Raw genomic sequence first — 53,421 nt, forward strand, 5'->3', positions numbered from 1 at the left:
GCCAGCGGCCCGGACCTACCAAGGGTACCGGCCGCCCCGACATCGCCTCTCCCTCATTAGGGGCGACGCTCCGCGAAGACGTCCGTGAGGGCCCTGTCACCTTCGGTGGCACCCTTCGATCGGCTCTTCCCGCAGCGGGGCGATGGGCGCTGGTGAGCCCCGCCCGCCGCGCGGGGGCGTCCTGGCCGCCGTAGCGACCGGCCTGCGTCACGCGCCCGGTTGCTCCCCCCGGCCGTCCGGTCCCGGGCGTGCCGATCCCGGTTCGTCCCCGGGACCGTACCGCGTCCGCAGCTCGTGGCCGACACCGAACGCCGCCGCGGTCAGCGGCACCGCCAGCAGCATCCCGAGGATCCCGGCGACCGACGCCCCCGCGGTGAGCGCGAGCAGCACCGCGGCCGGATGCATCCTCACGGTCCGGCTCTGCACCACCGGTTGCAGCACGTGCCCGTCCAGCACCTGCACCGCGACGACGACACCGAGCGCCCACAGGGCGATGACCAGCCCGCGGTCCGCGAGGGCGACCAGGACCGCGACCGCGCCCGAGAGAAAGGCGCCGAGGTAGGGGATGTAGGCGCCGACGAAGACGAGCGCGCCCAGCCCGATCGCCCCCGGCACGCGCAGGACCGGCAGTCCGACGGTGGTCAGTGTCGCGTCGATGAGCGCGATGACGGTGGTGCCGCGCATGAACCCCTCGACGGCCGCGAAGGCGCGCCGCGCCACGGCCTCGATGGTGTCGGCGGTGCCGCGCGGGGCGAGCGAGCGCAGCTGGTGCGCCACGCGGTGGGAGTCGCGCAGGAAGAAGAAGACGAGCAGCAGGGCCAGTACGGCCATGGCGATGTACTCGGCGACGACGCTGACCCCGCTGATCACATTGGAGGCGGCGGTGCCCGCGAACTTGGAGAACAGGCCTTTGGAGCTGGTGGCCAGGTCGTCCAGTGAGGTGCCGGCCGCCCCGAAGTACGTCGTGACCGACTTCGCGGCCCGCTTGAGCGAGGACAGGATCTGGTCGCCGGTGTCGACGAGCGCGCTGACGACGATGTACACGGCCCCGCCGACCACGGTCACCACGGCGACGCAGGTGATACCGGCCGCGAGCGACCGGTGCACACCGGCCCGCACGAGCCACCGGTGCAGCGGCCCGAGCAGCGCGGTGCCGAGCAGCGCGAGCAGCACGGGCACGACGGCCGTACGGAACTGCCCGCACAGCCGGATCACGATCCAGACGACCCCGGCGACCAGCAGGACGGCGGCACACCACGCGGCGAGCCGGCGTACGGGGTCGGGAAGGAGCTGCATCCTCCCAGCCGATCACGCGAAGGGCGGGCTGTCCTGTGTGGACAGCCCGCCCGGGTGACGCGGTATCGGACCGGACAGCGGTGCGGAGCGGCTGGTCAGGCCCCCTGCGGACCGCTCTCGCTCATCCCGTGCACCGCCGGGATGGTGCCGAGACGCCCCTTCTGGAAGTCCTCGAAGGCCTGCTGCAGCTCCTCGCGGGTGTTCATCACGAACGGGCCGTAGTGCGCCATGGGCTCACGGATCGGCTGTCCGCCCAGCAGGATGACCTCGAGGTCGGGCGTGTGGGAGTCCTGCTTCTCGTCGGCGCGGACGGTGATCGAGGAGCCCGCGCCGAACACGGCGGTCTGGCCGAGGCGGATCGGGCGGCGCTCGGTACCGACGCTGCCGCGGCCCGCCAGGACGTACGCGAGGCCGTTGAAGTCCTCGCGCCAGGGCAGGGTGACCTCGGCGCCCGGTGCCACGGTGGCGTGGATCAGGGTGATCGGCGTGTGCGTGACGCCGGGGCCCTGGTGGCCGTCCAGCTCACCGGCGATGACGCGGATCAGCGCGCCGCCGTCGGGGGTCGTCAGCAGCTGGACCTGGCCGCCGCGGATGTCCTGGTAGCGCGGGGCCATCATCTTGTCCTTGGCGGGCAGGTTGACCCAGAGCTGGATGCCGTGGAACAGGCCGCCGGACACGACGAGCGACTCCGGGGGAGCCTCGATGTGCAGGAGGCCCGAGCCCGCGGTCATCCACTGGGTGTCGCCGTTGGTGATGGTGCCGCCACCACCGTGGGAGTCCTGGTGGTCGAAGACGCCGTCGATGATGTAGGTGACGGTTTCGAAGCCACGATGGGGGTGCCAGGGCGTGCCCTTGGGCTCGCCCGGCGCGTACTCCACCTCGCCCATCTGATCCATCATGATGAACGGGTCGAGGTGGCGGTAGTGGATCCCGGCGAACGCCCGGCGGACCGGGAAGCCCTCGCCCTCGAAGCCGCTGGGCGCGGTCGTGACACCGAGCACGGGACGGGACACCGCGTCGGCCGACGCGACCACGCGGGGCAGGGTCAGCGGGTTCTCTACGGTCACTGCAGGCATGTCGGTACCTCCTTGTACTCACACTTTAGTTGACCGTTGAACTTTCTGCCACCCCCGAACGCAGAAAGCCCGGAGGGCGTTCCCTCCGGGCTTCCGTCGCCGCGTGAGTGTGTCAGCAGCTTCGGCCGCTTCAGTTGCTGAAGTACAGGTACTTCCAGGCCCCGTACGTCGTGGAGTTCACACTGTCACCGGACGATCCGTTGACGTACACCGACCGCATCCGCGCCCTGATCCCGGACTCGCCGGGCGCCTCCAGACGCACGGCCGACTTGCCGTTCGCGCCGACCGCGAAGTACTGGGAGTCGGCCGAGTACCACCGGCCCTGGTAGTAGACCTGCAGGTCGAAGCGCTGCCGGCGACCCGGGTAGTACGTCATGCTCGTGGTGAGCAGCGGGTCGGTGTTCTTGTGGAACCAGTAGTACGACGTCGAGCCGATTCTGGCCGTCTTGTAGTGCCCGGAGACGGCCGTGGAGACCCTGACCCGGGCGTACGCCGTGACCTTCGCCGTCCTCGGCTTGTACCGGGAGTCGCCCGCGAAGACCGCGGTCACGGCCGTGTCGCGGGTCATGTCCAGGGTCACGGACAGGTTGCCGCTGCTGTTGACGGTGCCGGACTTCACCAGCTTTTTCGGCTTGTCCGATCCGAAGGGGTCCGCGTAGATCTCGACCTTGCGGTTCTTGTACGTCGTGCCGAGGTGCGCCGTGAACTTCACATCGGCGCCGTAGTCGTACAGCTTGCCGTCGTTGTTCACGGTCAGCGCCGTCGTGGCGCGGGAGACCTCGACCTTGTCAAAGGCGCCGGCCGGCGTGTGCTCGGCGTCGCCCGCGTAGCCGACCTTGTACGTGACCGTGCCGCCGGCCGGCGGGGTGTCCGTGAAGGAGTAGGTGCCGTCCGCCTGCACCGTGACGGCCGGGAGCGCCCTGCCGCCGGGGCTGTCCAGGTCGATGCGGGTGACCGCGAGCTTCGCGCCCGCCGGGAGCGGCACGCTCGCCGTGATCCTGCCCTTGACCGTGAGCCGCTTGGCGCGGGTCGCGGAGGCGGGCGCATCGACTCTGAGGGTCGGCACGCTGAGCGTCGGGCCGGCGAACGCCTTGAGGGTGTAGGTGCCACCCGTACCGGCCAGGGCGAACAGCCGCGAGGAGTCGGGTGCCCAGGCCACCTCGCCGATGCCGGACGTCCCCACATCGAAGCGGCGCACCGGAGCGCCGGCGCCCGCCTTGTAGACGGACACATGACGGTCGTAGGCCTGGGCGATCAGACCACTCGGCGAGACATCGCCGGACCAGCCCGTCTCCGTGAGGCTCCCTGCCTCCGCGAAGGTCCCGTCGGCGTACGACAGCTTCCGGGAGCCGTTCAACAGCACCTGGGAGCCGCCGGGCACGAGGTCGACGTCGCCGAAGTACTGCCCGCCCTCGCTCTTGGCGACCACCTTCGGGGTGGTCCCGGAGACGTCGAGCACGTTCAGCGCGCCCGGGCTGTCGCCGCTGTCGGCGACGGACAGCAGACCGGGCACGGACGGATCGGCGTCGAGGATCGCCGCGTTGTAGTACGGGGCGACCGTGTCCGGGAGCTGTCCGAGGGCCACCGCGGCGGCCGTGTCGGTGGCGGCGGGGTCGATGGAACCCAGGTTGCCGTGGAACAGTCCGTCGTCACCCGTGATCCGGTACGAGAACCAGAGCCGGCCGCCCGCGAAGGCGACCTCGCGCGGGTCGGTGCCGGCACCGAGGCCGTAGCGGGTCTTGACCTCCAGGGTGGCCGCGTCCAGGGCCACGATCTCGTGGCTGGTCGGCAGGGACGCGTACAGGGTGAGGCCGTCGTCGGAGAGCGCGAGGTCGCCGGGGCGGCCGAAACCGACGTTCAGGTCGACCAGGGTGCCGTTGTAGTCGGTGGCCAGGATCCGCCCGTTGTCCTGGTCGGCGACGAAGACACGGTGCAGGGCCGCGTCCGCGAGGAGGCCGACCGGCTGGGTGAGAACGGCCGGCTCGGCCGAGGCGGAGCCCGCCGCGGCGACGCTCAGCGCGACCGAGCCGAAGAGCACCGCGAGCGCCGTCGCGGCCGAAGTGCTGCGCATGCGCACAGTGATGAAACCCCCACAAGAAATCCCGGGGTCGCCGGGAGATGAGAGCGCCGCGCGACACCCGGACGCGACCGCCGCGTGAGGGCGGTGCCGTGCGGGGCGCGGCTGCCGGGGGCAACTCTATGGCATGGCTGTGACAAGAGACGCGGGGATTGACGCGGGGATTTCCGGGGGGCGTTACCGGGGCAACGGGCCGCTCGGCCCGGTCAGCGGTGAGCCGCCAGGCCGTCGGCCCGTGGCCCGTGGGCCCGTGGGCCCGTCGGCCCGTCGGCCGTCAGTGCGGCAACAGCGTCCAGTCGTCCGCGAAGCGAGAGTGTCTAGCCGTACATCCGCCGCATCGCGAACTCCACCATCTGCTCGACCGCCTTCGCGTCGAACACCATCCGGTGCTCCCCCTCCATGTCGAGGACGAACCCGTACCCCGTCGGCAGCAGATCGATCACCTCGGCACCGGTGATCACGAAGTACTTCGACTCCTTGCCCGCGTACCGCCGCAGTTCCTTGAGCGAGGTGAACATCGGGATCACCGGCTGCTGGGTGTTGTGCAGCGCCAGGAACCCGGGGTTGTCACCGCGCGGGCAGTACACCTTGGACGTGGCGAAGATCTGCTGGAAGTCCTCGGCGGACATCGACCCCGTGGTGAACGCGCGGACCGCGTCCGCGAGCGACGGCGGCGACGGCTCGGGATACAGCGGAGGCTGCTGGCCGTATCCGCCGGGCATCTGCCCGCCCGGCATCTGCTGCCCGGGCATCTGCTGCTGCGGCGAGGCGTACTGCTGCTGCGCGCCCGCGTTCTGGTAGCCGTACATGCCCCAAAGAGTAGTGGGCCACATATGGGCCATGAGGGGTTGATTCTTATTACCGACGGGTAGCATCATCGGTGCTACTCGTCAGTACGCGAACCGGATGCGAGGAGACAGTGCCTCGCCGATCTCTCTACGGAGCCGTCGCCATGGGGCACTACAAGTCGAATCTCCGCGACATCGAGTTCAACCTCTTCGAGGTGCTCGGCCGCGACAAGCTGTACGGCACCGGCCCGTTCGCGGAGATGGACACGGACACCGCCAAGAGCGTCCTCGAAGAGCTGACCCGCCTCGCGGAGAACGAGCTGGCGGAGTCCTTCGCGGACGCCGACCGCAACCCACCGGTCTTCGACCCCGAGACGAACACCGCGCCCGTCCCCGAGTCCTTCAAGAAGAGCTACAAGGCCTTCATGGACTCCGAGTACTGGCGCCTCGGCCTGCCGGAGGAGATCGGCGGCACCACCGCGCCGCCGTCGCTGATCTGGGCGTACGCGGAGCTGATCCTCGGCTCGAACCCTGCCGTGTGGATGTACTCCTCCGGCCCGGCCTTCGCCGGGATCCTCTTCGACGAGGGCAACGAGGTCCAGAAGAAGATCGCTCGGATAGCCGTCGAGAAGACCTGGGGCTCCACCATGGTGCTCACCGAGCCGGACGCCGGCTCGGACGTCGGCGCCGGCCGCACCAAGGCGATCCAGCAGGAGGACGGCTCCTGGCACATCGAGGGTGTGAAGCGCTTCATCACCTCCGGTGAGCACGACATGGAGGAGAACATCCTCCACTACGTCCTCGCCCGTCCCGAGGGCGCCGGCCCCGGCACCAAGGGCCTGTCCCTCTTCCTCGTCCCGAAGTACCTCTTCGACTTCGAGACCGGCGAGCTGGGCGAGCGCAACGGCGTCTACGCCACCAACGTCGAGCACAAGATGGGCCTGAAGGCCTCCAACACCTGCGAGATGACCTTCGGCGACCGCCACCCCGCCAAGGGCTGGCTGATCGGCGACAAGCACGAGGGCATCCGCCAGATGTTCCGCATCATCGAGTTCGCCCGCATGATGGTCGGCACGAAGGCGATCTCCACCCTGTCCACCGGCTACCTGAACGCCCTGGAGTACGCCAAGGAGCGCGTCCAGGGTCCGGACCTGGCCAACTTCATGGACAAGACCGCGCCCAAGGTCACCATCACCCACCACCCCGACGTGCGCCGCTCGCTGATGACGCAGAAGGCGTACGCGGAGGGCATGCGCGCCCTCGTCCTCTACACCGCCTCCGTCCAGGACGCGATCGCGATCAAGGAGGCGAACGGCGAGGACGCCTCCACCGAGCACGCTCTGAACGACCTGCTCCTGCCGATCGTCAAGGGCTACGGCTCCGAGAAGGGCTACGAGCAGCTCGCCCAGTCGCTCCAGACCTTCGGCGGCTCCGGCTTCCTGCAGGAGTACCCGATCGAGCAGTACATCCGCGACGCCAAGATCGACACCCTCTACGAGGGCACGACCGCGATCCAGGGCCAGGACTTCTTCTTCCGGAAGATCGTCCGCAACCAGGGCGCCGCGCTGAACTCGCTCGCCGAGGACATCAAGAAGTTCCTGGCCATCGGCACCGGCGGCGAGGAGCTGGCCCCGGCGCGGGAGCACCTCGCCAAGGCGGCCGTCGAGCTGGAGGCCATCGTCGGCCTGATGCTCACCGACCTCGCGGCCACCGAGCAGGACGTCAAGAACATCTACAAGGTGGGCCTGAACACCAGCCGCCTGCTGCTGGCCTCCGGTGACGTGGTCGTCGGCTACCTGCTGCTGAAGGGTGCCGCGATCGCCGCCGAGAAGCTCCAGACGGCCTCCGCGAAGGACAAGGCGTTCTACACCGGCAAGATCGCGGCGGCGAAGTTCTTCGCGGCCAACGTCCTGCCGGGCGTGACCCTGGCCCGCAAGGTGGCCGAGGGCGTCGACCTGGACCTCATGGAGCTGGACGAGGCCGCGTTCTAGGACGCGGCCGGGCTGGGGACGCCGCTGCCCGCGGGGCCTGGCCGGGCCCTGTTCCGCCTGGTCGGCCCGGTCGGCGCTCTCCAACCTCCACATCCTCCTTACGAGGGCCCGCTCCCATCACCGGGAGCGGGCCCTCGCCCGTCGTTAAGGTGAACCCATGAGCACAAGCCCTCGCTTCGACCGCGGCCACACCGACGACCTCATGTCCTTCCTGGCCGCCAGTCCGTCGCCGTACCACGCCGTGGCACAGGCCGCCGAGCGGCTGGAGAAGGCCGGCTTCCGGCAGGTCGCGGAGACGGACGCGTGGGATGGGACCAGCGGCGGCAAGTACGTGCTCCGCGGCGGCGCGATCGTCGCCTGGTACGTCCCGGAGGGCGCCGATCCGCACACTCCGTTCCGGATCGTGGGCGCGCACACCGACTCCCCGAACCTGCGGGTGAAGCCGCGGCCGGACAGCGGCGCCCACGGCTGGCGGCAGATCGCGGTCGAGATCTACGGCGGCCCGTTGCTCAACTCCTGGCTGGACCGCGACCTGGGCCTGTCGGGCCGGCTGTCCCTGCGCGACGGCTCCACGCGCCTCGTGAACGTCGACAGGCCGCTGCTGCGCGTGCCCCAGCTGGCCGTGCACCTGGACCGCTCGGTCTCCACCGAGGGGCTGAAGCTGGACAAGCAGCGTCATCTTCAGCCCGTCTGGGGCCTGGGCGAGGACGTCCGTGACGGCGATCTCATCGCGTTCCTGGAGCAGGAGCTGGGCGTGGCCCCGGGCGAGGTGACGGGCTGGGACCTGATGACCCACTCGGTGGAGCCACCCGCCTATCTCGGCCGGGACAAGGAGCTGGTGGCGGGCCCGCGGATGGACAACCTGCTCTCCGTGCACGCGGCCACCGCGGCGCTCGCGGCCGTCGCCGGCTCCGGCACCGCGCTGTCCGTCGTCCCGGTGCTCGCGGCCTTCGACCACGAGGAGAACGGCTCCCAGTCCGACACCGGCGCCGACGGCCCGCTGCTCGGGTCCGTGCTGGAGCGCTCGGTGTTCGCCCGGGGCGGTGCCTACGAGGACCGGGCGCGGGCCTTCGCCGGCTCGGTCTGTCTGTCCTCCGACACCGGGCACGCCGTCCACCCCAACTACCCGGAGCGCCACGACCCGACCCACCACCCGCGGGCGGGAGGCGGCCCGCTCCTCAAGGTGAACGTCAACAACCGCTATGCCACGGACGGTTCGGGCCGCGCGATCTTCGCTGCCGCCTGCGAGAAGGCGAACGTTCCCTTCCAGTCCTTCGTCTCGAACAACGCGATGCCCTGCGGCACGACCATCGGCCCCATCACGGCGGCCCGCCACGGCATCAAGACGGTCGACATCGGCACGGCGATCCTCTCGATGCACAGCGCCCGCGAACTGTGCGCCGCGGACGACCCGTACCTGCTGGCGAACGCGCTGGTGGCGTTCCTGGAGGGCTGACGCGCGCCGCCGCCCCGGCGGTCCGCTCCTGCAGGCGCGTCACTCGTGCGCCCGTGCGATCACGCGGCATGCCCACCGCACTCCCGGGTACCCGGGTTCCGGGCCGGAAGGACCGGCCCCAAGGGAGGGCAGGACTCATGGGCCTGGGTGGATGCATCATCCTGATCGCCGTGGGGGCCATCCTCGCGTTCGCGACCGACTGGCACATGCAGGGCGTCAACCTTCATCTGGTCGGCGTCATATTCATGGTCGTCGGACTGATCGGGGTCGCCACGTTCAGCAGCATTTACCGCCGGAGGCGGGTCGTGGTGCCGCCCACCCCCGTCGTCGAGGAGGAACGGCACCGTCCCGGCGACGGTTACGGCGGGTACGGGGTCTGACCCTGCGCCCGGCCGCCCCGCCGCCTACTCGGCGTCCATGCCCGCCAGCACCAGCGGAAGCCGGTTCGCACCGCCCTCCGTGACACGGACCGGGACTCCCCAGTCCTGCTGGTGGACGTGGCACGCCGGATACTCGTTCGCCGGGTCGTCGTCGCAGGACGCGGCCATCGCCGAGACGTGCAGCACCCCCTCGGATATGGACGGGTTCAGCTCCAGCTCGCGCGCCAGATCCGTGTCGGCTCCCTCGCCCTTGAGCAGCAGCTCGGGCGGGGTCGAGGAGACCAGCAGACGCGTCGAGGGGCCGTAGCGCGTGTCCAGCTTCTGCCCGGCCGGGGCCTGGAAGACGACCTCCAACCGGAGCCTGCCGGGCGCCACTTCGGTCGCCGCGCGCTGGGTGCGGTGGGCGACCGACGCGACCTGCACCGCCTCCTCCGGCAGCCGCAGCCGGGTCAGCCGGTGACGGGCGGACTCCACCACCACGATGTCCTCGCCGGCGAGCACCGCGTCCGACGGCTCCCGCAGGTCCGTCGCGAGCGTCGTCACCTCGCCCGTCGCCGGGTCGTAGCGCCGCAGCGCGTGGTTGTAGGTGTCGCTGACCGCCACCGAGCCGTCCGGCAGCGCGGTCACACCCAACGGGTGCTGCAACAGCGCCTGTTCGGCAGCGCCGTCCCGGTGGCCGAAGTCGAAGAGCCCCGTGCCCACCGCCGTGTGGACCGCGCCGTCCCGGTCCACCCAGCGCAGGGCGCTCGTCTCGGAGTCCGCGAGCCACAGGCGCTCCCCGTCGGCGGACACCGCGAGACCCGACGGCTGCGCGAACCATGCCTGGTCTCCCGGCCCGTCCACCAGACCCTCGTTGGTGGTGCCCGCCTCCACCGCGACCGTGGCCGCCTCGGGGTCGTAGGCCCACAGCTGGTGCACGCCCGCCATGGCGATCCACACCCGGCCGCCGAAGACCGCGACATCCCACGGCGAGGACAGGTCCACCTCCCGGGCCGGACCGGACGTGGGCGAGCCCTGCCACCACTGGTTGCCGGTGCCCGCGAGCGTGGTGACCGACCCGGTCGCCAGGTCCAGGCGGCGCAGCGCGTGGTTCACGGTGTCGGCGACGACCACCGCGCCGTCGTCCAGCAACGCCAGGCCCTGAGGCTCGCTGAAGGTCGCCGCCCCGGCCGGACCGTCCGAGAAGCCCCGCAGACCCGAACCGATGCGCCGTACCACCGTCTCGCCGTCCGCCGCCAGCTCCACCAGCTGGTGCCGGGTGGTGTCGCTGACCAGGAAGGTGCCGGACGGCAGCAGAAGCGCCTTGCCCGGGAAGCGGAGGGTGGTGGGCTCCGGCTCCGGCGGCACATAGGGGCCGTCGCCGCGGCGCAGGGTGCCCTTCGTCTCGTGCTCCTGTTCCAGCTCCTCGACGAGGCGCGCTATCGCATGGGCGTGGCCCTCGCCCGCGTGCTGGGCGACCACGTACCCCTCGGGGTCGATGACGACGAGCGTCGGCCAGGCGCGGACGGCGTACTGCTTCCAGGTGGCGAGCTCCGGGTCGTCGAGGACGGGGTGCTCCACCCCGTACCGCTCGACGGCGTCCACCACCGCCCGGTGTTCCGCCTCATGGACGAACTTCGGAGAGTGCACGCCGATGATCACCACGGTGTCGCGGTGCTTCTCCTCCAGCTCCCGCAGCTCGTCCAGGACGTGCAGACAGTTGATGCAGCAAAACGTCCAGAAATCGAGGATGACGATACGTCCTCGCAGGTCGGCGAGGGTGTATTGCTCTCCGCCGGTGTTCAGCCAGCCGCCCTTGCCGATCAGCTCGGGGGCGCGGACACGGACGCGGCGCGGTGTGGAGTCGTTCATGGCTCAAGGGTGCCACCTGATTTCGGTGGCCCGGGAAGCCTGTGGACAACCCGGTGACGGTGCGTACGCGTACGAAATGCGCACCCGCCGTCACGGAGGGATGCTCGACCCAGACAGGGGGGCCAGTTACAAGGGAGCAGTTGCATGCCGCGAGACATCGACGACCAGATACGCCGCCGGGACCGTGAGCGGGAGCACGGGGAGATCATCGGCGAGGACAGGCGCGACCGGGACCGACACGACCCCGACATGAGCGGGCAGGGCACGGCGGACGATGTGGAGGGCTCCGGCCTGCGCCGGAAGCGCGACGAGCGCCGTTCGTCGCGGGACGAGGACGACGAGGACCTGCGCGACAGACGGGAACGGGACGGCTACCGGTAGCCCGGTCGCCCGCGTCCCCACGCGGTCCTGATACGAGTCCCCCGCCGGCGGCGGGGGACTCGTCCGCGTCCGGCCCATCGACGCTCCGGCCGGAGCGGAGGGCTTGTGCTCGGTGCCGAGGAGGCACGGTCGGGGCCGAGCCCGTGGAGGGCGTGACCGTGCGCTCGCCGGCCGGTCCCCGCAGCGCGGCCCGGCTGCGGCGCGAGGCCGGGCTCAGCCCGTCGGCCTACCGGCGGCGTTTCGGAACGGCCGCGGGGGAAGCCCTGACGGTATGAGATTCCTCGTACGCGACCGGCTCCTCGGCATCGGTGACGACTACTGGATCGAGGACCAGCACGGAAACAAGGTGTTCCTGGTCGACGGCAAGGCGTTGCGGCTGCGGGACACGTTCGAGCTGAAGGACGCGCAGGGGCGCGTCCTGATCGACATCCACCGGAAGATGTTCGCCCTGCGCGACACCATGGTCATCGAGCGCGACGGCGAACCGCTGGCCAGAATCCGGCGCAAGCGCCTGTCCCTGCTGCGCAACCACTACCGCGTCTCGCTGGTGGACGGCACGGAGCTCGATGTCAGCGGCAAGATCCTCGACCGCGAGTTCGCCATCGAGTACGAGGAGGAGCTGCTGGCGCAGATCTCCCGCCGCTGGCTGACCCTCCGCGAGACATACGGCGTCGACATCGTGCGCGAGGACGCGGACCCGGCGCTGCTGATCGCGGTGGCCGTGTGCGTGATCCACCTGGCGGACAAGGAGCGGGAGGAGGACTGAGCAGCCCAGCCGCCCACCCCGTGCCGCCCGGACCCGCTGCGCTACTTGGTCACCGCGAACGCCAGCAGGATCGCCGCCGTCAGCTCCGGGTCGCCCTCCGCCTTGATGCGGTCCGCCACGACGTCCGCGGTGACGCGGCCGCAGGCGAGGCGGACGTACGTCTCCCAGTCCAGCGTGAGCGACACGGCCGGGCCCAGCGACGGCGTGCCGTCGATCGAGCCGCGCCCCTCCGCGTCCACCCGGACCGTGCGCAGGAACTCGACGGGGCCGTGGACGTCGAAGACGACCGCGGCACCGGGCGGCGCCCCCGCGCCCTCGGCCACCACCTTCGGCAGCGCGGCCAGCAGCTCGTCCCGGGTGATGTGGGCACCCGGCGAGTCCAGGTTCCCCGGACGGCCCAGCGTCGCCCGCAGGTCCTGCTCGTGCACCCACACGTCGAACGCGCGGTACCGCATGGCCTCCTCGAGGGTCTGCTCGCTCCCGAGCGGACCCCGCACCTTGGTGCCCGGATCCCGCGACTCGTTCCGCAGCTGGCGGTTGCGGCGGATGATCGTGTACTCCAGCTCGGAGGTCATCTCCGGCGCCGTGTGATGACGGCGGACGTCGACCTGCATCTCCATGTAGCGCTGGTGTTCGTTGGTGACGTGGAAGAGGTCGCGTGGGAGCGTGTGGATGGGGCGGGGGTCGCCGAGCATCTCGCAGTCCATGCCGATGACGTGGGAGACCACATCACGCACCGACCAGCCGGGGCAGGGCGTGCGCCGGTTCCACTCCCCTTCCACGAGCGGCAGTACCAGCTCGGATATCGCTTCGATGGAGTGGGTCCAGGCGTCGGCGTAGGGCTGGAGGGTGGGATGCAGACTCACGGAACGGGACCCCTCGGGCGGTCGGTGCACGGGCGGTTGACAGCGGTGTCGACGGGAGGCGACTGTCGGCGGGTGTCTCGGAACGTTAAGTTACGCTGCTGTGAGGCACCCCGGCAGTGCTTTCGTGTGACGATCGTAGGCCGGAAGACAAGGCTCGAATGCCAGGACGGTGGTAGTGTGCGCGCCTCCCTGATCCAGATCCGGGTAGATGAGGACGAATCGATCGAGGCACGCCGCCGACGAGCCGCCTCCCTGGTACGAGATCAAGCCGGAGTCGATCTCGTGGTGCTGCCCGAGCTGTGGACCACCGGCGCGTTCGCCTACGACAAGTTCGCAACCGAGGCCGAACCGCTCGACGGGCCCACGTACGAGGCGATGGCGAAGGCGGCGAGCGACGCGGGCGTGTGGCTGCACGCCGGATCGATCCCCGAACGCGCCGCATCCGACAGCGGCTCCGCCGCGGGTGAGGGCCCTCTCTACAACACGTCTCTCGTCTTCTCCCCCTCCGGTGAACTGGCCGCCTCCTACCGTAAGATCCACCGCTTCGGCTTCGACAAGGGCGAGGCCGTGCTGATGGGCGCGGGCTCGGAGCTGGTGACGGTGCGTCTGCCGGAGACGACCGTCGGCGTGGCCACCTGCTACGACCTTCGCTTCCCCGAGCTGTTCCGCTCGCTCGTGACCGCGGGGGCCGAGACGCTCGTGATCCCGGCGGGCTGGCCGGAGCGCCGCCGGCCTCACTGGACGCTGCTGGCCCAGGCCCGGGCGGTCGAGAACCAGGCGTACGTCCTCGCCTGCGGAACGGCCGGGACGCATGCGGGAGTTCCGCAGGCGGGTCACTCGATCGTGGTGGATCCCTGGGGCGAGGTCCTCGCGGAGGCCGGCACCGGCGAGGAGATCCTCACGGTGGAGTTCGACCCGGGGAAGGTCGCGGCCACACGGGAGCAGTTCCCGGCGCTGAAGGACCGGGTGCTGGGCCTGGAGCCCCCGCGCCACTGACGGCTCGCCGCACCTTCACGGCGCCGGTCCTGCACAGTCCAGCGCTGCACCGTCCAGCCCTGCGCAGTCCAGCCCCGAGCCCCGGTACTGCGTACTCCGGCCGTACCGGCCCTATGCCGGCACGTGCACCGTCTCCACGCGGCTGGCCACCAGCCGCTCCCGTTCCCTGCGCGCCGCCTGCTTGCGCAGCCGCAGAATCTGGCTCAGCCCCAGCGCCTGAAGGACGAACACGGCGGAGAACGCCAGCGTGTAGTCGTCGCCGGTCGCGTCCAGCAGCACGCCGATCGCTAGCAGCGTCGTCATGGAGGCGATGAAACCGCCCATGTTGGTGATACCGGAGGCGGTTCCCTGACGCTCCGGCGGGTTCGCCGGTCGCGCGAAGTCGAAGCCGATCATCGAGGCAGGGCCGCAGGCCCCGAGCACCGTGCACAGCACGACCAGCAGCCACATCGGCGCGTGCGTGCCCGGGTAGAGGAGCGTGGCCGCCCACACCACCGCCGTCGCCCCGACCGTCCCGAGCGCCAGGGGAAGCCGTGCCGCGTGGTGCCGGGCCACGATCTGCCCGTACACCAGGCCGACGACCATGTTCGACAGCACCACGAGCGTGAGCAGCTCCCCGGCCGTCGCCCGGGACAGCCCCTGCGCCTGCACCAGGAACGGCAGGCCCCACAACAGCAGGAACACCATCGCCGGGAACTGGGTCGTGAAGTGCACCCACAGGCCGAGGCGGGTGCCGGGCTCCCGCCAGGAGGCCGCGATCTGCCGGCGCACGTACGCGGACCCGTGGTGCGGGGACGGCTCCGGCTCGAATCCCTCGGGGTGGTCCTTCAGGAAGAGGAGGAGCAGTACGAGGACGACGACCCCGGCGAACGCGCTGCCGCCGAACGCGGCCGTCCAGCCGACCCCGTGCAGCAGCCGGGCCAGCACCAGCGTCGAGACCAGGTTGCCCGCCATGCCCACCAGACCGGCGAGCTGTGCGACCAGCGGGCTGCGGCGGGCCGGGAACCAGCGGGTGCCGAGGCGCAGCACGCTGATGAACGTCATCGCGTCACCGCAGCCGAGCAGCGCACGCGAGGCGAGCGCCATGCCGTACGACGGGGAGAACGCGAAGCCCACCTGGCCGGCCGTGAAGAGTACGACGCCCATGGCCAGCACCTTCTTGGTGCCGAGCCGGTCCACCAGCAGGCCGACGGGTATCTGCATGCCCGCGTACGCAAGAAGCTGGAGGATCGAGAAGGTGGACAGGGCGGACGCGTTCACATGGAAGCGGTCCGCGGCGTCGAGCCCGGCCACGCCCAGGGACGTGCGGAAGATGACGGCGACGAAGTACACCGAGACGCCGATGGTCCACACCGCTATGGCGCGCCGGCCGCCCGGCGGGTCTCCGGGCAGGGAGACCGGGTGGAAGTTCGGGGAACGGGACCTCATCGCACCTCACCCCGTGCCAGGTGGGAGAACCAGCTGACGTGCCGGTGGACGACGTCGACGGCCGCCTCGGCGTCGCCGGACCGCAGAGCCTCGAGGATCTCCTCGTGCTCGCTGAGGGTCTTGGCGATCCGGTCGGGGTGCGAGTGCATGACCGCGACCCCCATCCTCAGCTGGCGATCGCGGAGTTGGTCGTACAGGCGGGAGAGGATCTCGTTGCCGCCGCTGCGCACGATCTCGGCGTGGAAGGTGCGGTCGGTGAGCGCCGCCCCGGCCAGATCCCCGGCGGCGGCCTGTTCCTTCTGGCGTGCCAGCAGTTCCTCGAGGCGGCGGATCAGCCCGGGCGGGGCGGGCACGGCCTTGCGGGCCGCGTGCTCCTCGACGAGCTGACGCGTCTCCACCACGTCCGCGATCTCCTGCGCGGACACGGGCAGGACCAGCGCCCCCTTCTTCGGGTAGAGCCTGATGAGCCCCTCGACCTCCAGCCGGAGCAGCGCCTCGCGCACCGGTGTCCGCGAGACCCCCACCTCCTCGGCCAGCTCTCCCTCGGTGAGAAGGGTCCCGCCCTGGTAACGGCGCTCCAGAACGCCCCGTTTGACGTGCGTGTACACGCGGTCGGCGGCGGGTGGCTGCTTGGCGGCCGGATTCTCCTGGGCCGGGGCGGCGGACGGCGCTGAAGGCATGCGCACATCATAGATACAACACGTACGCAAGCCGACGGGCGTCCATGATGTGGACCGGGAAATCTCCTTCCCCATCCGTCCCAGCAACCGCACATCCTTTTGTGCTAGTTACGTGTCTCACGAGAGGGCGGCCTTGCCATCTGGCCGCCCTCCAGGGGCATTTGGATGCAGAAAGTGCATCAGAGACGCAATCGGAGCGTTCAACTTGATTACCGGCATTAAGGGCGCGCGCGTCCGCAGAGCAGCCGCGACAGTCGTCACCACCGCAGCCGTGCTCGCCACCGGCGCCCTCACCGCGGCACCCGCGCAGGCCGTCACAAAGCCCACGATCACCGCCAAGGGCGGGTTCGTGATGAACAACGGCACCGGCACGAGCCTGTTCACCAAGGCCGCCGACACGCAGCTGTCCACCGGCTCCACCACCAAGATCATGACCGCGAAGGTGGTGCTGTCCCAGCCGAACCTGAACCTGGACGCGAAGGTCACGATCCAGAAGGCCTACAGCGACTACGTCGTCCGGAACAACGCCTCCCAGGCCCACCTGATCGTCGGCGACAAGGTCACCGTCCGTCAGCTCCTGTACGGGCTGATGCTGCCCTCCGGCTGTGACGCGGCCTACGCGCTCGCGGACAAGTTCGGTACCGGCTCCACGCGCGACGCGCGCGTGAAGTCGTTCATCGGCAAGATGAACAGCACCGCCCGGGGCCTCGGCCTGACGCGCACGCACTTCGACTCGTTCGACGGCATCGGCAACGGCAACAACTACTCGACGCCGCGCGACCTGACGAAGCTCGCGAGCAACGCGATGAAGAACTCCACCTTCCGCTCGGTCGTGAAGACCAAGACGACGCAGCAGAAGGTCACCACCAAGAGCGGCGGCTACCGCTACTACAACTGGACCAACACCAACCCGCTGCTCGGCACCTACAGCGGCGCCATCGGCGTGAAGACGGGCTCCGGCCCGGAGGCCAAGTACTGCCTGGTCTTCGCCGCGACCCGCGGCACCAAGACGATCATCGGTACGGTCCTGGCGTCGACGTCGCCCAGCGACCGCCTGGCCGACGCGAAGAAGCTGCTGAACTACGGCTTCGCCGTCTGATCAAGCCGGCAACGGCGAAAGGGGCCGGCCGCTCCTCCGCGGCCGGCCCCTTCGTCGTCCCTGCGACCCGGGCGCTAGGCCCAGGTGATCAGCCGCTTCGGCTGCTCCAGGATGGCCGCCACGTCCGCGAGGACCTTCGAGCCCAGCTCGCCGTCCACCAGACGGTGGTCGAAGCTGAGGGCGAGGGTCGTCACCTGACGGGGCTTGATCTTGCCCTTGTGGACCCAGGGCTGGAGCTTGATCGCGCCGACCGCGAGGATCGCCGACTCGCCCGGGTTCAGGATCGGCGTGCCCGTGTCGACGCCGAACACCCCCACGTTCGTGATGGTGACCGTGCCGCCCTGCATCGCCGCCGGGGACGTCTTGCCCTCGCGGGCCGTCGCCACCAGCTCGCCGAGCGCCTCGGCCAGCTCCGGGAGCGTCTTGTCGTGCGCGTCCTTGATGTTCGGCACGATCAGACCGCGCGGCGTGGCCGCCGCGATGCCCAGGTTCACATAGTGCTTGCGCACGATCTCCTGGTTGGCCTCGTCCCAGGACGCGTTGATGTCGGGGTTCCGCCTGATCGCGACCAGGAGGGCCTTGGCGATCAGCAGGAGCGGGTTGACGCGCAGACCCTGGAGGTCCTTGTCCTGCTTCAGCTCCTCGACCAGCTTCATCGTCCGGGTCACGTCGACCGTGATGAACTCCGTGACGTGCGGCGCGGTGAACGCGGAGCCGACCATCGCCTGCGCGGTGACCTTGCGGACACCCTTGACGGGGATACGGGTCTCCCGCGCGGTGTCGAACGTCACCGCGGGCGCCGGAGCGGCCGGGCGCTCCACCGCCGGCGCGGGGACCGCCGGAGCGGCCGCCGCCGGCGCGGGGGCCGCGGCCGCGTGCACGTCCTCGCGGGTGATGATCCCGTCCGGGCCCGAGGGGGTCACCGTCGCGAGATCGACGCCGAGGTCCTTGGCGAGCTTGCGCACCGGGGGCTTCGCCAGCGGGCGGGTCTTCCCGCCGCCGTGCCCGTTCAGCTCGCCCTGGAGTGCCGTGGCCGCGTGGAGGGCGCCCTCCGCGGCCGCCGCGGTCGTCTTGCGGGGGCGGCGCCTGGTGGACGACTCGGCGACGCCGTACCCCACGAGGACGGGCTTGCGCCCCTCCTGCTTGGGCTCCTCGGCCGGGGGCTTCGGCGCCGGGGTCTGCTCGGCCGGCTCCGGTGCCTCCTTCGCGGGAGCGCCCCCGGCCACGGCGACCGCGATGATCGAGGTCCCGACGTCCACCGTGGTGCCCTCGGGGAAGTGCAGTTCCCGGACCACCCCGTCGTAGGGGATGGGCAGTTCCACGGCCGCCTTGGCGGTCTCCACCTCGCACACGACCTGCCCGTCGGTGACCGTGTCCCCGGGCTGGACGTACCACTTGAGGATCTCGGCCTCGGTCAGGCCCTCGCCCACGTCGGGCATCTTGAATTCGCGCACGGACGCGTCAGTCATCGTCGTCACGACCCTCTCCTCAGTACGCCAGGACGCGGTCGACGGCGTCCAGCACCCGGTCCAGGCCCGGCAGGTACTCCTCCTCCAGCCGCGCCGGCGGATACGGGGCGTGATAGCCACCGACCCGCAGCACGGGCGCCTCCAGGTGGTAGAAGCACCGCTCCGTGATCCGGGCGGCGATCTCCGCGCCCGAACCGAAGAACACCGGTGCCTCGTGCACCACCACCAGGCGGCGGGTCTTCTCCACCGACGCCTGCAGGGAGTCGAAGTCCAGCGGCGAGACCGAGCGCAGGTCCAGCACCTCCAGTGACCGGCCCTCCTCCTGGGCGGCCACGGCGGCCTCCTGGCACACCTTCACCATCGGGCCGTAGGCGGCCAGCGTGACATCCGTGCCCTCGCGCACCACCCGCGCCTTGTGCAGGGGGTACGGGATCGCCTCGGCGTCGACCTCGGACTTGTCCCAGTAGCGCCGCTTCGGCTCGAAGAAGATCACCGGGTCGTCGCTCTGGATCGCCTGCTGCATCATCCAGTACGCGTCCGACGCGTTCGACGGAGAGACGATCTTCAGGCCGGCCACATGCGCGAACAGCGCCTCGGGGGACTCGCTGTGGTGCTCGACCGCGCCGATCCCGCCACCGTAGGGGATGCGGATGACGACCGGCAGCTTCACCTTGCCCAGGGAACGGGCGTGCATCTTCGCCAGCTGCGTGACGATCTGGTCGTAGGCGGGGAAGACAAAACCGTCGAACTGGATTTCGACCACCGGCCGGTACCCGCGCAGCGCCAGACCGATCGCGGTGCCGACGATGCCCGACTCGGCCAGCGGGGTGTCGATGACCCGGTCCTCGCCGAAGTCCTTCTGCAGGCCGTCGGTGACACGGAAGACGCCACCGAGCTTGCCGACGTCCTCACCCATCACCAGGACCTTGGGGTCCGCTTCCAGGGCCTTGCGCAGCGACTCGTTGATCGCCTTGGCGAGCGCCATCTTCTCGGCCACGTCAGTTGCCCCCTTCAACGTCCGCGAACGACGCCTGGTAGGCGGCGAACCCGGCCCGCTCCTCGTCGACGAGTCCATGCCCGTCCGCGTACACGTTCTCGAAGATGGCGAAGTGGTCCGGGTCCGGCATGGCACGGACCGCTTCACGCACCCGCCTTCCCAACGCCTCGCTCTCCGCCTCGAGTTCCGCGAAGAATCCTTCGTCCGCGTGGTCCGTGGCCAGGAGATACGCGCGCAGGCGGGCGATCGGGTCCTTCGCCTCCCAGGCGACCCGCTCGTCGTCGTGGCGGTAGCGGGTCGGGTCGTCGGAGGTCGTGTGCGCACCCATGCGGTACGTGAACGCCTCGACCAGGGTCGGGCCCTCGCCGTTGCGCGCCCGCTCCAGCGCCCACTTCGTGACCGCGAGGCAGGCCAGGACGTCGTTGCCGTCCACGCGCACGCCCGGGAAGCCGAAGCCCTGCGCCCGCTGGTACAGCGGCACACGGGTCTGCTTCTCGGTCGGCTCGGAGATCGCCCACTGGTTGTTCTGGCAGAAGAACACCACCGGCGCGTTGTACACCGCCGCGAAGGTGAACGACTCCGCGACGTCGCCCTGGCTGGAGGCGCCGTCACCGAAGTACGCGATCACCGCCGAGTCGGCACCGTCCTTCGCCACGCCCATGGCGTAGCCCGTCGCGTGCAGCGTCTGCGAGCCGATGACGATCGTGTAGAGGTGGAAGTTGTTGCCGTTAGGGTCCCAGCCGCCGTTGTTCACGCCGCGGAACATGCCGAGCAGGTTGGTGGGGTCGACGCCGCGGCACCAGGCGACGCCGTGCTCGCGGTAGGTCGGGAAGACGTAGTCCTCGTCGTTCAGGGCCCGTCCCGAACCGATCTGGGCGGCCTCCTGGCCGAGCAGCGAGGCCCACAGGCCCAGCTCGCCCTGGCGCTGCAGAGAGGTGGCCTCCGCGTCGAAGCGGCGGGTCAGCACCATGTCCCGGTAGAGGCCGCGCAGCTGCTCGGGCGTGATGCCCTCGACATACCGGTCGTACTCCGGGTTCGCGACCCGCTCGCCCTCCGGCGTCAGCAGCTGGACGAGATCGGTGTCCGAGCCCTTCTTGGGCGTGGTGCTGGTGGTGCGCTTGCTGCCGGTGGTGCCGGCCTTGCTTCCGGCGCTGCGTCGCGGCTTGCGCGCGGCAGTGCTCTCCACGGTCACGTGTGCTCCTCCGTCGGTCCGGCCCCCGGGTTCGCCGGGTGCCTGGGGGTCCCCTCGGCCCGCTTGGGGCCGGTGGGAGCGGCTCCGCCTGCAGCGCACGGACGCACGGGGTGGGTGCGACTCGTTCGAAACAGACGTGACAGGTGCCCCGGCGAGCGCCCTGCAAAGGGCACGTTACCCAGTGCGCCACATTTCTGTGAAACCCCTCCTGACCTGGGATTTTGCTTGGATTTCCAAGTAAATCGAGTAAGTCGGGCACAGATGCTGGTCACAGCCTTGCAGGGGGCCGGAACAACGGCACGTTATCCCGCTCACCTGGAGCACGGGAAGACATCTTCTGGGGTGGTGCTGGTGTCGCGGTGTGGCGGCGGGCTGTGTCACCGGTGTCCGGGGGCGGCTGCCGGCTCCGCCGCTACCGTCCGTGTACGGCGTGTGGCGTTCTCGGAGGGCGCGCGGAGCAGTGGAGGCGCGCGTAGCAGTGGAGGGTGCGCGTAGCAGTGGAGGGTGCGCGGTGTGGCCCAGGGCGCGGGGCGGGTGTGGCGCCGTGCGGCCCAGGGCGCCGGGGCGCCGGGGCGGGTGTGGCGCGGAGGAAGCCGAGATCGTCGCGGCGGGCAGGCCCGGACGGGCACGCGCGCGTGGAGCCCGTTTCCGGGTCCCACGCGCGCGTGGCTGCGTTCTCGCGGGGCGGTCGCCCCTTGTGTGCCGTGCGGGATACGGGCCGGTCAGGGCAGCTGCGGGTCGCCCGCGCCAGCGGTGTCCCCGCCGCCGCCCCCGCCCCCGCCGGTCGCCGTCGGGTCCGAGGTCGTGCCGCCGCCGCCCGTGGGCGAGTCCGTCGGCCCGTCCGTGGGCGCCGTCTCGGAGGGCTCGTCGGTCGGCTGCTCCGGCGTCGTCGACGGCTGCGGCGGCGGCTGCTCGCTGTAGCTCTGCGACGGCGTGTACGAGGGCGTGTAGTCCGAGCCGCCGCCCGTGTCCTCGGTGCCGCCCGTGGACGTGTCGGTCGCCTCGTCCGTCGGGGTCTCCTCGGACTTCTTGTCGTCCTTGGAGTGCGTGGCGGCCGGCGACTGCGTGGTGCCCGTCCCGCCGCCGTTTCCGCCCGCGTTCTGCAGCGCCAGCGCGACGCCCGCCGCTATGGCGATGACGGCGAGGACCGCGAGGATCCACAGCTTGCCGCGCCCGCTGCCCCTGTTGCCGTGTCCCTCGAAACCGCCGTCGTCCCCGGAGCCGTAGCCCGCGGGCAGGATGGGCTGCGGAATCTGGGTGGTGCCGGGCTCACCGGGGTGCGGCATCACCGTCGTACCGGCGAAGCCTCCCGCGGGGGTGTGCCGGCCCTCGTGCATGTCCACCGGGCCGGTGTTCCAGGTCCCGGTGTGGCTGCCCTGGTCGTACAGCATCTGCAGCGCGTACTGCACCAGACCGCGCATCTCCTCCGCGGTCTGGAACCGGTCGTCCGGCTCCTTCGCGAGGGAACGCATCACGAGCCCGTCCAGCTCCGGCGGGGCCGCGCCCTCCGAGATCTGGGACGGGGGCACCGGGATGTCCTGGACGTGCTGGTACACCACGGACAGCGGGGTCTCGCCGACGAACGGCGGCCGCAGCGCGAGCAGTTCGTACAGCAGGCAGCCCGTGGCGTACAGGTCCGAACGGTGGTCGACCGCCTTGCCGAGCGCCTGCTCCGGGGAGAGGTACTGCGGCGTGCCCATGACCATGCCGGTCTGCGTCATCGTCGTGGACGCCCCGTGCAGGGCGCGCGCGATGCCGAAGTCCATCACCTTCACGGCGCCGTTGTTGGTGATGATGACGTTCGCCGGCTTGATGTCGCGGTGCACGATGCCGTGCTGGTGCGAGTAGGCCAGCGCCTCCAGCACACCCGAGACGATGATCAGGGCCTGCTCGGGCCCGGGCGCCTCCGCGTTGAGCAGCAGGTCGCGGATCGTACGGCCCTCGACCAGCTCCATCACGATGTACGGCACCGCCTGGCCGCCGACCTGGTCCTCGCCCGAGTCGTACACGGCGACGATCGCGTGGTGGTTGAGGCCGGCCACCGACTGGGCCTCGCGCGTGAAGCGGGCCTTGGAGACCGGGTCCTCGGCGAGGTCGGAGCGGAGCAGCTTGACCGCGACGGTCCGCCCGAGGCGCACGTCCTCGGCCGCGAACACCTCGGCCATGCCGCCCCGGCCGAGTCTGCGGGTCAGCCGGTACCGGCCGTCACCGACAAGCCCGCCGTTGCCCCAGTTCTCCGGCGCGTCTGACATCCCGCCGCCAGTCGCCTCGGGGTCGGACGGGCCCTGAGCGCGCTGCGTCTGTGCCATCAGTCCTCGCCGTCGTTTCTGCCCGCGGTCTGCGCGGTGGTTGTTACGGTCTCCGACGGGCCACGCTACAGGCTCCGAGCAAGGCACCGGTCCGAGATGGATTCGAGAAAGACCGGACATCAAACCCTGTGCCCGGTTCCATATGCAAATTCCGCGCGCCGACCGTACGGCACCTTCCGCACTTCCGCGACGCTACTCTCGCGTACCGTCACGGGACGAGTACCGGGCTCAAGGCGCCATGGCCCGTGGCGGACTTGGCCGAAAACGGGCGGTCGATCACGGAACGACAGCTGTCGATCATCTGTCGGTTGCGCGTTTGCCCGAGGCGCTGCCGGTTGCGCGGCGTGCTCGACTAGGTCGGGACGGCTTCGGTGCCTCTCGAGCGGGACACGATGTTCGATCCGACAAGTCGTGATCAAGACACTTCACACCGAGCCGGGTCGCGAACAACCCTCCCCGACCGGCTCCGGCGCGCGGGGCAGCTCGTGGCGAAACTCACGCCCCGCAACACCGTCCCCGGCTTCGGCACCGGCGGCGACGACCGCCCCGGGAACCACGCCGAGAGCCTCGACGAGGCGGATCGGCACGGTGGCCGGCACATGGCGATCGCGTCCGCACATGTGCCGAAAGAACGCTTCCAGGGCGGCGGGGGAGCGCTCCCGAAGCCGGCGGAAACATACGGAAGGGGCCCGGCACCCACGTGGTGCCGGGCCCCTCTCATGGTCAAGGTCACGGGCTCGCCCGGCCGAGGTCACGGGCTCGCCCGACGGCTGCGACCGGCTCGCGTGGCCGGGATGACAGGCGGGTCCGGGCTACAGGTACGGGCCGCCCGAGCGGCCGCCCGCGCGGCGGTCCTCCTCGCCGTCGGGGGAGCCCACGCCCGGCGGAAGAGCGCGGCGCATCTGCTCCAGCTGGGCCCGCGCCGCCATCTGCTGGGCGAACAGCGTGGTCTGGATCCCGTGGAAGAGACCCTCCAGCCAGCCCACCAACTGCGCCTGCGCGATGCGCAGTTCCGCGTCGCTCGGAATCGCCTCGTCCGTGAAGGGCAGGGAGAGCCGCTCGAGCTCCTCGACGAGTTCGGGAGCTAGACCGTCCTCCAGCTCCTTCACCGAGCTGGCGTGGATCTCCTTCAGGCGCTGCCTGCTCGCCTCGTCCAAAGGAGCGGCGCGCACCTCCTCCAGCAACTGCTTGATCATGCTGCCGATGCGCATGACCTTCGCCGGCTGCTCCACCTGTTCCGTCACCGGGATCTCGCGGGAGTCGTCATCTCCGGTGCCGCCGAGAGCCATTCCGTCCTGGCCTACGACCAGGATCTTCTGGGCGTTCTCGGACGACCTTTCGTTCCTCGGCATCTCCATGCGGCCATTCTCTCGCACCCGTACACAACACCAGCCATGTGCCCTCGGTGCGTGGTGATCCACCCTTCTTCTGCCTCCGGGCCGGTGTCAGGTGGACTCACCGGCGGGTTCCGGGGCCGCCGCCCCGCGGAGACGGTGCAGTCTGGCTCCGCAGTGGTCGAGCCAGATCGGCTGCGCCTCGGCGTGCAGGACCATCTGGTCCAGAAGCAGCAGCCGGGCGACCTCGTCCCGGTGGGCGGGCAGCTCGGCGAGGGCCGCACAGCGCTGCCGGGCGTCCTCCCGCAGGGACTCCCTGAGCCGGCGGGGCTGGATCTCGACGACGGCCCCCATGTCGACGCCGGGCATGTCGACGGCCATCACCAGCTTGATCGTCAGCTCGTCGCGCGGCACGCTCCCCGGTTCCACCGGACGGGCGTACCAGTCGCCCAGCTCGGCGCGGCCCGCTTCGGTGAGGGCGTAGCGCACCCGCGGCTCCGCCTCCGGGTCCTCCCGCGCCACCAGCTCGTCCACTTCCAGGCCCGCCAGGGCCGCGCGGACCCGCGTGGCGTCCGGCGCCCGCGGTGCCCCGGTCCGGGCCTCGAGTTCCGCGCGCAGCCGGGCACCACTGCGAGGGCTTCCCTCCAGCCGCGCCGGCAGGACGTGGCGTATCGACATGCCGTATGTGCAGCCCCTGGGACGGGGGAGTGCCAGCGGGGGCGATGACCGGGGCGGCGGGCCGCATACGGCGGGGCGATGCGGGCCGGGCCGGCTGTGCGGTCCGGCCGGGACGTCAAGATGCCGGACAGCGAGCTCCGTGTGACGCTGGTGCCGTTGATCTTGCGCTCCGAGCACGGGAGGGGGTCACGCGTGTGACTCCAAGGCTGCGTACACCGTCCAGGTTCCGCTCCCTCCGCGCCGCCGTCCTGCCACCGGTCCTGACGACGACTGCCGTCCTCGGCGCGTGCGGGATATCCGCCGCCCACTCCATACCGCCCGGCTCCGGGATACGACCCGTATCCGGCTGCCGGACCGCGCCGTACTCCGTTCGGCCCCTCTCGTCCCCCATATCCGACAACCGGCCTCCGCCCGCCGTCCTTCTTCCGTCCATGGCCGCCTGGCAGCGTGACCTCGGCCTGCTCCCCCTCGACTCCGCCCGTCCTGCCGTGTCGCCGCCGACCCTCTCCTCGCACGGTTCCGGACCGAAGGTCTCCGTGACCTCCCCCCTCGGGACCACGCCGGGCGCCAGAGCGACCGCGGCCTGCCCCACAACGGCCGCACCGGGCCGCCACCAGACATCGGCGGCACCCGTCCGGACAGCCGCACTGAGGCACCCGGTGTCCGCGGTGCCCGCCCACCCGGTCGGCCCCGGACGCAAAGCCCCCTCCGGTTCCGGTTCCGGTCCCCGTCTCGCTTCCGCTTCCGCTTCCGCTTCCGCTTCCGCTTCCGCTTCCGGTCACAGTCACGCGTCCGGTCGCAGTCACGGTCACCCGTCCGGTCACGGTCACGCGCCTGCCTCCGGAGCTCCCGCTGCTCCCCGCTCCCCCGCCGGTTCGTCCGCCTCGCCCTCGTCCCCTCCCTCCGGGCCCTCGACCGAACCCTCCCGGGCCGGCAACTGGGCCGGTGAGGGGCGGGAACGGCCCGGACGGCCGGACCCCGAGCCGGAGGAGGACGAGGACGAGGAGCCCGCGTACATCGACCCGGACTCCACGACCCCGGCGGACGAGAACACCTCCACGAGATCGACGGAGCCGGACGAGGACCCTGACGCGACCGCGGAGGCATCCCTTGGTCCGAACGATCCACCGGCGACCTCGTCCGCCCCCGCTCAAGCCTCCGCCCTACCCGCCCGGCAGGCCGCCGCCTCCCGACCGATGGTCGAGATCCTGCCGCTCGGCAGCGGCCTGGTACTCATAGGTATCGGCCTGGCCCTCGCACTCCTCGGCCTGCGCGTGCGCCGGGAGTGACGCCAAGGCCCCTCACCCGCGCCGGATCGCCGGCTCCCTCAGGACGCCACCAGCAGGACCTTCCCGATGTGGCCGCTCTCGTCCAGCACCCGGTGGGCCTCGGCCGCCTCGCTCATCGGCAGTTCCCGGTCGATGACGGGGCGCACATGGCCGGAGGAGATCAGCGGCCAGACGTGCTCTCGTACCGCAGCCACGATCGCCGCCTTCTCACCGAGCGGCCGCGCCCTGAGCGAGGTCGCGGTGATCGCCGCCTGCCTCCGCAGCAACGTGCTGATGTTCAGCTCGCCCTGGACCCCGCCCTGCATCCCGATGATCGCCAGCCTGCCGTTCACCGCGAGCGCCTGGACATTGCGGTCCAGATACTTCGCACCCATGTTGTCCAGAATGACGTCCGCGCCCGACCCGGCCGTGGCCTGCCGGATCTCCTCCACGAAGTCCTGCTCGCGGTAGTTGATCAGTACGTCCGCGCCCAGTCCGGCGCAGTAGTCCAGCTTCTCCTTGGTGCCCGCGGTGACCGCCACCTTCGCGCCCACCGCCTTGGCCAGCTGGATAGCCATCGTGCCGATGCCGCTGGAGCCGCCGTGCGCCAGCAGCGTCTCGCCCGGGCGCAGATGGGCGACCATGAACACGTTGGACCAGACCGTGCAGGTCACCTCCGGCAACGCGGCCGCCTGCCGCAGGTCGATCCCCTCGGGCACAGGCAGCAGCTGCCCGGCCGGGACCGCGACCTTCTCCGCATAGCCGCCGCCCGCGAGCAGCGCGCACACCTCGTCGCCGACGGCCCACCCGGAGACGCCGGGGCCGAGCGCGGCGATCCGCCCGGAGCACTCGAGCCCCGGGTACGGGGACGCACCGGGCGGCGGGTTGTAGAGACCCTGACGCTGGAGGAGGTCCGCGCGGTTGACGGCGCTGGCCGCCACCTCGATCAGTACTTCGCCCTCGCCGGGTACGGGGTCGGGGACCTCGGCCCACACCAGCGCCTCGGGACCACCGGGTTCAGGAATCGTGATCGCGTACATGAGGGGGACGCTACTCCCCACCGTGGGCTGCCCTGCCCTGAAGTTCCCGGTGGCGGGCGAGAGGTCCGTCGGGTGGCGCGGGTTTCGCACCCGCTGCGGGCTTCACGAACACGCCGGATCCCGACGTTTCACGTGAAACAGTCTCCGTTCCGGCTCACTTCGCCCATACCCACGGCAGGTCCAGCAGTTCCACTTCCTGACCGGGCCGGGCACCCCCCGGCGGTAGGACCGCCAAGGCGTCCGCGGCGGCGATACCGCGCAGCATGGCCGGTCCGTTGTAGTGCAGCGGCACGGCATGGTCGGCGCGTACGACGACGGGGGCGAGCCGGGTGTCATACGGGTGACCGTGGGCGGCGTCCCTGAGAGGCAGCGTGTACGGCTCCGGGGCCGCGCGCCCAGCCAGGCCGCGCAGCAGGGGCTCGGCGAGCGTGAGCAGGCCCGAGACGGCCGCGAGCGGGTTGCCGGGCAGTCCGACGAGGTGCTGGTTGTCCCGAATGCGCGCCAGGAGCATGGGGTGTCCCGGGCGCACCTTCACCCCGTCCACGAGGAGTTCGGCGCCGACGCGACGCAGGATGGGGTGGACGTGGTCGACGGGACCGGCGGCCGTACCGCCGGTGGTGACGATCACCTCGGCCGTCGAGGACGTGACCGCCCGGTGCAGGGCCTCGGCGTCGTCACCGAGCCTGCGGACGGCCACCACATCCGCGCCGAGCGCGCGCAGCCACGGCGGCAGCATCGGGCCGAGCGCGTCCCGGATCAGGCCGTCCCCGGGCAGGCCCTCGGTGAGCAACTCGTCCCCCAGCACCAGCACTTCGACCCGAGGGCGGGGCAGTGCGCACAGCGTGTCGTATCCGGCGGCCGCGGCGAGTCCGAGCACGGCCGGGGTGACCAGGATCCCCGGGGGGAGCAGCTGGTCGCCGGTGTGGCACTCCTGACCGCGCGGCCGGATGTCCTGTCCGTGCGCGACGGTGGGGGTCCTTCCGGCGCCCTCGGGGCCGAGAGCCGGGGGCAGGACGGCATGCAGCCGGCCCTTGGCGTCCATGCTCCCGTGTTCGCTGCGCACAACGGCGGTGGCGTCGGGGGGGATGCGCGCACCCGTGGCGATCCGCACGGCCTCGCCGTCCTCGAGGGGAGCCGGCTCCGTGCGTCCGGCGAGGATTCCCTCCTCCCGGACGTGCCAGGGACCGGGGCCCGCGACGGCCCAGCCGTCCATGGCGGAGGTGTTGAAGGAGGGCAGGTCGGTCAGCGCGGTGAGGGGCGCGGCGAGAACCAGGCCGAGAGCGGCCTCGAGGGGCACGTCGGCGGGTTCGCGTCGGGTGACGGAACGGGCCGCGCGCTCGGCGGCGGCGCGGGCCTCCGGCCACCGCGTGGCCTCGTGGCGCGGATGACGCCCGGACGAGGCCGGCGAGGCGTCCTCCGGCGGCCGGTCCCGGCCGGAGTCCCGGGCAGCGGGATGCCGAGGTGTGTCCGGGCCGGCTCCGGGCGTACGGGACTGGGACCCGACCTCCCGCGGGCCTGAGTCCCGCACGAGGGCGAGTGCCTCTTCGAGGTCCCGGTCGTGTGCGAGGGCGCGGTCGTGTTCGAGGTCGCGGTCGTGTTCGAAGTCCCGATCGCGTGCGAGGCCCCGATCGTGTGCGGCGTTCCGGTCCTGCTGCTCAGAGCCGTGCCGCTTGTGGGTCGGGCGGCCGGGGCGGGCCTCGCCCGGCCGATCGCGCGCACCGCTGTCGTCGACCACGGCCAGGGCCTCCTCCACATACCGTTCGTCGGTGTCCGGGCCTCCCCGGGCGCTCCTGCCCGTCATCCCGCGTCCGGCTTGGCCTCGGCGGCCTCCTCGTCCGCCCAGCGCAGGGCCAGGGCTGCGGCCTTGCGGGCGGCCTCGGCGACCGCTTGGGGGCCGCCCTGCGCCTGTGCGGCGGCGTAGCCGACGAGGAACGTCGTCAGCGGGGCGGCGGGACGGGCCACACCGTGCGCGGCGTCGCGGGCTAGGTCGAGGAGGACGCCGGTGTCGACATCGAGGTCGATGCCCAGCTCGTCCTTGACCGCGGAGATCCATTCATCCAACACGTGCCCATGCTCCCTGATGCGTGTACGGGCGGCGGCGATGTCGTCCCAGGTGTCGCAGTCGAAGGACGCGACGGGGTCGTCGATACGGGTGAGGCAGAGCCGGGCGACCAGCCGTCGCAGGGGAAGGCCGGCAAGACCACCGCTCTCGGTGGCCAGCCGTGCCAGTTCGCGGCGCAGTGCCGCGCTCCGGTACGCGGCGACGAGGGGCTGGTCGCGTCCGTCGGGGTCGGTGAGCACCGTCCCTTCGGCGCCGCTCGCCCGCAGTGCGGCCAGCAGCCGCCGTACCGTCCCCGCCTCCAGGAACGGCAGATCGGCGGAGAGCACGACGGCATACCCGGCCGTGCTGCGCCGAAGCCCCGCGTCGAGTGCGGCGACCGGTCCGGCGCCGGGCGGCTCCTCTCGGGCCCACACCACGGGGCGCGCGGTGGGTCTGGGGTCGGCGACGACCACCGTGGTGGCCGCGCCGGCGCAGGCCGTCAGGACGCGGTCGAGCAGCGCCCGGCCTCCTACGCGCACGCCCGGTTTGTCGGCCCCGCCGAGCCGCCGGGCGGCGCCGCCGGCCAGTACGACGGCGTCATACGGGTCGGCGCCCGGGTCACCCGGCGGTTCGTACTCGGTCATGCCCCCGAGTATGGGCGCCGGGTCGGTCCGTTCCACCCCCGCGCACATCGGCCGTGCGCGGGAGTTTGCTCACAGTGCCGGTGGCCGGCCGGTCATGGACTCCGCTCAGAGAGTGCGCAGCAGCACCGCCGGCTGTTCCACGCAGTCCGCCACGTACCTCAGGAAGCCACCCGCCGTGCCGCCGTCGCAGACCCGGTGATCGAAGGTGAGCGAGAGCTGCACGACCTGCCGCACCGCCAGCTCGCCCTCGTACACCCAGGGCCTGGGCACGATCCGGCCGACGCCGAGCATGGCCGCCTCGGGGTGGTTGATGATCGGTGTCGAGCCGTCGACGCCGAACACTCCGTAGTTGTTCAACGTGAAGGTCCCGGCGGTGAGTTCCCCGGGGGTGAGCGTGCCGGCCCGCGCTGCCTCGGTCAGCCGGGCGAACTCCGCGGTGAGCGATTCGGCGTCCCGCGCGTGCGCGTCCCGGACGACGGGGACGACGAGTCCCCGTTCGGTCTGCGCGGCGAACCCGAGGTGCACCTGGTCGAGCCGGACGATCTCCCGGGCCTCCGTGTCCACGGTGGAGTTCAGCTCGGGGAAACGGGCGAGCGCGGAGGTGCAGATGCGGGCCAGCAGGGCGAGCAGGGAGATCCTGGGGCCTCCCGTCGCGTTCATGGCCGCCCGCGCGCGCATCAGTTCCGTGGCGTCGGCGTCCACCCAGCAGGTCGCGTCGGGGATCTCACGCCGGCTCCGGGAAAGCTTGTCGGCGACGGCCCCGCGGACGCCCTTGAGCGGGATCCGGGTGCCTGCGGTGGTCGCCGCGGGCCTCGGCGCGAGCGAGTCCGGCGCGGATCCGGCGGGAACCACGGGGGCGGCCGTGACCGCCGTGGTCCTCGTCCCGCCGCCGCGTGCCGTGGCGGCCCGCAGGGCGTCCTCCACATCCGCCCGCAGGATCAGCCCGTCCGGCCCGGAACCCCTCAAGTGCCGAAGATCGACGCCGTTGTCACGGGCGAGCCTGCGGACGAGCGGGGAGATCACCGGGACGGGTCCGTCGAGATACCGGGGGACGTCCGCACGGTGGCCGCGCGTCGAAGCCGCCGACGCCGAAGCGGAGGGGACCGGAGCCGGTCCCTCGACGGAATCGACCGTCCGCGGGACCCCGTCCGTGGGGCGGGCGTCCGGCCGGGGCGGTCGGACCCGGCGGCGCCGGGCGGGAGCCGCCGACGTTCCGTACCCGACCAGCACGTTCCCCGAGGATTCGTCGCCCTCTTCCGCGGGTGCACCCACGGCGACCGTCAACAGCGGTGCGCCGACGGGAAGTTCCGTGCCCTCCTCGCCGTAGCGGGCCGTGACCACGCCCCCGTAGGGGCAGGGCACCTCGACCATCGCCTTGGCCGTCTCGACCTCGACGACGGGCTGGTCGACCGTGACGACGTCCCCGACCTGCACCAGCCAGCGGACGATCTCCGCCTCGGTCAGTCCCTCCCCGAGGTCCGGCAGCCTGAACTCGAGTACCTGGGCCATCAGCTGTCCGCCTCCCACTGCAGACGCCCCACGGCGTCCAGGATCCGGTCGACGCCCGGCAGATGGTGGCGCTCCAGCATGGGCGGCGGGTAGGGGATGTCGAATCCGGCCACCCGCAGCACCGGCGCGTCCAGATAGTGGAAGCAGCGCTCGGTCACCCGCGCGGCGATCTCCCCGCCGGGACCGCCGAAGCCGGTCGACTCGTGCACCACCACGGCCCGGCCCGTACGGCGCACGGAGGCGGTGACCGTCTCGTCGTCGAAGGGCACCAGGGAGCGCAGATCGACGACCTCGAGGTCCCAGCCCTCGGCACGGGCCGCCTCGGCCGCCTCCAGACAGACGGGCACCGAGGGCCCGTAGGTGATGAGCGTCGCACTGCGGCCCGTACGCCGCACCACCGCACGGCCTATCGGAGCCACGGTCTCGGGCTCGTCCGGGTTCCAGGAGTCCTTCGACCAGTACAGGCGCTTGGGCTCGAGGAAGACGACCGGGTCGTCGGATGCGATAGCGGCGCGCAGCAGCCCGTAGGCGTCCGCGACCGTGGCGGGCGTGACGACGTGGAGACCCGGGGTCGCCATGTAGTAGGCCTCGGAGGAGTCGCTGTGGTGCTCGACGCCGCCGATGCCTCCTCCGTAGGGGACCCGGATCGTCAGGGGCAGCGGCATGGCGCCGCGGGTGCGGTTGCGCATGCGCGAGACATGGCTGACCAGCTGCTCGAACGCGGGGTAGGCGAAGGCGTCGAACTGCATCTCCACGACCGGCCTGAGGCCGTACATCGCCATGCCGACGGCCGTGCCGAGGATGCCGGCCTCGGCGAGCGGCGTGTCCGTGCAGCGGTCGTCGCCGAACTCCTTGGCGAGTCCGTCTGTGACACGGAAGACGCCGCCGAGCGTACCGACGTCCTCGCCCATGACGTGCACGGACGGGTCGGCGGCCATGGCGTCGCGCATCGCGCGCGTGAGGGCCTGCGCCATGGTGGCCGGCTTGAGGGCAACGGTCGTCATCGCCCGGCTCCTTCCGGTCCGGCCGCCTCGGCGTCCAGCTCCGCCCGCAGCTGCGCCTGCTGCTCGAGGAGTTGGGTGGTGGGCTGGGCATACACGTGGGTGAAGAGGTCCATGGGGTCGAGTGCCGGGTCCTGGTTCATGCGCGCACGCAGGTCGGCCGCCATGGCCTCGGCGTCCTCACGCGCGGACCGTATCCCGTCCTCCTCGAGGAGACCGCGCTGCGTCAACTCCCGCTCCAGCAGCGCGATCGGGTCGTGGGCCTGCCAGGACTCGACCTCGGCGTCGCCGCGGTAGCGGGTCGCGTCGTCGGCGTTCGTGTGGGCGTCGATGCGGTACGTCACCGCCTCGACGAGGGTGGGGCCGCCTCCGGCGCGCGCGTGCCGTACGGCCTCGCCGAGGACCTCGTGCACGGCGGCGGCGTCGTTTCCGTCGACCAGACGGCCCGGCATGCCGTAGCCGACGGCCTTGTGCGCCAGGGAGGGCGCCGCGGTCTGCTTGGCGAGCGGGACGGAGATCGCGAAGCCGTTGTTCTGGACCAGGAAGACGACCGGCGCCTGCCACACCGCGGCGAAGTTCATGGCCTCGTGGAAATCGCCCTCGCTGGTGCCGCCGTCGCCGACCATGGCGAGGGCGACCACGTCGTCGCCCTTCAGGCGCGCGGCGTGCGCCAGGCCCACGGCGTGCGGCAGCTGGGTGGCCAGCGGGGTGGACAGGGGCGCCACCCGGTGTTCGTACGGGTCGTAGCCGGTGTGCCAGTCACCGCGCAGCAGGGTGAGGGCCTCGACGGGGTCGACGCCGCGGGCGACGGCCGCGAGCGTGTCGCGGTAGCTGGGGAAGAGCCAGTCGCGTTCCTCGAGGACGAATGCCGCGGCGACCTGGCAGGCCTCCTGCCCGGTGCTGGAGGGGTAGACGGCCAGGCGGCCCTGCTTGGTGAGCGCCGTCGCCTGCGCGTTGTACCGGCGGCCGCGCACCAGCTGGGCGTACAGCCGGCGCAGGAGCTCCGGGTCGGCCTTGGCGGCCGCCTCGGTGCCGAGGACGCGGTACGGCAGTGCGTCGGGCAGCAGCGGAGCGGGATCGGTACGGGGCTGCCAGGCGGGCGGCGGAGTCGGCCGGTAGGCACCCCGCTGCTCCATGACCGTCATGACGGCACCTCCTCGTGGGAGCGGCTTCAGGCGCGCCACGGGGGTGATGCGCCTCACCTACCGATTGTTCGGTCGTTGGCACATTTTGGCTACAGGCCCCTTCAGGCTGTGGACAAACGGTTCTCCACAACTTGAGATGGACGCAGTATGTCCATGGTAGAGAGGCGGGGGCACATGGCACCTGAACAAATGGCCGAGCCGCCGGAGCACGGCCCCGCACTTCCGCCGCCACGCCCCCTCGACGCCATCGACCAGGACATCCTCCACATACTCCAATCGGATGGCCGCGCCTCCATACGGTCGGTCGCAGAACGTGTCCACGTCTCACGCGCCAACGCCTACGCACGGATCAACCGGCTCGTCGAGGACGGTGTGATCCGCGGCTTCGGTGCCCGGGTCAACCACGAACGCGCCGGTCAGGGCACCTCGGCCTACATCACCCTGAAAATCGTCCAGAACTCCTGGCGTACGGTCCGCGAGCAGCTGCGCGTACTCCCCGGCGCCTCGCACATCGCCCTGGTGGGCGGCGACTTCGACGTGCTGCTCCTGGTCCACACGCCCGACAACAGGGCCCTGCGCGAACTGGTCCTCACCCGGCTGCAGGCGATCCCCGAAGTGCTCAGCACACGCACCCTGCTGGTGTTCGAGGAGGAGGACCTGGAGCCGGAGGGCTGACCCGGGCGCCCAGCCGACCCGGGCGGCCCGGACGGCCCGGGCGCGAGGCGGCGGCAGGACGGCTCGGCGGCGGCCCGGGCAGACCCCTCAGCGGTCGGTGCGCAGCCCCGAGAAGACCAACTGGACGACCGCGTCGGCGACTTCCCGCTCACCCATGCCGCGGCCGTCGGGCCGGTACCACTCCACGATCGAGTTGATCATCCCGAAGACCAGCCGCGTCGCGAGCCGCACCTCCACATCGCCGCGCACGTCCCCGTCGGCGGCGGCGGCCTTGAGCAGCTCGGCCACCTGATGGTCGAACTCGCGGCGCCGCTCCAGCGCCCACCGCTCGGTGCCGGTGTTGCCGCGTACCCGCAGCAGCAGCGTCACGTACGGCAGCTCGGCGGTGAGCACCTCGACCATGCGCCGTACGACGTACTCCAGCCGTTCCACGGCACGGCCCACGTGCGCGTGGTCCTCCTCCAGGATCCCGAAGAGTCCGTCCAGCGCACGGCTGACGGCCCGGCGCAGCAGCTCCTCCTTGCCCGCGACGTGGTGGTAGATGGACGACTTCGAGATGCCGGCGGCCTTGGAGAGGTGCTCCATGGACGTGCCGTCGTAGCCGCGCTCGTTGAAGACCTGTACGGCGACGGAGAGCAGGCTCTCCGGGGTGTACGTGTCGCGCTTGACCGTGCTCATGAGATGCCCTCCCGCTTCTGCGAGGCGTACGCGTGGCGGTAGAGGGCGAGGGACGGTGCGTACCGTCCGGAGGGGTCGCGCATGTGCAGGTCGTCCAGGAGGTCGTAGGCCCAGCTGCGGCCGAGCCTGCGGCTCCACTCGAAGGGCCCCAGGGGGTAGTTGACGCCGAGGCGCATCGCGGTGTCGATGTCCTCCTCGGTTGCCACGCCCTTGGCGACGGCGTCGTGCGCCAGGTCGACGATCCGGGCCACCGTCCGCGCGACGATCATGCCGGGTACGTCCCCGATGACGCTGACCTCCTTGCCGAGCGCCTGGAAGAGCCCGGTGGCCTCGGCGAGGGTCGCCGGCGAGGTGTCCTGGGAGGCGGACAGGGCGATACGGGTCGCCCTGCGGTAGTCGAGCGCCAGGTCGAAGTAGACGACGTCGCGGAACTCCACGGAGGTCTGCCCGTCCGCCAGGGCCAGCTGCCCGCCGCTGGGCAGCACCAGGCGGGTGCCGTGGTCCTCGTCGTCCTCACGGACACCGATGCCCGCCTCGCGGATCAGCGCGAGCAGTTCCGCGGCGGGGCCGAGGTCGCCCTCGGCGACGACGTAGGCGGGGGGCTGTGCCTTCTCCGCGGTGTGCGGCTCCGGCCGCTCGGCGCCGTCCCCGTAGTCGTACCAGCCCTGTCCGGCCTTGCGGCCGAGCCGGCCGGACTCCACCAGCCGCCGCTGGGCGAGCGAGGGCGTGAACCGCACGTCCTGGAAGAAGGACTCCCACACGGAGCGGGTGACGGATTCGTTGACGTCCTGCCCGATGAGGTCGGTCAGTTCGAACGCGCCCATCCGGAAGCCGCCCGACTCGCGCAGGACCGCGTCGATGGTGGCGGGGTCGGCGGCCTGTGCCTCGTACACCGCGAAGGCCTCGGCGTAGAAGGGCCGGGCGATGCGGTTGACGATGAAGCCGGGGGTGTCCGCGCAGGCGACCGTCGTCTTGCCCCAGGCGCGGGCCGTCTCGTACGCGCGCGTGGCCGACGTGACGTCGGTGGCGAACCCGGAGACGACCTCCACCAGCGGCATCAGCGGCGCGGGGTTGAAGAAGTGCAGGCCGACGAAACGGCCCGGACTACGCAGGGCGCCGCCGACGGCGGTCACCGACAGGGACGAGGTGTTGGTGGCGAGCAGGCAGTCGTCGCCGACGACCGACTCCAGCTCCCGGAACAGCTGCTGCTTGACGTCGAGCCGCTCCAGGACCGCCTCCACGACGAGCCCGCAGTCCGCCAGCTCGGCCAGGCTCCCGGCGGGATGGAGGCGGGCGCGGGCCGTGTCCCGCTCGGCAGCGGTGAGCCGGTCCTTGTCGACGAGCCGGTCGAGGCGGGCGCCGATCGCCGCGGCCGCCTCGCGGGCGCGGCCCGGAACGGCGTCGTAGAGCCGCACCGGGTGGCCCGCGACCAGCGCGACCTGGGCGATGCCCTGGCCCATGGTGCCGGTGCCCACGACGGCCACAGGGCTGCTGAGGTCGAGTGCTGTCATGTGCGCGATCCTCCCGCACCGGGTTTTCCACAGATACGGCAGGCCCCCTTGTACCGACCGATCGTTCGGTTACTCTAACTCTGTCCGCCTGTTTCTGCCCAGGTCATGAACTCGACGAAGAGTTCTCGAGACGAGGAGTTGGTCCCGCATGGCCGCCGAACTCACCGCGCACCAGCTGATCGCCCAGCACCGGCCCACCCTCGACCAGGCGCTGGAGGCCATCCGCACACGCGCGTACTGGTCCCCGCATCCCGAGCACCCCAAGGCGTACGGGGAGCACGGCAGCCTGGACGCCGCGGCGGGCAAGGCCGCCTTCGACGCCCTCCTCGGCACCCGTCTGGATCTCGGCCAGCCGGGCACGGACGACTGGACGGGCGGCGAGCTCTCGCCGTACGGGATCGAGCTGGGGATCACCTACCCCCACGCCGACATCGACGTCCTGCTGCCCGCCATGCGCGCCGGCCAGCGGGCGTGGCGCGACGCGGGCGCGGAGATCCGCGCCGTCGTGTGTCTGGAGATCCTCAAGCGCATCAGCGACCGGACGCACGAGTTCGCGCACGCGGTCATGCACACCAGCGGCCAGGCCTTCATGATGGCGTTCCAGGCGGGCGGCCCGCACGCCCAGGACCGCGGCCTGGAAGCGGTGGCGTACGCGTACGTGGAGCAGGTGCGCACACCCGAAACCGCGGAGTGGACCAAGCCCCAGGGCAAGCGTGACCCGCTGGTCCTCACCAAGACCTTCGTACCCGTCCCGCGCGGCATCGCGCTGGTCATCGGCTGCAACACCTTCCCGACGTGGAACGGCTACCCGGGCCTGTTCGCGTCCCTGGCCACCGGCAACGCGGTCCTTGTGAAGCCGCACCCGCGCGCGGTGCTGCCGCTCGCACTCACCGTGCAGGTGGCCCGCCAGGTGCTCGCCGAGGCGGGCTTCGACCCGAACCTGGTGGCGCTGGCCGCGGAGCGCCCGGGCGAGGGCATCGCCAAGACGCTCGCGGTGCGCCCGGAGATCCGCGTCATCGACTACACGGGCTCCACGACGTTCGGCGACTGGCTGGAGACCAACGCCCGCCAGGCGCAGGTCTACACGGAGAAGGCCGGCGTCAACACGGTGATCGTCGAGTCGACCGACGACTACAAGGGGATGCTGTCGAACCTGGCGTTCTCCCTGTCGCTGTACAGCGGGCAGATGTGCACCACCCCGCAGAACCTGCTGATCCCACGGGACGGCATCACCACCGACGAGGGCCCGAAGTCGTACGACGAGGTGGTCGCGGATCTCGCACGCTCGGTCGACGGCCTCCTGGGCGACGACGCACGCGCGAACGCGCTGCTCGGCGCGATCGTGAACCCGGACGTCAAGGCCCGTCTGGAGGCGGCGGCCGGACTCGGCGAGGTCGCGCTGGCGTCCCGGGAGATCACCAACCCCGAGTTCCCGAAGGCGGTCGTGCGGACGCCGGTGATCGTGAAGCTCGACGGCGCCAAGCCCGATGCGGAGGCCGCCTACATGAGCGAGTGCTTCGGCCCGGTCTCCTTCGCCGTCGCCGTCGACTCGGCGGCGGACGCGATCGAGCTGCTGCGCCGGACCGTCCGGGAGAAGGGCGCGATGACCGTCGGCGCGTACACCACCTCCGAGGAGGTGGAGCAGGCAGTCGAGGAGGCCTGCCTGGAGGAGTGCGCCCAGCTGTCCCTCAACCTGACCGGCGGGGTGTACGTCAACCAGACGGCCGCCTTCTCCGACTTCCACGGCTCGGGCGGCAACGCGGCGGCCAACGCGGCCCTGTGCGACGGGGCGTTCGTGGCGAACCGCTTCCGGGTGGTGGAGGTCCGCCGGGAGGCGTAACCGCCGTTCAGGCGGATGCGCCCCCGGTGGCGCTCCAGTGGTACAGCGTCATGGCCACACTGGTGGCCAGGTTGTAGCTGGAGACCTGGGGGCGCATCGGCAGGGACACCAGGTGGTCGGTGCGGGAGCGCAGTTCGGCCGACAGTCCGGTGCGCTCCGAGCCGAACGCGAGCAGGGCGTCGTCCGGCAGCTTCAGGGCGCGGATGTCCTCGCCCTCCGGGTCCAGCGCGAAGACCGGGCCCGGCGGCAGCTCGGCCACCGGCAGCCGCTCCACGACGGTTGCGAAGTGGAGTCCGGCCCCGCCCCGCACGACCGTGGGATGCCAGGGGTCGAGCGTGCCGGTCGTCACCACGCCTGTGGCGCCGAAGCCGGCCGCGAGCCGGATCACCGCCCCCGCGTTGCCGAGGTTGCGCGGGTTGTCCAGGACGACGACGGGGGCGCTGCGGGGCGAGCGGCGGAGGGTCTCGAGGTTGGCCTCGCGCGAGGGGCGTACGGCGAGGGCGGCGACCGCGGTGGGATGCGGGCGTGGCACGAGAGCCCGGTAGGTGTCCTCGGAGACCTCCGTCAGGAGCGTCTCCAGCACGTCCCGCACGTCGGGCGCCAGCTCGTCGGCCAGGTCGAGCGCCGCCCTCCGGCCCGTGGTGACGGCGACCGGCACGTGCGCCTGGAAGCGCAGCGCGTGCTTGAGCGCATGGAAGCCGTCGAGGAGGACGGAGGCGTCGGCGAGCCTGCGCCAGATGCCCAACGGGTCGGCGGTGCTGCGGTGGGGGGCCGTCATGCCGTGCAGCCTACGTGCGCCGCAGACCGCCGGCTTCCGGGCGGCCCTGGCGGAGTCCCGGCCCGCCGTTGTGCGGCTCATACCCGGCTCACACCGTCCGACTGGCCTCCGGCGCCTCGGCCGGCTCCTCAGCGGGCGGCCGGGGCCCGCGCGGGCCGGGCAGCGGAATCCGGGCGCCGGACGTCGCCAGCCGTCCACGCGCGCGTGCCGCCCATCCGCCCAGCCGCCGCAGGAAGGACGTCGGCAGGAACACGACGTCGGCGGCGATCATCGCGAGCGAGAAGAACGGCAGCCCGAGCACCACGGCGATCACCGCGTGCTCGGTCATCATGGCCGCCAGCAGGACGTTCTTCACCCGCCGGTTGAGCAGCGTGAACGGGAACGCGACCTGCGTGGCGACCGTCCCGTACGTCACCAGGAGCACGATCACACCGTGCGCGGACAGCAGATCGGACAGGGCGGGCCACGGCGAGAAGTAGTCGAGATGGAGCGGGTAGTAGACCGCGGTGCCGTCCTGCCAGCGCGACCCCTGGATCTTGTACCAGCCGGCGGTCGAGTAGATCAGGCACGCCTCCGCCATGACGACCAGCAGGGCGGCGTTGTGGACGAGGTGGGCGACGACGTCCAGCAGGATGCGCGCTTCCGCGTGCGGGGCGCGCCGGACGACGTACCACCACAGAGCCTGCACGGCCCACAGACCCCACAGGGCGAGCCAGGCGCCGCTGATGCGGCCCGCGCCCGTCGCCACGGCCAGGGCGAGGCCGAGCACGACCCACAGCGCGGGGCCCGCCCGGTCGGGCCGCGGGTGGCGGCCACGCGCGCGTGCCGCACGGGCGCGCCGGGCCCGCCGCTCGTCCAGCGACCAGACCTGCCCGCAGCGCGTGAACACCAGATAGATCGCCATCAGATGGATGACGTTGTCACCGCCGTCGCCCATGAAGACGCTGCGGTTCTGCAGCGACAGCACACCCACCATGAACAGCACCGACATCGTGCGGGTGCGCCAGCCGACCAGCAGCAGTGCGCTGGACAGCACGGCGAGGGCGTACACGCTCTCGAACCACGCCTGGCTGTCGGACCACATCAGGACGGTGAAGGCGTGGTTGTCGGCGGTCAGCTGCCGGGCCAGGTCCCAGCTCCAGGGGCCGTCGGGCCCGTACAGCTCCTGGCGGTGCGGAAGCTCACGCAGCAGGAACAGCAGCCAGGTGGCGGCGAAGCCGATGCGGACGGCCGCGGTCTGGTACGGGCCGAGGGCGGCCCCGGTGACGAGGGCGATCCCGCGCGAGAGGCGCGCGGCGAACCGCTTCATCGGGCGCTCACCCCCGCCCGCTCGCCGTCCGGCAGCGGCCACCAGGGCAGCCGGCGGTACACGGGCGCCGTGCTGACCTGCTCGTCGCTCCACTCGGGGGGCGGCACGTTGGTGGTCCGGATGCGGACCTGGACGCCTTCGACGGTCTCGCCGGGCCGGGCCGCGTGCTCGCGGCCGAGGCGCAGCGCGACGACCCGGCGGAGATAGTCCTCGGACAGCGCGCCGCGCAGGCCCACGGGACGGTTCTCGCCCTCGTGCGAGGTGACGTAGAAGTCCCAGGCGCGGCGCAGCTCGTTCTGCTGGGTGTGGCTCGGCAGCAGGTTGCCGTCGATGGCGGCACCGTCGAGCGCGGACAGGTCGTACCAGCCGGTCGTCCGTGCGGCGCCGCCGCCGGTGCGCAGTTCGGCACGTGCCTGGACGTCGATGTTCTGCTGCAGCGGGTTGGGCGCGAAGAGTTTCCAGTTCTGCTCGAACTCGGGGTAGATCCAGGAGTCGATCGTCTTGCCGTGCTCCTTCGTCACCACGTTCGCGGGCGCGACGTGCAGGAACACCATGCCCAGGTGCACGCAGGCGGCCACGGTGACGGCCGAGAGGGCCAGCGCGGCGGGGATCTGGTAGCGGCGGGAGAGGGCGGCGATGCCGGTGCGCGGGGCCGCCGGGTCCGAAGTCGGCCCCTCCGCTTTCCGCGCGCCGACGGCGTCGGACGGACGTTCCCCTGCGGCACCGGGCGCCGCGGGGCGTTCCCGTGTGCCTGTGGTCTCCGCGGGACGTTCCCGTGCCCCCGTGACCTCCGCCGGACGTTCCCCCACCCCCGTGACCTCCGCCGGACGTTCCCCTACCCCCGTGACCTCCGCCGGACGTTCCCCTGCCCTCGTGGCCTCCTCCCGGCGCGGATCGCCGGGTACGTCGCGGGCGGCGCCGGCGCGCCGGGCGGACACCGGGTCGCCAAGGTCGCCCGGCCGTTCGAGCCGGGCGCCCGGTCCCTCGTCGTATGCGTCCATCCCGCCCCGTCTCCCGAGCTTTTGTGCCCGCGGTGCCGTCCCAGGCCGCGGACCCTGTCCGGCGACCGTCTCCGCCGTGGGCGGAGCGGATCGCATCACCCGTTCGCAGCACACCCCACGGCGTTCGCACGGGAACGGTACCCAGGCCCGCCCGCCCCGCACAGCGCATTGGGCACAGCGGCCGGACGGCTGCCGGGTGGTTGTCCACAGCGGTTGACACCCTACGGCGCCACGTCCCACCATTGAATCCACACGACCGAACGATCGGTCGGGCAAGGTGAGTGGTCGAGGGGGATCGCATGGCGACAGCAGCAGCGCACCGGCCGGCCCACGCGGACGGCACGGCACACATGGACGCGGCGGCCTATGAGGCAGTCTTCGACGCCGCCGTCGCAGCCGACGAGCGCATCGAGCCGCGCGACTGGATGCCCGACGCCTACCGCGCCACCCTGGTCCGGCAGATCGCCCAGCACGCGCACTCCGAGATCATCGGCATGCAGCCGGAGGCCAACTGGATCACGCGCGCGCCCTCCCTGCGGCGCAAGGCGATCCTCATGGCCAAGGTCCAGGACGAAGCAGGCCACGGGCTGTACCTGTACAGCGCGGCGGAAACGCTCGGCACCAGCCGCGACGAACTGCTCGACAAGCTCCACACTGGCCGCCAGAAGTACTCCTCGATCTTCAACTACCCCACGCTGACCTGGGCGGACGTCGGCGCCATCGGCTGGCTGGTGGACGGCGCCGCGATCACCAACCAGGTCCCCCTGTGCCGCTGCTCCTACGGCCCCTACGCCCGCGCGATGGTCCGCATCTGCAAAGAGGAGTCCTTCCACCAGCGCCAGGGCTACGAGCTGCTGATGACCCTCAGCCACGGCACCCCCGAGCAGCACGCGATGGCGCAGGACGCGGTGGACCGCTGGTGGTGGCCGTCCCTGATGATGTTCGGCCCGCCCGACGACGAGTCCGCGCACTCCGCGCAGTCCATGGCCTGGAAGATCAAGCGGCACTCGAACGACGAGCTGCGCCAGCGCTTCGTGGACATCTGCGTCCCTCAGGCCGAATCGCTGGGCCTCACCCTCCCCGACCCGGACCTCACATGGAACGAGGAACGCGGGCACTACGACTTCGGCCCCATCGACTGGACCGAGTTCCGGGACGTCCTCAAGGGCAACGGCCCCTGCAACGAGCAGCGGCTGACCCAGCGCAGGCGAGCCCACGACGACGGCGCCTGGGTACGGGACGCGGCCGCGGCGTACGCGGCGAAGCACAACGCGACAGGCACGGCCGACGCGTCCGCGCGGACGGCAGGCGGACCGTCGGCGGACCAGACCGACGAGAACGGAAAGGCGTGACCATGACGACCCAAGAGTGGCCGCTGTGGGAGGTCTTCGTGCGCTCGCGCCGAGGGCTCTCGCACACCCACGCCGGCAGCCTCCACGCCCCCGACGCCGAGCTGGCCCTGCGCAACGCACGTGACCTGTACACCCGGCGCGGCGAGGGCGTCTCGATCTGGGTCGTGCCGTCCGCCGCCATCACCGCGTCCTCACCGGACGAGAAGGACCCCTTCTTCGAACCCGCCGCCGACAAGCCCTACCGGCACCCCACGTTCTACGACATCCCGGAAGGGGTGAAGCACCTGTGACCGCCACCCTGCACACCACGGCCGCCCTGGCCCTCGGCGACGACGCCCTGGTGCTCTCACACCGCCTGGGGGAGTGGGCGGGGCACGCGCCCGTGCTCGAAGAGGAGGTGGCGCTCGCCAACATCGCCCTGGACCTGCTCGGCCAGGCCCGGGTGCTGCTGTCCATGGTCGGCGACGAGGACGAACTGGCCTACCTCCGCGAAGAGCGCGCCTTCCGCAATCTGCAACTGGTGGAACAGCCCAACGGCGACTTCGCACACACCATCGCCCGCCAGCTCTACTTCTCCACCTACCAACGGCTTCTGTACACGCACCTGGCCGCCGCGGACGGCGAGTTCGCGGGCCTCGCCGCCAAGGCGGTCAAGGAGGTCGCCTACCACCAGGACCACGCCGAACAGTGGACACTGCGGCTCGGCGACGGCACGGACGTCAGCCACGAGCGGATGCAGCGCGCGTGCCGGACGCTGTGGCGGTTCACGGGAGAGATGTTCCAGCCGGTCGAGGGCCTGGACATCGACTGGACGGGCATCAAGACGGCCTGGCTGGAATCGGTGGGTGACATCCTGCGCCGCGCCACCCTGGACATACCCGAAGGACCGCAGGCCGGGGCGTGGACCGCCGGCGCCGGCCGACAGGGCCTGCACACGGAGTCCTTCGGGCGGATGCTCGCCGAAATGCAGCATCTGCACCGCAGCCACCCGGGGGCGTCATGGTGACGGCCACGGCCCTCGAAGAGGAACTGCGCCGGCTCGCCGGCTCGGTCCCCGACCCCGAGCTGCCCGTGCTCACCCTGCAGGAACTGGGCGTCCTGCGGGCCGTCCATCTGCACGGCCCGGACGCGGTCGAGGTCGAACTCACCCCCACCTACACGGGATGCCCGGCCATCGAAGCGATGGCCATGGACATAAAGCGCGTGCTCCACGAACACGGCGTGACCCAGGTCGTGGTGCGCACCGTGCTGAGCCCCGCCTGGTCGACGGACGACATCTCCGACGAAGGCCGCCGCAAGCTCAGGGAGTTCGGGATCGCACCGCCCCGCGTACGGCCGGCATCCGGACCCGTGTCACTGGACCTCGGCCCCACACGCACGGCCGCAGGCTCCCGAGACACCGGCACCGCACCCCCGGTCACCGGCTCCCCCGAACCCGAAGAGCCCGTGCGCTGCCCGTTCTGCGGATCCGCCGAGACCGAGCTGCTCAGCCGCTTCTCGTCCACCGCGTGCAAGGCACTGCGCCGCTGTCTCGTCTGCCGTGAGCCCTTCGACCACTTCAAGGAGCTGTGATGGCCCGGTTCCACCCGCTCCCCGTGACCGCCGTCGACCGGCTCACCGACGACTCCGTGGCCCTGACCTTCGCAGTACCACCCGCACTGCGCGAGGAGTACCGGCACTCACCCGGCCAGCACCTCGCCCTGCGCCGCACCGTCGACGGCACGGAGGTACGGCGCACGTACTCGATCTGCTCCCCCGCACCGGCACCGGGCGGCGAGGGCCCGCACACACTGCGCGTAGCAGTCCGGTTCGTGGACGGAGGCGCCTTCTCCGCCTACGCGCTCAAGGAGATCGCCGTCGGCGACGAACTGGAGGTGATGACACCGGCGGGACGGTTCACGCTGGAGCCCGCGCCCGGGCTGTACGCGGCGATCGTCGGCGGCAGCGGAATCACCCCCGTCCTGTCCATCGTGACCACACTGCTGGAACGCGAGCCTCGCGCCCGGTTCTGCCTCCTGCGCAGCGACCGGACGTCCGCCTCGACGATGTTCCTGGAGGAGGTCGCCGACCTGAAGGACCGCTACCCCGAGCGGTTCCAGCTGGTCACGGTGCTCTCCCGGGAGGAACAGCAGGCGGGACTGCCGACCGGCCGGCTCGACGGGGAGCGGCTGTCCGGGCTGCTGCCGGCGCTGCTTCCGGTGGACGAGGTCGCGGGCTGGTTCCTGTGCGGACCGTTCGGACTGGTGCAGTCGGCGGAGCGGGCGCTGCGCGAGCTCGGGGTGCCGCGCACCCGCATCCATGAGGAGATCTTCCACGTGGACGCGGGCGCCACCGTCACGCCGTCCGCACCCGCTCCCGCGCACAGCACGGTGACCGCGCGGCTCGACGGGCGCGGCGGGACCTGGCCGGTCCGCGACGGCGAATCGCTGCTGGAGACGGTCCTGCGCAACCGGCCCGACGCCCCCTACGCCTGCAAGGGAGGAGTCTGCGGGACCTGCCGGGCCTTCCTGGTCTCGGGCGAGGTGCGCATGGACCGCAACTTCGCACTGGAACGGGAAGAGACGGACGCGGGATATGTGCTGGCGTGCCAGTCCCACCCGGTCACGGAGAAGGTGGAGCTGGACTTCGACCGGTGAGCGGCGGCCCCCGCCGGCAGGTCACCGGCCCCACGCCGCCCGACGTGCCCCGGACCGTTCCCTTCTTATAGAACCTGTTCTATCTTGACGCTCCGTCAGATCAGCGGAGCCGCCGGGAGGACAGGCCGTGGACTTCACCTTCAGCGAAGAGCAGCAGGCGGCGCTCGAGGCAGCGAAAGCCCTGTTCGCCGGGACCGCGCCGGACAAAGTACCCAGTCCCGCGCTGGCCCCCGGCGCCGTCGCCGACGACTTCGACCGAACACTGTGGACACGGCTCGCGGACACGGATCTGCTCAGCCTGCTGCTCGGCCCCGAGTACGGCGGCGCCGGCCTCGACCCCATCGCCCTCTGCCTGGTGCTACGGGAGTCCGCGAAGGCACTGGCACGCACACCCCTGCTCGAGAACACGGCCGCGGCCATCGCCCTCCAAGCCCACGGCAGCACCGAGGCTAAGGAGGAACTGCTCGCACGGACGGGCCGCGGGGAACTCGTCCTGACCGTCGCCGCCCACGGCCGGACCGGCCACGACCCGGCCGAACTCGCGGTGATCGCACGCCACGAACCGAACGGCACCTGGGTGCTGGACGGCACCCAGACCGCGGTGCCCTGGGCGCACACCGCCGACATCATCCTCGTACCCGCCCACACCCACGACTCGGGCCGCACCGTCCTCGCCCTCGTACCGCGGCATCACAACGGCGTCGTACTCACCGAACAGATCTCCACGACCGGCGAACGGCTCGCGGAACTACGCCTGGACTCGGCAGAAATCCCCGAGCGACACCTGCTCCACGCCGACGGTGCCTGGGAAGAACTCCGGCTGCTCCTCACCACCGGGACCTGCGCACTCGCCCTCGGACTCGGCGAAAAGGTGCTGGAGATGACCGCCGAGTACACCGGCAGGCGAGAACAGTTCGGCCACCCCCTCGCCACATTCCAGGCGGTCGCCGTACAGGCAGCCGACCGGTACATCGACCTGCGCGCCATGGAGGCCACGCTCTGGCAGGCGGCATGGCGCATCAGCTCCGGCGCCCCGGGCGCCCTGCCCGCCGCCGGCGACGTGGCAACCGCGAAGATCTGGGCATCAGAGGGCGTACGGCGAGTCGTGCAGACCGCGCAACACCTGCACGGAGGGTTCGGCGCCGACACCGACTACACCCTGCACCGATACCACGCCTGGGCCAAGCACCTGGAACTCTCACTCGGCCCCGCGGCGGCACACGAGGACGCCCTGGGCAACCTGATGGCGGCGCACCCCCTCGCATGACCCGCACACAAGCCCGCTCCCGGCCCCAGTCCGCCCCAGGAACTAGAGCACGAAGCCCGGCCCACCCTTGTCATCCACGACCGGGCGCCCCTCGGCGGCCCAGACCTGCATGCCACCGTCCACGTTCACCGCGTCGACACCCTGCTGCGCCAGGTACATCGCGACCTGCGCCGAACGGCCACCCGAGCGGCAGATCACATGCACCCGGCCGTCCTGCGGCACCGCCTGGGTGAACTCGCCATACCGGGCGACGAACTCGCTGAGGGGGATATGCAGCGCCCCCTCGGCGTGACCCGCCTGCCACTCGTCGTCCTCACGGACGTCCAGCAGGAAGTCGCCGTCCTTGAGGTCCGCGACCTCGACCGTGGGCACACCAGCTCCGAAATGCATACCCCCGACGCTACCCGACAAAAGCACGGACCGGCCTCGGCCCCGACCGCCGGAGCCGTACCCGGCGGGTCAGCCTCGCAGCGCCTCCAGCTCGGCTTCCTTCTCCGCGACCTGCGCCAGCAGCTGCTCGGCGATCTCGTTCAGCAGAGCGTCGGGGTCGTCGGGAGCGAGCCGCAGCATCGAGCCGATCGCGCTCTCCTCCAGTTCACTGGCCACGAGCGTGAGCAGATCCTTACGCTGGGCAAGCCACTCCAGGCGGGCATACAGCTCCTCGCTCCGGCTGGGCCTGCGCTCCTCGGGGACGGGGCCGGCAGCCCACTCCTCGGAGAGCTCCCGGAGCTGAGCCTCGTCACCACGCGCGTACGCCGCGTTGACCCGGGCGATGAACTCGTCACGCCGCTTGCGCTCGGCGTCGTCCTGGGCCAGATCGGGGTGCGCCTTGCGGGCCAGGTCGCGGTACAGCTTGCGGGCCTCCTCACTGGGGCGCACCCGCTGCGGGGGCCGCACCGGCTGGTCCGTGAGCATCGCCTGCGCCTCCGGGAACAGCCCGTCCGAGTCCATCCAGCCGTGGAACAGCTCCTCGACGCCGGGCATCGGCATCACCCGGGCGCGGGCCTCGTGAGCGCGGCGTATGTCCTCGGGATCCCCGCTACTGGCGGCCCGTGCCTCGGCGATCTCCGCCTCCAGTTCGTCGAGGCGCGTGTACATCGGTCCCAGCTTCTGGTGGTGCAGCCGCGAGAAGTTCTCCACCTCGACGCGGAAGGTCTCCAGAGCGATCTCGTACTCGATCAACGCCTGCTCGGCGGCCCTCACGGCCCGCTCCAGCCGCTCCTCGGGCCGCGGCCCGGACCCGCCACCGTCCTCACCGGTTCCCGGGGCCCGAGCAGAACCGGCAGAGTCCTGGCCGATCACCGGGGCCTCACCGGAACCGGCGGAGTCCTCGCCGGTCACCGGGGCCTCACCGGAACCGGCGCCATCCCCATCGGTCGCCGGGGTTCCGCCGGAACCGGCGCGCTCGGCGAGCGGCTCGTCGGCAGCGGACACGGACTCGCTCTGCTCGGCTTCGGGGGTCGTCACCGGACCAGCGTATGACACGCGGGGAGGGCTGCTGCGGGGTCCGGCGAGGTCCCTGGGCCCTCGAGCAGGTCAACGTAGCGCCCGGGGGGCTCCCCTCCCCCTCCCCCCACCCTCCCCGCCCCCCAGAACTCCCTCAGACCCCCATCTCCCCCGCAATACGCCCACTCCGCACCGCAGCGACCAACTCCGCGTGGTCCGCCTCCGTGCGGTCCGCATAGGCCACGGCGAATGCGGCGATCGCCTCGTCGAGTTCCTCGTTCTTGCCGCAGTAGCCCGAGATCAGGCGCGGGTCGGCGCTGTGACTGTGCGCGCGGGCCAGCAGCGCTCCGGTCATACGGGCGTAGTCGTCTATCTGGTCGGCGGCGAGCGCTGCGGGGTCGACGCTGCCCTTGCGGTTACGGAACTGCCGCACCTGGTAGGGACGTCCGTCGACCGATGTCCAGCCCAGCAGGATGTCGCTGACCACTTGCATGCGCTTCTGGCCGAGGACGACCCGGCGGCCTTCGTGCTCCGCCTCCGGCACCGGGTGGCCGGCCGTCGCCAGATGGGGGAGCAGGGCGGAGGGGCGCGCCTCCTTGACCTGGAGGACCAGGGGTTCGCCGCGGTGGTCGAGGAGCAGCACCACATAGGAGCGCGTGCCGACGCTGCCCGTGCCCACCACGCGGAACGCGACATCGTGCACCGCGTACCGGCCGAGCAGCGGGAGGCGGTCCTCGGACAGGGTCGTCAGGTAGTGCTCCAGGGATGCGGCGACCGCCGCCGCCTCGGCGTCCGGTATGCGGCGCAGCACCGGTGGCGCGTCCACGAAACGGCGGCCGCCGCCGTCGGCCGTCTCCGTCGACTTCGCCGCGAACCGTCCGCTGGTGTTGGCCCGGGCCTTCTCGGAGACCCTCTCCAGGGTGCCGAGCAGGTCGTGGGCGTCCGTGTGGGAGACCAGTTCCTCGTCGGCGATCGCATTCCACGCGTCCAGGACCGGGAGTCTGGCCAGCAGGCGCATGGTGCGGCGGTAGGCGCCGGCCGCGTCCTGCGCGGCTTGGCGGCAGGTGTCCTCGTCGGCTCCGGCCTCGCGGCCGGCGAGGACCAGTGATGCGGCGAGGCGTTTGAGGTCCCACTCCCAGGGGCCGTGGACCGTCTCGTCGAAGTCGTTCAGGTCGATGACGAGGCCGCCGCGGGCGTCTCCGTAGAGCCCGAAGTTGGCCGCGTGGGCGTCGCCGCAGATCTGGGTGCGGATGCCCGTGGTCGGGGTGCGGGCGAGGTCGTAGGCCATGAGGCCTGCCGATCCGCGCAGGAACGCGAAGGGAGTGGCGGCCATCCTGCCGACGCGTATGGGGGTCAGTTCGGTGAGGCGGCCGTGGTTGGACTCCTCGACGGCGGTGACCGCGTCGGGGCGGTCGGCGTCCACCACGAGTTCGGCGTGCGCCCTGCGCCGTACGCGGGAGCGCAGTGCCTTGCCTTCGTCCTTGGGTGATTCGGGGGCGGGCCATCGCGCGAAGCCCCGCACTGCGGAAATCCTGCTCGTCTGCAGCGGCAACGCCGCCTCGGTCTCCGTGCCGGTCTCGGTCACGCCGACCGCCTCCCCCCGTGTCCGCTGTCCTTGCAGCCGTACGAACATCAACTGCGGATGACCGTACAGCGGGTGGGAGTGGGAGCGTCAGACCCTGTGGACAACTCAACGGGTGTGGACAACCTGGTCACAGCGCACCTGGCGGCCGCACGGCGGAGGCGATCCGGCAGCGTTCGGGGGCGGTGGGGACCGTCAGCCTCGAGCAGGGAGCCTCCGGGCGGCCTTTGGGCCGAAGGTGATGCAATGAGCACGTGGCGTTCGGCCAGGCCCTCGCCCTCCCGCTCGTGCTCGGTCCCGGAGGAGCCGACAGGCTCTGCCCCCGAGGATCGAGGGCGCCGAGGATCGACGATGAGGAGAGTCCGGAGTGACCCCTGAACAGTTGCGTTCCTTCTGTCTTTCCTTCAATGCGGCTGTGGAGGAGTTTCCCTTCTCCTCGTTCCGGGAGCTCTCCGTCTTCAAGGTGGAGGGCAAGGCCTTCGCCCTGACGAGCCTGGAAGCCCGCCCGCTCACCGTGAACCTGAAGTGCGACCCGGAGGACGCGTTGCGCCTGCGCGGTGAGCACCCGGGGCTGATCGTCCCGGGGTGGCACATGAACAAGCGTCACTGGAACACCGTGACAGTGGACGGGGAACTGCCGGACCTCCTGGTCCAAGAGCTCGTCGAGGACTCGTACGACCTCGTCGTGGCGGGCCTGCCACGAACCGCGCGTCTACGCCTGGACCGCCCCTGAAGCGGCTGTCTGGCCGGCTTCCTCGTCCAGCCGCTCGACCAGGAGCATCGCCGCGTCGTCCGCCAGGTGGCCGCCGTTATGGCGGATCAGTTCCAGGTGCAGACATTCCAGGAACTCCGTCGGACTGCACGGATGCACCGCTTCGACGGCCTCGTGCAGGGAGAAGAACGCGCCGTCCGGGCTGCGGGCTTCGACCACCCCGTCGGTGTACAGCAGCAAACGGTCACCGGGCGCAAACGGATGGTTCTCGACCTCGGCAGGAGAAACGGCCATGAATTCGTCCAGGCCGAGGGGCGGCAGATCCATGGTGGGCACCAGGGCCCCGACCTTGCCGTGGCGTACCACCAGCGGGGGCGGGTGGCCGCGGTTCACCACCTGGACCTCGAAGGCGTCGGTCACCTGGGCGACAACCGCGGTGACGAAATCCTCGGCCGGATCTTCCTCGTCGCTCCTGCTGAGAGCCGTCGGCGCGGCGCGCTCCCGTTCCAGCGCGGCCGCGCAGTGGTTCACCACCTCGAGCAGATCCTCCTCATAGTGCGCGGCCTCCCGGAACGCTCCGAGCACGGCTGCGGCCAAGCGCACGGCGGACAGTCCCTTGCCCCGGACGTCACCCATGATCACCCGCACTCCGTACCGGGTCTGCGTGGCTTCGTAGAGATCTCCGCCGATCTGCGCTCCTGTCTCTGCCGCGAGGTAGATGCTGGCCAGCCGTGCCGGGCCCAGCCGTGCCGGAACACCTCGCACGAGGACTCGCTGGGCGGCCTCGGCGACCCGGCGAACCTGGTCGAGCTCCGTCTGTCTGCGCGTCCGCATGGCATTGCCCACGGTCATGCTGGCCACGGACACCATGAGCAGGGACAGAAGGTTGCTGTAGCCCTGGGCGCCCCACGTGTGGTGCACCGTCAACGAGTACACGGTGACGGCGCAGGCTCCGGCCGCTGCCGTGAGAATGCCTCTCGGGCCCATCGTCAACGAAGCCAAGGCGGGTGTGGCGGCGAGAATGGGACCGGTTACCACTGCGTGTGCGGGCGAGAACTCGATCCCCAACGCGAACAGCACGATCATGAACGGCACGCACTGTCCGAGCCTGAAGAGAACCCGGTCATGACCGCCCGCTCCTGATGGGCCAGGTGAGCGGAAGAGCGACCGCATGGCTACAGCTTGACTCACCGAGGTCGAGCGTTCCACTCAACACCTTGCTCCGGACCGTCGCCGCACCTGCGGGGCCGCGCTCCGTTTCAGAGGTTCGCTGCCGGAGACAGAGGCGGAACCGCCACCGGCTGTGGCCGTCAGGACGGCCGTGTATCAGCGATCCGAACTTGGCTCGGCGGTGCCGTCCGAGGTCGTCTCGGCTTTCGTGTAGAGGATCTCGCGGGCCTGCTCCGCGGCGCGGGTGATGCCCTCGGAGACGAAGTCGACGAAGCGGGCGATGTTCTCGAGGCGGATGGCGGCCGGGGTGTCGGGGCCGAGGATGCTGACGCCCTGCCGTGCGGTCTCGGCGAGCTGGGCGTTGGATCGGGCACCGGCGATCATTGCCTGGTACCAGAGCTCGTCGTCGACGACATAGCGCTCGCGGCTGCGTTCGCCGCGTTCCCGGCGGATGAGGTCCAGGCCTTCGAGGAATCTGACCGCTTTGGAGATGGACGCCGGGCTGACCTGGAGGCGCTGGGCGAGTTGGGACGCGGTGAGGCTGCCCGCGTCGGTGGTGTAGAGGCAGGTCAGCACCCGGGACATCATCTTGGGCAGCCCCTGCTGCATGAGGAGGGTGGTGAACGTCTCCTCGTACTCGCGTACGGCCTCGGCGTCGCGTCCGTGGGCCTGCGGGAGCTCCTGCGGCCCTCGGGGCGTGGCCGGCCTGCGCCGGTGGGCGCGGCGTTCGGTGGCGCGGTGGGCGAGGTCGGCGCGGTAGGCGGTGGGGCCGCCGTTGCGCATCACCTCACGGGTGACCGTCGAGGTGGGACGGTCGAGGCGTCGGGCGATCTCGGCGTAGGCGAGGCCGTCGGCCAGACCCAGCGCGATCTGCTGGCGTTCCTGCTGGGTGAGCCTGCCTCCCGGCATCACGATCTCCTTCGTGCTCCTTGGTGCGTCCAGCATAGCGTTCACTCCGGACTTATTGCAACGAACAGAGGGCTTCCGTTGCTTTGATCGCATATTCATTGCAACGATATTGCACCCTCTACCTGCATTGATATCGACTGTCTGCAATGAACTTGTTGCTGCCAAACTGAATGCAACGTAGCGTTTCCGGTGCCAGAAAGAGCGAGTCGAAGGAGCGCACGATGCAGAAGCAGCAGAGCACGATGCAGAAGTTCGACACCCCCGCCCCGATCTCCGCCGTTCTCGACATCCCCGCGGGACGCATCCGGTGCATCGCCGCCGACCGGGCCGACACCACGGTCGAGGTCCTGCCCGCGGACGCCTCCAAGACCCGCGACATGCAGGCGGCGGAGCAGACCACGGTCCACTACGGCGACGGCGTCCTGCGGATCCAGACCCCGGCCGGGAACCGGATCCTCGGCGCTTCCGGATGCATCGAGGTGACCATCCAGCTGCCGGTCGGCTCCCGCATCGAGGCGAAGGCGGCCAGTGCCGGGTTCCGGGGCGTCGGACGGCTCGGCGACGTCGCCTTCGAGGGCTCACAGGGCTCGGTCGAGCTCGACGAGGCCGAAAGCGCCCGCCTCACCCTCCTCGCCGGAGACGTCTCGGTCGGCCGCCTGCACGGCCCCGCGCGGATCAGCACCCAGAAGGGCGACCTCCACATCGCCGAGGCCGTGCGCGGCACGGTCACACTGCGCACCGAACACGGCGGGATCTCGGTCGGCGCCGCCCGCGGAGTCTCCGCCTCCCTGGACGCC

Annotated in this window: 47 protein-coding genes; 17 read left to right on the forward strand and 30 right to left on the reverse strand. The window is 71.3% G+C overall.

The window, feature by feature from the left end; translation table 11 throughout:
• Nucleotides 1–207 precede the first annotated feature (207 nt).
• From LZ604_RS03620 to LZ604_RS03635, 4 genes are all read right to left on the reverse strand, one after another.
• Entirely contained in the window at nt 208–1,296 is a 1,089-nt protein-coding gene (locus LZ604_RS03620) for an AI-2E family transporter (RefSeq protein ID WP_234512545.1), read from the reverse strand.
• Between the two features lie 95 nt (nt 1,297–1,391).
• Complete coding sequence (locus tag LZ604_RS03625; RefSeq protein ID WP_234512547.1) at nt 1,392–2,372, reverse strand: pirin family protein; 981 nt, start codon at nt 2,370–2,372, stop codon at nt 1,392–1,394.
• 130 nt (nt 2,373–2,502) lie between these two features.
• The gene (locus LZ604_RS03630; RefSeq protein ID WP_234512549.1) at nt 2,503–4,443 is read right to left on the reverse strand and encodes an Ig-like domain repeat protein; all 1,941 of its coding nucleotides are present in this window, start codon (nt 4,441–4,443) and stop codon (nt 2,503–2,505) included.
• 323 nt (nt 4,444–4,766) lie between these two features.
• Nucleotides 4,767–5,258, reverse strand: coding sequence for an SseB family protein (locus LZ604_RS03635; RefSeq protein WP_234512551.1), 492 nt, complete (start codon nt 5,256–5,258; stop codon nt 4,767–4,769).
• Nucleotides 5,259–5,401: 143 nt separating this feature from the next.
• Between LZ604_RS03635 and LZ604_RS03640 the strand changes: the two genes are divergently transcribed.
• The 3 genes from LZ604_RS03640 (at nt 5,402) to LZ604_RS03650 (ending at nt 9,064) form a co-directional block, all read left to right on the forward strand.
• A complete protein-coding gene (locus LZ604_RS03640) occupies nt 5,402–7,228 on the forward strand; it encodes an acyl-CoA dehydrogenase (RefSeq protein ID WP_234512638.1) in 1,827 nt (608 codons plus the stop codon).
• A 157-nt stretch (nt 7,229–7,385) separates the two neighbouring features.
• The gene (locus LZ604_RS03645; protein WP_234512553.1) at nt 7,386–8,684 is read left to right on the forward strand and encodes a M18 family aminopeptidase; all 1,299 of its coding nucleotides are present in this window, start codon (nt 7,386–7,388) and stop codon (nt 8,682–8,684) included.
• A 137-nt stretch (nt 8,685–8,821) separates the two neighbouring features.
• On the forward strand, nt 8,822–9,064 hold the full coding sequence (locus LZ604_RS03650; RefSeq protein WP_234512555.1) for a DUF6458 family protein: 243 nt from the start codon (nt 8,822–8,824) through the stop codon (nt 9,062–9,064).
• Nucleotides 9,065–9,088: 24 nt separating this feature from the next.
• Here the strand turns inward: LZ604_RS03650 and LZ604_RS03655 are convergent, their stop codons facing one another.
• Nucleotides 9,089–10,915 carry an NHL domain-containing thioredoxin family protein gene (locus LZ604_RS03655; protein ID WP_234512557.1) on the reverse strand — a complete coding sequence of 609 codons (1,827 nt, stop codon included), beginning with the start codon at nt 10,913–10,915 and terminating at the stop codon, nt 9,089–9,091.
• A gap of 144 nt (nt 10,916–11,059) precedes the next feature.
• Between LZ604_RS03655 and LZ604_RS03660 the strand changes: the two genes are divergently transcribed.
• Together LZ604_RS03660 and LZ604_RS03665 are read left to right on the forward strand one after the other, a co-directional pair.
• Nucleotides 11,060–11,296, forward strand: a complete 237-nt coding sequence (locus tag LZ604_RS03660) for a hypothetical protein (RefSeq protein ID WP_234512559.1) — start codon at nt 11,060–11,062, stop codon at nt 11,294–11,296.
• 271 nt (nt 11,297–11,567) lie between these two features.
• Nucleotides 11,568–12,062 (forward strand): LURP-one-related/scramblase family protein, encoded by a 495-nt coding sequence (locus LZ604_RS03665; RefSeq protein WP_234512561.1) that lies wholly within the window; start codon nt 11,568–11,570, stop codon nt 12,060–12,062.
• A gap of 41 nt (nt 12,063–12,103) precedes the next feature.
• Here the strand turns inward: LZ604_RS03665 and LZ604_RS03670 are convergent, their stop codons facing one another.
• Nucleotides 12,104–12,928, reverse strand: coding sequence for a maleylpyruvate isomerase family mycothiol-dependent enzyme (locus LZ604_RS03670; protein WP_234512564.1), 825 nt, complete (start codon nt 12,926–12,928; stop codon nt 12,104–12,106).
• A gap of 177 nt (nt 12,929–13,105) precedes the next feature.
• Between LZ604_RS03670 and LZ604_RS03675 the strand changes: the two genes are divergently transcribed.
• Nucleotides 13,106–13,924, forward strand: coding sequence for a carbon-nitrogen family hydrolase (locus LZ604_RS03675; RefSeq protein ID WP_234512566.1), 819 nt, complete (start codon nt 13,106–13,108; stop codon nt 13,922–13,924).
• A 111-nt stretch (nt 13,925–14,035) separates the two neighbouring features.
• Here LZ604_RS03675 and LZ604_RS03680 read toward each other — a convergent pair whose 3' ends face one another.
• On the reverse strand, nt 14,036–15,352 hold the full coding sequence (locus tag LZ604_RS03680; protein ID WP_234512568.1) for an MFS transporter: 1,317 nt from the start codon (nt 15,350–15,352) through the stop codon (nt 14,036–14,038).
• Nucleotides 15,349–16,032 (reverse strand): GntR family transcriptional regulator, encoded by a 684-nt coding sequence (locus tag LZ604_RS03685; protein WP_234512570.1) that lies wholly within the window; start codon nt 16,030–16,032, stop codon nt 15,349–15,351. Before LZ604_RS03685 ends, LZ604_RS03680 begins: the two co-directional genes overlap by 4 nt.
• Nucleotides 16,033–16,237: 205 nt before the next feature.
• Here LZ604_RS03685 and LZ604_RS03690 point away from each other — a divergent pair, with 205 nt between their 5' ends.
• Nucleotides 16,238–17,131, forward strand: coding sequence for a D-alanyl-D-alanine carboxypeptidase family protein (locus tag LZ604_RS03690; RefSeq protein ID WP_234512572.1), 894 nt, complete (start codon nt 16,238–16,240; stop codon nt 17,129–17,131).
• A gap of 74 nt (nt 17,132–17,205) precedes the next feature.
• Here LZ604_RS03690 and LZ604_RS03695 read toward each other — a convergent pair whose 3' ends face one another.
• The 12 genes from LZ604_RS03695 to pdhA (LZ604_RS03750) form a co-directional block, all read right to left on the reverse strand.
• Nucleotides 17,206–18,609 (reverse strand): dihydrolipoamide acetyltransferase family protein, encoded by a 1,404-nt coding sequence (locus LZ604_RS03695; RefSeq protein WP_234512574.1) that lies wholly within the window; start codon nt 18,607–18,609, stop codon nt 17,206–17,208.
• 10 nt (nt 18,610–18,619) lie between these two features.
• Nucleotides 18,620–19,597, reverse strand: a complete 978-nt coding sequence (locus tag LZ604_RS03700) for an alpha-ketoacid dehydrogenase subunit beta (protein ID WP_234512579.1) — start codon at nt 19,595–19,597, stop codon at nt 18,620–18,622.
• A gap of 1 nt (nt 19,598) precedes the next feature.
• Nucleotides 19,599–20,789 carry a pyruvate dehydrogenase (acetyl-transferring) E1 component subunit alpha gene (gene pdhA / locus LZ604_RS03705; RefSeq protein WP_234512580.1) on the reverse strand — a complete coding sequence of 397 codons (1,191 nt, stop codon included), beginning with the start codon at nt 20,787–20,789 and terminating at the stop codon, nt 19,599–19,601.
• Between the two features lie 722 nt (nt 20,790–21,511).
• Nucleotides 21,512–23,098, reverse strand: coding sequence for a protein kinase domain-containing protein (locus LZ604_RS03710; protein WP_234512581.1), 1,587 nt, complete (start codon nt 23,096–23,098; stop codon nt 21,512–21,514).
• An 812-nt stretch (nt 23,099–23,910) separates the two neighbouring features.
• A complete protein-coding gene (locus LZ604_RS03715; protein WP_234512582.1) occupies nt 23,911–24,456 on the reverse strand; it encodes a bacterial proteasome activator family protein in 546 nt (181 codons plus the stop codon).
• 87 nt (nt 24,457–24,543) lie between these two features.
• A complete protein-coding gene (locus LZ604_RS03720; RefSeq protein ID WP_234512583.1) occupies nt 24,544–25,110 on the reverse strand; it encodes a PadR family transcriptional regulator in 567 nt (188 codons plus the stop codon).
• Nucleotides 25,111–26,437: 1,327 nt separating this feature from the next.
• The gene (locus tag LZ604_RS03725; RefSeq protein ID WP_234512584.1) at nt 26,438–27,418 is read right to left on the reverse strand and encodes an NAD(P)H-quinone oxidoreductase; all 981 of its coding nucleotides are present in this window, start codon (nt 27,416–27,418) and stop codon (nt 26,438–26,440) included.
• A 154-nt stretch (nt 27,419–27,572) separates the two neighbouring features.
• Entirely contained in the window at nt 27,573–29,219 is a 1,647-nt protein-coding gene (locus LZ604_RS03730) for a molybdopterin-binding protein (protein ID WP_234512585.1), read from the reverse strand.
• A complete protein-coding gene (locus LZ604_RS03735; protein WP_234512586.1) occupies nt 29,216–30,103 on the reverse strand; it encodes an NTP transferase domain-containing protein in 888 nt (295 codons plus the stop codon). Before LZ604_RS03735 ends, LZ604_RS03730 begins: the two co-directional genes overlap by 4 nt.
• Nucleotides 30,104–30,208: 105 nt before the next feature.
• Nucleotides 30,209–31,612 (reverse strand): dihydrolipoamide acetyltransferase family protein, encoded by a 1,404-nt coding sequence (locus tag LZ604_RS03740; protein WP_234512587.1) that lies wholly within the window; start codon nt 31,610–31,612, stop codon nt 30,209–30,211.
• A complete protein-coding gene (locus tag LZ604_RS03745) occupies nt 31,612–32,616 on the reverse strand; it encodes an alpha-ketoacid dehydrogenase subunit beta (RefSeq protein WP_234512588.1) in 1,005 nt (334 codons plus the stop codon). Before LZ604_RS03745 ends, LZ604_RS03740 begins: the two co-directional genes overlap by 1 nt.
• Nucleotides 32,613–33,758, reverse strand: a complete 1,146-nt coding sequence (gene pdhA, locus LZ604_RS03750; RefSeq protein ID WP_234512589.1) for a pyruvate dehydrogenase (acetyl-transferring) E1 component subunit alpha — start codon at nt 33,756–33,758, stop codon at nt 32,613–32,615. Before pdhA (LZ604_RS03750) ends, LZ604_RS03745 begins: the two co-directional genes overlap by 4 nt.
• A 189-nt stretch (nt 33,759–33,947) precedes the next feature.
• On the opposite strand from pdhA (LZ604_RS03750), the gene LZ604_RS03755 reads away from it, so the two are divergent.
• Complete coding sequence (locus LZ604_RS03755; RefSeq protein ID WP_234512639.1) at nt 33,948–34,433, forward strand: Lrp/AsnC family transcriptional regulator; 486 nt, start codon at nt 33,948–33,950, stop codon at nt 34,431–34,433.
• An 87-nt stretch (nt 34,434–34,520) separates the two neighbouring features.
• Here LZ604_RS03755 and LZ604_RS03760 read toward each other — a convergent pair whose 3' ends face one another.
• Complete coding sequence (locus LZ604_RS03760; RefSeq protein ID WP_234512590.1) at nt 34,521–35,111, reverse strand: TetR/AcrR family transcriptional regulator; 591 nt, start codon at nt 35,109–35,111, stop codon at nt 34,521–34,523.
• Nucleotides 35,108–36,622: a 3-hydroxyacyl-CoA dehydrogenase gene (locus tag LZ604_RS03765; protein WP_234512591.1), complete on the reverse strand. Its 1,515-nt coding sequence runs from the start codon at nt 36,620–36,622 to the stop codon at nt 35,108–35,110. The genes LZ604_RS03760 and LZ604_RS03765 overlap by 4 nt, the downstream gene beginning before the upstream one ends.
• A gap of 148 nt (nt 36,623–36,770) precedes the next feature.
• Here LZ604_RS03765 and paaN point away from each other — a divergent pair, with 148 nt between their 5' ends.
• Nucleotides 36,771–38,462: a phenylacetic acid degradation protein PaaN gene (gene paaN, locus LZ604_RS03770; RefSeq protein WP_234512592.1), complete on the forward strand. Its 1,692-nt coding sequence runs from the start codon at nt 36,771–36,773 to the stop codon at nt 38,460–38,462.
• 7 nt (nt 38,463–38,469) lie between these two features.
• Here the strand turns inward: paaN and LZ604_RS03775 are convergent, their stop codons facing one another.
• The 3 genes from LZ604_RS03775 to LZ604_RS03785 all read right to left on the reverse strand — a co-directional run bounded on the left by LZ604_RS03775 (nt 38,470) and on the right by LZ604_RS03785 (nt 41,550).
• Entirely contained in the window at nt 38,470–39,240 is a 771-nt protein-coding gene (locus LZ604_RS03775; protein WP_234512593.1) for a TrmH family RNA methyltransferase, read from the reverse strand.
• An 88-nt stretch (nt 39,241–39,328) separates the two neighbouring features.
• Nucleotides 39,329–40,549, reverse strand: coding sequence for an HTTM domain-containing protein (locus LZ604_RS03780; RefSeq protein WP_234512594.1), 1,221 nt, complete (start codon nt 40,547–40,549; stop codon nt 39,329–39,331).
• Nucleotides 40,546–41,550, reverse strand: coding sequence for a DUF5819 family protein (locus tag LZ604_RS03785; protein ID WP_234512595.1), 1,005 nt, complete (start codon nt 41,548–41,550; stop codon nt 40,546–40,548). The genes LZ604_RS03780 and LZ604_RS03785 overlap by 4 nt, the downstream gene beginning before the upstream one ends.
• 299 nt (nt 41,551–41,849) lie before the next feature.
• Here LZ604_RS03785 and paaA point away from each other — a divergent pair, with 299 nt between their 5' ends.
• The 6 genes from paaA (at nt 41,850) to LZ604_RS03815 (ending at nt 46,805) form a co-directional block, all read left to right on the forward strand.
• Nucleotides 41,850–42,902 carry a 1,2-phenylacetyl-CoA epoxidase subunit PaaA gene (gene paaA / locus LZ604_RS03790; RefSeq protein WP_234512596.1) on the forward strand — a complete coding sequence of 351 codons (1,053 nt, stop codon included), beginning with the start codon at nt 41,850–41,852 and terminating at the stop codon, nt 42,900–42,902.
• Between the two features lie 2 nt (nt 42,903–42,904).
• Nucleotides 42,905–43,192 carry a 1,2-phenylacetyl-CoA epoxidase subunit PaaB gene (gene paaB, locus LZ604_RS03795; RefSeq protein WP_055493897.1) on the forward strand — a complete coding sequence of 96 codons (288 nt, stop codon included), beginning with the start codon at nt 42,905–42,907 and terminating at the stop codon, nt 43,190–43,192.
• Nucleotides 43,189–43,908, forward strand: coding sequence for a 1,2-phenylacetyl-CoA epoxidase subunit PaaC (paaC, locus tag LZ604_RS03800; RefSeq protein ID WP_234512597.1), 720 nt, complete (start codon nt 43,189–43,191; stop codon nt 43,906–43,908). Before paaB ends, paaC begins: the two co-directional genes overlap by 4 nt.
• Nucleotides 43,902–44,474, forward strand: coding sequence for a 1,2-phenylacetyl-CoA epoxidase subunit PaaD (gene paaD, locus LZ604_RS03805; RefSeq protein ID WP_234512598.1), 573 nt, complete (start codon nt 43,902–43,904; stop codon nt 44,472–44,474). Before paaC ends, paaD begins: the two co-directional genes overlap by 7 nt.
• Entirely contained in the window at nt 44,474–45,538 is a 1,065-nt protein-coding gene (locus LZ604_RS03810; RefSeq protein ID WP_234512599.1) for a 2Fe-2S iron-sulfur cluster-binding protein, read from the forward strand. Before paaD ends, LZ604_RS03810 begins: the two co-directional genes overlap by 1 nt.
• Nucleotides 45,539–45,665: 127 nt before the next feature.
• Nucleotides 45,666–46,805, forward strand: a complete 1,140-nt coding sequence (locus tag LZ604_RS03815; RefSeq protein ID WP_234512600.1) for an acyl-CoA dehydrogenase family protein — start codon at nt 45,666–45,668, stop codon at nt 46,803–46,805.
• A gap of 42 nt (nt 46,806–46,847) precedes the next feature.
• Here LZ604_RS03815 and LZ604_RS03820 read toward each other — a convergent pair whose 3' ends face one another.
• From LZ604_RS03820 to LZ604_RS03830, 3 genes are all read right to left on the reverse strand, one after another.
• Nucleotides 46,848–47,177 carry a rhodanese-like domain-containing protein gene (locus LZ604_RS03820; protein WP_234512640.1) on the reverse strand — a complete coding sequence of 110 codons (330 nt, stop codon included), beginning with the start codon at nt 47,175–47,177 and terminating at the stop codon, nt 46,848–46,850.
• 87 nt (nt 47,178–47,264) lie between these two features.
• Entirely contained in the window at nt 47,265–48,272 is a 1,008-nt protein-coding gene (locus LZ604_RS03825) for a J domain-containing protein (protein ID WP_234512601.1), read from the reverse strand.
• A gap of 133 nt (nt 48,273–48,405) precedes the next feature.
• A complete protein-coding gene (locus LZ604_RS03830; protein WP_234512642.1) occupies nt 48,406–49,884 on the reverse strand; it encodes a DUF2252 domain-containing protein in 1,479 nt (492 codons plus the stop codon).
• A gap of 316 nt (nt 49,885–50,200) precedes the next feature.
• Between LZ604_RS03830 and LZ604_RS03835 the strand changes: the two genes are divergently transcribed.
• On the forward strand, nt 50,201–50,566 hold the full coding sequence (locus tag LZ604_RS03835) for an MmcQ/YjbR family DNA-binding protein (protein WP_234512602.1): 366 nt from the start codon (nt 50,201–50,203) through the stop codon (nt 50,564–50,566).
• On the opposite strand, the gene LZ604_RS03840 is transcribed toward LZ604_RS03835, so the two are convergent.
• Nucleotides 50,546–51,466 (reverse strand): PP2C family protein-serine/threonine phosphatase, encoded by a 921-nt coding sequence (locus LZ604_RS03840; RefSeq protein ID WP_308283559.1) that lies wholly within the window; start codon nt 51,464–51,466, stop codon nt 50,546–50,548. The genes LZ604_RS03835 and LZ604_RS03840 overlap by 21 nt on opposite strands.
• Before the next feature lie 405 nt (nt 51,467–51,871).
• Nucleotides 51,872–52,624: a helix-turn-helix domain-containing protein gene (locus tag LZ604_RS03845; protein WP_234512643.1), complete on the reverse strand. Its 753-nt coding sequence runs from the start codon at nt 52,622–52,624 to the stop codon at nt 51,872–51,874.
• Nucleotides 52,625–52,866: 242 nt separating this feature from the next.
• Between LZ604_RS03845 and LZ604_RS03850 the strand changes: the two genes are divergently transcribed.
• The coding region (locus LZ604_RS03850) for a DUF4097 family beta strand repeat-containing protein (RefSeq protein WP_234512644.1) at nt 52,867–53,421 on the forward strand (555 nt) is incomplete at its 3' end.

This window comes from Streptomyces glomeratus, assembly GCF_021462825.1.
Classification (GTDB): domain Bacteria; phylum Actinomycetota; class Actinomycetes; order Streptomycetales; family Streptomycetaceae; genus Streptomyces; species Streptomyces glomeratus.

Bases quoted from the DNA above. Each gene is read 5' to 3' on its own strand.
- LZ604_RS03830 (WP_234512642.1), bottom strand. From the start codon at position 49,884: ATGTTCGTACGGCTGCAAGGACAGCGGACACGGGGGGAGGCGGTCGGC.
- LZ604_RS03635 (WP_234512551.1), bottom strand. From the start codon at position 5,258: ATGTACGGCTACCAGAACGCGGGCGCGCAGCAGCAGTACGCCTCGCCG.
- pdhA (WP_234512589.1), bottom strand. From the start codon at position 33,758: ATGACGGTCATGGAGCAGCGGGGTGCCTACCGGCCGACTCCGCCGCCC.
- LZ604_RS03765 (WP_234512591.1), bottom strand. From the start codon at position 36,622: ATGACAGCACTCGACCTCAGCAGCCCTGTGGCCGTCGTGGGCACCGGC.
- LZ604_RS03845 (WP_234512643.1), bottom strand. From the start codon at position 52,624: ATGCCGGGAGGCAGGCTCACCCAGCAGGAACGCCAGCAGATCGCGCTG.
- LZ604_RS03785 (WP_234512595.1), bottom strand. From the start codon at position 41,550: ATGGACGCATACGACGAGGGACCGGGCGCCCGGCTCGAACGGCCGGGC.
- paaN (WP_234512592.1), top strand. From the start codon at position 36,771: ATGGCCGCCGAACTCACCGCGCACCAGCTGATCGCCCAGCACCGGCCC.
- LZ604_RS03665 (WP_234512561.1), top strand. From the start codon at position 11,568: ATGAGATTCCTCGTACGCGACCGGCTCCTCGGCATCGGTGACGACTAC.
- LZ604_RS03725 (WP_234512584.1), bottom strand. From the start codon at position 27,418: ATGTACGCGATCACGATTCCTGAACCCGGTGGTCCCGAGGCGCTGGTG.
- LZ604_RS03685 (WP_234512570.1), bottom strand. From the start codon at position 16,032: ATGCCTTCAGCGCCGTCCGCCGCCCCGGCCCAGGAGAATCCGGCCGCC.
- LZ604_RS03780 (WP_234512594.1), bottom strand. From the start codon at position 40,549: ATGAAGCGGTTCGCCGCGCGCCTCTCGCGCGGGATCGCCCTCGTCACC.
- LZ604_RS03755 (WP_234512639.1), top strand. From the start codon at position 33,948: ATGGCCGAGCCGCCGGAGCACGGCCCCGCACTTCCGCCGCCACGCCCC.
- LZ604_RS03655 (WP_234512557.1), bottom strand. From the start codon at position 10,915: ATGAACGACTCCACACCGCGCCGCGTCCGTGTCCGCGCCCCCGAGCTG.
- LZ604_RS03640 (WP_234512638.1), top strand. From the start codon at position 5,402: ATGGGGCACTACAAGTCGAATCTCCGCGACATCGAGTTCAACCTCTTC.
- LZ604_RS03810 (WP_234512599.1), top strand. From the start codon at position 44,474: ATGGCCCGGTTCCACCCGCTCCCCGTGACCGCCGTCGACCGGCTCACC.
- LZ604_RS03710 (WP_234512581.1), bottom strand. From the start codon at position 23,098: ATGGCACAGACGCAGCGCGCTCAGGGCCCGTCCGACCCCGAGGCGACT.
- LZ604_RS03680 (WP_234512568.1), bottom strand. From the start codon at position 15,352: ATGAGGTCCCGTTCCCCGAACTTCCACCCGGTCTCCCTGCCCGGAGAC.
- LZ604_RS03715 (WP_234512582.1), bottom strand. From the start codon at position 24,456: ATGGAGATGCCGAGGAACGAAAGGTCGTCCGAGAACGCCCAGAAGATC.
- paaD (WP_234512598.1), top strand. From the start codon at position 43,902: ATGGTGACGGCCACGGCCCTCGAAGAGGAACTGCGCCGGCTCGCCGGC.
- LZ604_RS03645 (WP_234512553.1), top strand. From the start codon at position 7,386: ATGAGCACAAGCCCTCGCTTCGACCGCGGCCACACCGACGACCTCATG.
- LZ604_RS03775 (WP_234512593.1), bottom strand. From the start codon at position 39,240: ATGACGGCCCCCCACCGCAGCACCGCCGACCCGTTGGGCATCTGGCGC.
- paaB (WP_055493897.1), top strand. From the start codon at position 42,905: ATGACGACCCAAGAGTGGCCGCTGTGGGAGGTCTTCGTGCGCTCGCGC.
- LZ604_RS03650 (WP_234512555.1), top strand. From the start codon at position 8,822: ATGGGCCTGGGTGGATGCATCATCCTGATCGCCGTGGGGGCCATCCTC.
- LZ604_RS03735 (WP_234512586.1), bottom strand. From the start codon at position 30,103: ATGACCGAGTACGAACCGCCGGGTGACCCGGGCGCCGACCCGTATGAC.
- LZ604_RS03630 (WP_234512549.1), bottom strand. From the start codon at position 4,443: ATGCGCAGCACTTCGGCCGCGACGGCGCTCGCGGTGCTCTTCGGCTCG.
- LZ604_RS03620 (WP_234512545.1), bottom strand. From the start codon at position 1,296: ATGCAGCTCCTTCCCGACCCCGTACGCCGGCTCGCCGCGTGGTGTGCC.
- LZ604_RS03745 (WP_234512588.1), bottom strand. From the start codon at position 32,616: ATGACGACCGTTGCCCTCAAGCCGGCCACCATGGCGCAGGCCCTCACG.
- LZ604_RS03625 (WP_234512547.1), bottom strand. From the start codon at position 2,372: ATGCCTGCAGTGACCGTAGAGAACCCGCTGACCCTGCCCCGCGTGGTC.
- LZ604_RS03760 (WP_234512590.1), bottom strand. From the start codon at position 35,111: ATGAGCACGGTCAAGCGCGACACGTACACCCCGGAGAGCCTGCTCTCC.
- LZ604_RS03660 (WP_234512559.1), top strand. From the start codon at position 11,060: ATGCCGCGAGACATCGACGACCAGATACGCCGCCGGGACCGTGAGCGG.
- LZ604_RS03740 (WP_234512587.1), bottom strand. From the start codon at position 31,612: ATGGCCCAGGTACTCGAGTTCAGGCTGCCGGACCTCGGGGAGGGACTG.
- paaA (WP_234512596.1), top strand. From the start codon at position 41,850: ATGGCGACAGCAGCAGCGCACCGGCCGGCCCACGCGGACGGCACGGCA.
- LZ604_RS03730 (WP_234512585.1), bottom strand. From the start codon at position 29,219: ATGACGGGCAGGAGCGCCCGGGGAGGCCCGGACACCGACGAACGGTAT.
- LZ604_RS03720 (WP_234512583.1), bottom strand. From the start codon at position 25,110: ATGTCGATACGCCACGTCCTGCCGGCGCGGCTGGAGGGAAGCCCTCGC.